Source organism: Dyadobacter sp. OTU695 (genome assembly GCF_038440355.1).
Taxonomy (GTDB): Bacteria; Bacteroidota; Bacteroidia; order Cytophagales; family Spirosomataceae; genus Dyadobacter.
Genome location: NZ_JASATN010000016.1, coordinates 1 through 57671 on the forward strand (window position 1 = coordinate 1; position 57671 = coordinate 57671).

A 57671-nucleotide genomic window follows, 5' to 3' on the forward strand; every position below is an offset into this window, starting at 1 on the left:
AAATCACATATCAAACATCCGTATCATAGCCGATCACACAACGCTGATCGGCTAACTTATCCAAATTTTCCGGCACGTCGAGGCCTGTTCTGGCATTATCGAATGCATCGCGGTATTTTTCTTTCAACTCCCGGCGTTTGATCGCTTCCAGGAAACGGCGTGCATCCTCTTCATTTTCCAGCACCAGTTCGGGAACCACAGTCGGTTTGTTAGCATCGTCTTTGGCGACCATCGTCACGTAGGACGTATTGGTATGCCTGATGCTGCGGTTTCTGACGTTTTCCGCCACCACGCGAATTCCCACTACCAGCGACGTCCTTCCCACATAATTCACCGACGCGTGCAGCGACACCAGGTCACCTACTTCAACCGGTTCGAGAAAATCCACGGCATCCACCGAAACCGTCACGCAATACGTCCCCGCATGCCGCGACGCGCACGCATAGGCGACCTTGTCGATCAGCGAGAGCAATATGCCTCCATGGATTTTCCCGCCAAAGTTGGCATAGGAAGGGATCATTAATTCGGTAAGGGTAGTCTGGGAAAAACTGACGGGCCTGGGCTCCATGTGCATTGTTTATTTTTTCAAAAAGATAGTCTTACCGGTTTTGGCGGCTTCCTTGGCCGTTTCCAGTATCTCCACGACGGTCACATTCACCGGTAACCCGTACAGATCGTTCTGATCAAGCTTCAAACGGCCCTGCACCACATCGGCCAGTACCGAAAAAGGATCGGTGTAAGGCGCAGGACGAGGATCAAGTTTGAGCGTTTCTTCGGGCGATTTTTCCTGCAAACGCTGGCGTACGACCGTCGGGTTCACGGCGATCGCGTAACCTTTGTTACCATACACTTCCATGTCCTTTCTCGCAAACGACCAGTTCCACGAACCCTGGATGATGCATTGTGCCTTCGGATATTGCAGGATAATGGAAGCCTCGTCGTCGACATTCTTGTAAATATCAGGCTTATTCTGATGCGTGACGGCGGTTACCGAAATGGGACGCTCACCTTTCATAAGCCAGGTCATCAGGTTGGCTCCATAGCAGCCGAAATCGACCAATGCGCCCGCGCCATTTTTCACCGGATCGGTCAGAATAGCGAAAAACTCCTTGCTCACCCCGATTTCTTTCGGTCCCTGGTGACCGTCGTTGACCATTACCTTGCGAATTTCACCTAGCTTGCCCTCCTGGATGAGCTGGTTTACATGCTGATTGCTCGCATACCACGAAGTTTCATAGTTAGTCAAAACCTGGATATTGTTCTGCGTCGCGAGTTTCTGGATTTCTTTCGCATCGGCAAATGTCGTCGCCAGCGGCTTTTCCACCATTACATTGATCTTCCGTGGTGCACAGGCCCGCACCACCACCACGTGCTCATTGATCGCCCCGAATGCCGAAACCGCTTCCGGTTTCGCCTCGTCGAGCATTTTGTTCAGGTCCGAGTAAAACAGTTTTGGATCGAGTTTGTAGCGTTCGGTAAACTGCTTAACCAAATCGGGGTTTGTTTCCCAAATACCCACGAGTTGAATGTCGGTCTTGTCTTTCCGGTTGAAAATCCAGCCCACGTGACCGTGGCTAAGCCCTGCGACCGCCACACGAACGGGCTTCTGAGCCATCGAAGAGAGGCTAAGCAACGCAAAAAAGAGGCATACAAATGTTTTCATCAGTCTACGGTTTAGGATAATTTATCAATAATATCTTTAATCACTTCCTGCAAATAGGCACCATTATACGGGCCGTACCAGCTCATGGTTTTGGTCTCGTACAAATCGCGGTTGAAGTACTTATCGTGGGTAATATAGCCAATATAACCACCATTGAAGCTGGTCACCATCAGGTTCAGGCCTTTGGTTTTGGCATATGCATCCAGGGTGCCGGTCAGTTCACCGGAAAAATCACAAGGCATGCCTACCATCAGAATGTTTCCGATCCGCAATGCTTTCACAAACACGGGATATTCCCCGAATGCTTTTTTGAATGCCCACGGGCGCAGCACGATGCTCATTGTAAGCCTCGGGGACGGCTCGCGGAGGGGCAGCGGCAAGGTTAGGGTTTCGACCAATGTACTCTTCGAATCTTCCTTCAAGGTATTAGGCGACAATAATGCATTCTGGACACCAAAAGCCTGGTTTTTCAGTTCATCAAAATCATCCGTTCCTTTTTCGATCGGCCCCATGCTGCCGACCGCGCCGGCCATGTACATCGCAAAATCGTAGCGACCCTTTTCCAACGAATCCACGAGCGCTCCCGGGTAGTCGCGCGAGAGCACGATGTTTTTGGAATTCAAAACCGTGGAATGTGCCGCGAACGAGCTCAGGATGGCCTTCTGCCCGCTTTTGGTAACGAATGCCGCCGAACGTATCTCGGGATCGATGCCCCCCTCCTCGCCTACCAGCCGGTTGCGGATATCGAGCGAATCGAGCGATTCGAGGTAGGTCAGTTGCACAGGCTCCACCTTCCTTTGGGCGTCGGTAATGGCTTTGTGAAATGCATTAGCAAGGTTTTCAACGATTGCGGGGTCGTATTTACCCGAAAAGAACAGCGAAGAAATGCCCGTCCCCCAGCCACCTACACTATTATGGCTATGTGTAGCACCGAAATAGATCTGCTCGAAAGGAATATCGCCTGGTTTCAGTTTTTCCCTCAAAGATTTAATAACTGTCGGCGGGATGATCAGCAGATCGGCAGCGACAATAGCGGCTTTGGTATGACCATTGTCGATTACCATCGCACGTACATATACGGAATCATGCACGGCTGTGTACGGTCGCCCGCGGCGGTTGCCATAGCCCGCTGTGGGCGTAGGCGCTGCCGGTGTGATATTCACCTTGGCCCAGCCGGCCTGCAACGTGCCGGAAGTATCCCTCGGGGCAGGAGCGAATTTTACGCCTGCAATCAGCGATTTCCATTCCTTGTAGTAGGCCATTTCCTGGTAAGGCGTATCGTCCATGGTTGTGATCATGGTAGCAATGGCGATTACGAGCAATAGCAGGAATATCCCGATGACTTTTAAAAAAATGCGCAGCACTTTCATGGATGGCTAGTTTAGGTTTGATGAAAAGACGACAGACGGCGTTTTCTATTGGTATCAAAAATACCCGGCAAACCAATATGCAGGTTTATGCCGGGTATTCCATACCGGGTACTAAAAGTCTACAAAATAGCTAGATGACTGATCAGGACTGTTTTACGAGCTGGATATTGGCGATCAGCTTCACGTCCTCACCAATTACTAAGCCCCCAGAATCGGTTAGTTGCATATAATTCAGACCGAATTCCTGACGGCTCAAACGGCCTTCCACCTCGAAACCGATGCGCACGTTCCCGTCGCTATCCTTTTCGGCACCGCCATATTCGGCGTCGAGCTCGATGGGCTTGGTAATGCCTTTGAGCGTGAGCAATCCCGAAAGCTTGTAATTATCGCCTTTTACTTTATGAAAATAGTTGGATTGAAAGGTAATATGCGGAAATTGCTCGGCGTCGAAGAAATCCGCCGACCGCAGATGAGCGTCACGCATTTCGACATTGGTATCGATACTGTTCACATCGAGTGAAAAGTGAATTTCTGCATTATCAAAGTTGTTGAGGTCCGAAGTGGCTCCGCCTTCAAAATTATTAAAGGATCCTGTGATCGTCGAAATGACCAGGTGTTTGATCTTGAACTGCACTTCGGAATGCGCCGGGTCTACGATCCATTTTGTTACTGCCATAGGTGTATTATTTAAATTTCACGAAATACTGTTCGCTCTAAAATTAACATTCCTGATGTACAAACGTCGATTAAAACGATTTAATTCTGACTACTGCGCGTGTTCACGATAAAATAAATGGCACGTAATTTTTAAGTAACTAAGCGTCATTACATTTAGCACAAATACAAATTCGACTCATAGATGAAAATGAAGGGAAGAAGCATATTCACGTACGACGTGCATGCCCCCACCACCATAACGACCATGTTACGCCCTCGCCGTCAGGAAGGCCAAGCGATCATTCAGGAAGGATTTAACATAGAGCCCCCGGTCCCGTTTTCGGAGTATACCGACCTTTACGGGAACCCTTGCCAACGCACGATCCTGCCCATCGGCAGGGTGACGATCAGTACCGAAGTGCAGGCACAGGTAAACTCCACGAAACCGATCCCGAATCCGCCGCCTGCGTATATGCTTGTAGGGGATTTGCCGGATGAAGTCATGCATTACATCCTTCCAAGTCGTTATTGCCAGTCGGATTTGCACGAAATCAATATGTTAGCTATGGAAATAGCCGGCAACCTCACGCCAGGTTACGAGCAGGTAGAGGCAATCCGGACCTGGATTCATAACAATGTGCGCTACCAATACGGTTTTTCAGATGCCTCCACGACCGCATTCGACACGGCCCGCAGCCGCGTAGGCGTATGCCGTGATTTCACGCACCTGGCCATTGCATTATGCCGTAACCTCTGCATTCCGACACGCATGACGGTGGGTTATCTCGATAAATTGAAAGAAATGGATCTGCACGCCTGGTTCGAGGTGTTCATCGGCGGCGAATGGTACACATTCGATGCCGTGCAGGAAAAAACCGAAGGTTACCGCATCGAGATCGCCCATGGCCGCGACGCCGCAGATGTGGCAATGGTTACCCAATACGGCAATGCTACGTTGCAATCGCTGCATGTAGAGGTGGAATTGCTGGAAGCGGAACAGTAGGGAGTGTTTCGGGGTGGTCAAGAGTTGTCAGGTTTGGTCAGGTGTTGTCACGTTTGGTCGAGTGTAGTAAAGTATTGTCGGGGAGTGAGGTGTAGTCAGAAGTTGTCAGGGAGTGGTCAGGTATTGTGGAAAACGCCGGAACATTACAGGGCATTGGCGTAAAATTACCTCGCCTGAAATCGCGTAGCGATGTAATATAGGTAGCAATCGAACTAGGGATGTGTACAAAAATGCCGTCAGGCATGCGACAACAGAGCATTGTTGTTACATGCCTGACGGCATTTTGGCGAAACGGATCCAGTCACACCTACTACCAATATTACATGCCTAACGGCATTCATCTCCTGCCCAATCTTGACAACTCTTGACTACACCTGATAACACCTGACCAATCCTGACAACACCTGACCAATCCTGACCACTCTTGACTACACCTGACTAAATAACCCCCAGTTGTTTGCCGACCTTCGTAAACGCCGCTACTGCCTTTTCGAGGTCTGCTTGCTCGTGCCCGGCGGAAATCTGCACGCGGATACGCGCCTTACCTTGCGGTACGACAGGATAGAAAAAGCCGATCACGTAAATGCCTTCGTCGAGCAGTTTGGCTGCAAATTCCTGCGCCAGTTTTGCTTCATAAAGCATGATCGGGACGATCGGGTGCTCGCCGGGGAGAATATCGAACCCGGCTTCTGTCATAGCCTTGCGGAAATATTGTGTGTTCCGTTCCAGCTTATCGCGTAATGCTGTGGATGAAGTGAGTAACTCGAGTACTTTAATAGAAGCCCCTACAATGGAGGGCGCTAATGTATTTGAAAATAAATAGGGCCGTGAACGTTGGCGCAGAATCTCGACGATCTCCTTTTTCGCAGCCGTAAAGCCACCGGAAGCGCCGCCTAATGCCTTGCCATAAGTTCCGGTAATGATATCGATACGGCCCATTACGTTGCGGTATTCGTGCGTGCCGCGGCCGGTTTTACCCATAAAGCCGGTGGCATGGCATTCGTCGATCATCACCATCGCCTGATATTGCTCGGCCAGGCCACATATTTTTTCCAGCTGCGCAATGGTGCCGTCCATAGAGAATACGCCGTCTGTCACAACCAGAATGCGACGGCTGCCTTTGGCGTCTTCGAGTTGCTTTTGGAGGTCGGCCATATCGTTGTGCTTGTAGCGGAAACGTTTGGCTTTGCAAAGGCGGATACCATCGATGAGCGAAGCATGGTTCAGCTCGTCGGAGATAATGGCGTCCTGTTCATTCAGCAACGGTTCGAAAACGCCTCCATTGGCATCGAATGCCGCGGCGTAGAGAATGCAGTCCTCTGTGCCAAGAAATTCGGCCGTTTTACGTTCGAGTTCTTTGTGAATATCCTGCGTACCACAAATAAACCGCACCGACGACATTCCGAAACCATGAGAGTGAATAGCATCTATACCTGCCTGGATCACATCCGGATGCGAGGAAAGGCCGAGGTAATTGTTGGCGCAGAAGTTGAGCACATCCGCACCGTCGGTAGTAGCAATGTGCGCCGACTGCGGCGTGGTAATCACGCGCTCTTTTTTATATAATCCCGCCGACCGGATCGCTTCCAGTTCGGTTTGGAGTTCGTGCTGAATGGTACCGTACATGGTGATGAATTTTGAATGATTGAATGACTGAATGACTGAATTTTGAATGTGTGAATTTTTTGAATGAGCCCCTTGGAACGGGGAATGACCGAATTTTGAAACAGTGAGTTATGGATACTTTAATAGGTGAATGTTTAGAGTTGGAAGCATCTGCAATCTCAAAAACACCAGAGTTATCAGAAGGAAATGATTTAACTGGCTTTATTCATTCATCCATTCAATCATTCAATCATTCACTCATTCAACATTTAACTAACAACCTGATACTTCCTCCGCAACTCCGCTATCATCTCCTCTGTCATCTTATCGAGCGAGTAGCTTGGCCGCCAGCCCCAGTCTTTTCTGGCCTGGGCGTCGTCGATTTCCTGGGGCCACGAATCGGCGATGGCCTGGCGGAAGTCGGGTTTGTAAGTTATGCTGAAATTGGGAATGATCTTTTGAATACTTTCCGCGATTTCTTTGGGCGAGAAGCTCATTCCGGCCAGGTTGTAAGATGTTCGCACGGAAATCTTTTCTGCGGGCGCCTCCATCAGGCGGACGGTGGCGTCCATAGCGTCGCTGATGTAAATCATCGGCAAGGTCGTTTCAGGTTTTAAAAAGCATTCAAATGCTTCTCCCTTCACCGCCTTGTGATAAATGTCGACCGCATAGTCGGTCGTGCCGCCGCCGGGCATCGACTGGTAGCTTATAATGCCGGGGTAACGCAGCGAGCGTATATCGACGCCATACCGTTTGAAATAGTAGTTCGACCAGTTCTCGCCGGCCACCTTGCTGATACCGTAAACCGTCGACGGATCGAGGTATGACCATTGCTCAGCCAGCGTATCTACACGATCACCGAAAACGGCAATGGAACTTGGGTAAAAAACTTTGCTTACCCCATTCTCGCGTGCCACTTCAAGCACATTGAACCAGGTTTGCATATTGATATGCCACGTTCGGAGCGGCTCCTGCTCACCTTTTGCAGAAAGGATCGCGGCGAGGTGATAAATCTGCGTCACGCCGTATTTCCTGACGAGCGCGCCCATTTCACTGGCATTGGTCGCGTCGAGTTGCTCAAAAATCCCTGTTGGGAATTCGGGCATACGAAGATCCGTCGCCACCACTTTTCCCAGTCCGTAAATTCCCCTCAGATATTCCACCAGGACAGATCCGATCTGTCCGTTTGCTCCTATTACTAAAACGCAATCCGTTTTCATAAAAAACAACTTTTGGGTAAAGCATAAATCACTTGCAATTTCCCATTTGCAAAAATTATTTTCAACAAATGGCGCTTTTTGCAGGAAACATTACCACACTATTTGATTTTTCAAGCAAAATTTACTTTTTAAGGTTCTATTATAAAGCCGTATCAGTAAATATTATTGCCCCATGGAACAGTTAGACAAAATCGATACTAAAATCCTCCGCATCCTGCAAAAGGACGCAAAAAAAACGACGAAGGAAATCGCCACGATACTTAACCTGACAGTATCGCCGGTTTATGAGCGGATCAGAAGGTTGGAGAGCTTAGGGTACATCAAACAGTATGTAGCCATTTTAGATAAAAAACTCATTAACAGGCACGTTACAACCATCTGCCAGGTTTCCATGCGCTATCATAATGAGGCTTTCATCGAGAAGTTCGAACAGGAGATACAGAACCTTCATGAAGTGCAGGAATGCTACCACATGGCCGGGCAGGTTGATTTTCTCTTAAAGATCAATGTCGCCAGCCTCGACGAGTATCACGATTTCGTGAAATACAAGCTGTCCAAAATCGACAACATAGGCGTGCTCAACAGCACCTTCGTATTGAAGGAGATCAAGCACACCTCTGAGTTTTACATTTAAAGGCTTCGCTTTTTCACATCGAAGGAAACGATTTTGCTGCCCGCCGTGCCGTCCGGAGTAATGCCCTGGATTACGACCTGGTAACGGCCTGTCTGGTCGGAAGTGTAAAACTCGACCGTCGCTTTGCCGTCTTTCCCGGTCGTAACATTCGGTGCCCAATGTAAGAGGTTCCGGAAGTCTGCAATGCGGCTGTTTGCATTATTACTGTCGTATTTCGGCGCGTAGAATTCCCTTTGCGCCTGCACACCCTCGTAAGGCATGACCAATACTTTCGGATCGAGCTCGAAACCACCAAGGTCGCCGCGATAAGTGGAGAAGCTTACAATGCCCGTAAAGGTCATCGGTCCCAGGAAGTAGCGCGAACTGATCAGTTCGATTTTCTTTACTTTCAGCGGATCCATTTCGATGATCTTGTCGGCGTCGAAAACGGGGATACCGTCCAGGAGCATGAGCGGATCAGTAGTATAGTAGGTGTTGGGAAGCAGCTTGTCGATCATTCGCAAGTGGAATTCCTTCTGCCGCTTACGAACCAAAATTCCTTTGACATATTCCCTCAAAACCTCTTCCATCGTTGGAAAACGCGTAAAATCGTCGAGGAAATACTTCTCGTCCGGCATCCCGAAGAATGGCAGCGAGTCGGTAAGTACGGCTTTTTTCTCAGTGTAAACCCGTGGCAGGAATGCATTGCCGGTCTGCATGTTAATGGAGCGGGTCAACAGTTGGCTTTCCAGCGTTTTATCAAAGAAAAAGGCAGGAACTGTGGTCGTCGAAAACTGTTTCGAGAATGGCGACGCTACCTCGAACCGATACGTCGAGTCGGTAGCCAGATTGGTCTGCAAAGTGATTTCCTTCGGACCGGTGAATTGCCGCACTTCAAATTTTACCCGGCCTTCCTTATCGCTCATGTCCGCGTACAAGCGCGCAGGTACATCCAGTGATGCCAGGTATGTTTCCTTATTTACAGCCGGTGTTCCATCGGTCCGGCTCAGTACACGGGCGTGGATAAAATGTCCGTCGTACTCCGGCAAATGTTCAAAACTTACCAGTTGCCCGCCGAAAACCTTGTCCCATTTCAGGCGACGCCAGCCGTGAGTGAGCATCAGGTTGTCGAGCTGCCGGTCGGTTTCCTGGTTTACATTCTGAAAATAATAGCCGGGGTTCTCGATATCGCCTTTCAAATCGGCAGTGAGCCAAAGATAACTGTGGATATCATGCTGCCGCTGATATTGGATCGAATCGTCCAGGTACACCGCCACCGACAAATTACTCCAGGCGGGCAACGCCTGCCCCACGGCAGCTGAGATATTCATCGCTACTTTCTCGCGCCCGATAAAGCTCTTGCCCACTTGTGCATCGATGTTCAGCTGTTTTTCGGGCCTTTTGAAATACAATCTTTCACAAACCGGTTTCAGCTTTTCATTGAAGATGGTAATCTGTGAAATGCCCTCGCCGAGCCTGGCTTTTTCGAGCACAAACACGACCTGGCCTTTACTTAGCCCCTTTTTCCCAAACATAGCATTGGTCTGCCGTGTGTGTGCGAGCAGGTACACATATACGGGATCTTCGCTTTCCAGCTTTGCCGTTACCGTTACTTTCACCAGCGCCGACGTTGAGTCTCTCACCTGCATTACGTATCCCTGTGGTTCCACTGTGGGTAATTCGTATTCGAAGCGTTGCCCTTTGCCGTCGGTTATGGCCGCTTTGTAGGCTGCATTTTCCTCCGGCTTCAAGGTAAAGTAGCCAATACCATTTAGTTCAGGTTCAAACTCACGGATGGTTTCATTCTGCTGGTTCAGAACAACTCCTTTAAACTTAACGCCCTTACCATCGACTCCCACGCCCCGGAATGCAATCTTGCTTTCGATGCCGCTTACCAAATGGCCCCCTTCCGGGAAAAACTGCACGTCATACCGGGTTTCCTCCTTGGAGGCCCTGTCGGGGTCGAAGCGTACAAATGGGTTCAGGATAGAAATGGAGGTCTCAAAATAGCTTTCCGCCGAAAAGTTTTTCATCCAGTTGGTATAGCACCGCAACTTGTACTTTCCGCTCACGAGCGTGGACGGAACGAGCGCGGAGCCGTTTCCACGGCCGTCGACCATCGCGAATTTGGTTTGCAATACCGCATTGTTTTCGCTGTCGAGTACTTCCAGATAAGCTACTTTGCTCAAATCGAGGAACCGGTGCGTGGCACCATTGAGGTTATAGGCTTTGAACCAGATCGTCTCCCCAACCAGGTAAAACGGCCTGTCGATATGCACGTACAGCTTTTCCTGCACGGCCCGCTCGGTGTAAAGTCCGAAACGTTGCCGCAGGGAGGCGAGCATAGCATCGTCCTGCGCATGCGAGGGGCTGTAAAGTGCCAGCGCCAGCAACCCACTAATAAGTGTCCTGAGTTTCATTGTATATTTTCAGACAATAGAATTATCATTTATCCCAAAATGCCGGTTTCGTTGTATTTCCGCCCTGCGACCGACAGTCAGCACACGATTCCGACGTGCCAAGGTAGCCGCTCTTCGGCTGACCCATGTAAAAGTAAAGCAGTACTGCGGAGCCGTTGAGTGCATCTTCGAACGTGAGCGTATCCGGGGCTATGCAGCGCGGATATGCACCTAATCCTTCTCTGATAAAAATCCGCTTCTTTTGTTCCTGCGCCGCGCTGAAATAACCGAATACCAATTCCTTCGCATTCGCTTTGGCGTGGATATTGCCCGTTACCTGCGACGGCTGCGGATCGAAAAGGCTGCCGGTTCCCTGGGTCGTTTTAGCGAGATCTGTCCAGTATTCAAATGCTTCTCGCGTCAGCCCGTATTGTTTCAAAAGAATCGTATATCCGAAATACAGTTTGTTAGACGCGATGTCAACGATATTGATCGGCAGCTCACGGATAATATCCTGGCTCAGCTTGATCGTCGATCCCAGTTTGATATCCCTGGATGCCAATGTCCGCCAGCAAACGTTGACGTTATCGCTTCGCGGAATAATTTGCTTGTTTTTATAATCCCGCGTCAGGCTCGAATAGTAGGGCATCCTGTATTCGTACGTTTCTTCGAAATTCCAGCGATAGAAACGTGTCTGATTACTCGGGTCATGGGTATTTACATAAATAATCATCGCATTCCTGGCCTCGTCCACGCGGTATGTAATGCTATCAATCGGTGGCGTTTTGCTTACAACGACATAATCAGACTCATACTCCCTTCCGTCGAATCGCCTGATCCTCAGCCGGTATTTAGCATCGGTGTTAAAAGTGGTCGGCGGCAATTTGTACAAGCCATTGCCCATATCCTGGAACGCATAACTTTCCCCATTCTCCGCCTCGGCTGTGATGGTAGCCCCTCCTTCCATTTCGAACTGCTTGCCGTCGTTTACCGCCTGAGTGTGGCTCAAAGTAACCCTGCTGGTATCTCCACCGATATTGAGGAAACCGTCCACGACGAGGTAAGTCCCGGGATTGGTCACCTCCGGTGGCGAGAACGGCTCTACACAGCTTTTGATCACGAACGCCGACGTCGCCAGCATTCCACATAATGCCCATCGGCCCCATTTTCCCGCCTTTGTGCCGCTTTTTAGCTTTTTGATGAAGTATTTTATTCCTTTCACAGTCAATCCCGATAAAATCATTACCAATATGAAGGTCTTTCGGTAGTACCGCCTTGCAGGCGGCAATCGGCACAAGAATGCGCCGCTACCAGAACAGAGTCCGAACGAGGGCCCCAATAAGTTAGCAGCAACTTTGCGGTAGTCAGCGCACACTCGTCCGGATCCCTGGGCGAACAGCGGATGGGGATAGTGTCCGGCTCGATACAACGCGGAAAAGTGCCAAGCCGCGGGGCGACCGTGAACCTGCGTGTTTCCTCCGTAGCCGCACTGAAATAGCCGAATGCAAGCATCCGCGCATTGGAAACATGCCGGATATTGCCCGTCACTTGCGACGGCAATACGTCGAAAAGGCTTCCAGTTCCCTGCGTCGTCTTGGACAAGTCGGTCCAGTATTCAAATGCCTGCCGCGATAAGCCGTATTGCCTTACCAGAATGCTGTATTTGATAAAAAGCTTGTTGGTCGAGATCGGAACGCGGTTCAGCGGCAGATCCTTGATGATATCGCTGCTTAACTTGACGGTGGTACCGAGCAAAATGCTTCCGGATTTCAGTTTACCCCAGCATTTGTTAATGTTCTCAGGCCGGACGACCACCGAGTCGTTCCTCACCATCAATGCAGAGTAATAGGCCGCCTCATATTCCCAGGTTTCTTCGAATTTCCAGCGATAAAACTGCGTCTTGTTCTGCGCATCATGGGTATTCACGTAAAACACCGCCGCATTCAACACCGGATCTACCTTATAAGTCACACTATCGATCGGTGGCGTAATGCTCACACCCACATATTCCGATAAGTATTCCTGATTGTCTTTGGTCTTGATCCGGAGCCGGTACTTGCCCGCACGGTTATATTGACGGGGCGCAAGGACGTACACGCCGGCAGAGGCTTCGGCCAACGACCAGGTTCCCCCGTTCTCCTCCTCTACCGCCAGCTGCGCGCCTGTTTCGATGATTGGCAATGCATTCGCATTGACATTCTGTGTTCTCCGCAGCTCGATCCGCGTAGAATCGGTGCCGCTTACATTCAGGAAACCATCGATTACCAGGTAGTTTTCATCCGAATTGACTTCGGGTGGTGAAAACGGTTCAACGCAACTGTCAACGACCAGCAGTAGTGCAAAAAATCCTATTATTATAAACCAATATTTCATTACATGCCTGCCGTTTAGAATCTGAAATTGTAGGTAATAGTCGGGATAGGCTGACCGAAGATGGAAAGCTGGTAACCATTCACCCTTCCGCCGACGGTTTGGAAATAAACCGACGTCGGGTTTTTCCTTCCTAAAAGGTTATAAACGGCGATCGTCCACGAGCTGTGCGCAAGCTTTTTGATCCGGTGATTGCCCTCGATATTCATGGCTAAATCCATCCGGTAATAGTCAGGAATGCGGAACTGGTTGCGGTCGGCATAATATACCCGCTGCGAACCGTCGATAATGTACTTACCGATCGGTGGCGTATAGGGCCGGCCTGTGCTGTAAGTAAAGTTGAACGACAAGCTGAAACGGTGCGAAAAGCGATAGTTGGAGATCAGTGTAAAATCATGCGGCTTGTCATAGTTGCTCGGATAGAAATTGCCTCCATTCGGAGCGTCGGGCGACTCGCGGTCAACCGCGCGCAGGAGCGTACGTGCATAGGTATAGCCGAGCCAGCCGTTGAGTTTTCCCGTCATTTTCTTAATCATGAATTCCACACCATATGCCTTCGCTTTGGTATTGATCACCGCCGCCTCGATATTATGGTTCATGAAAAGCGAATCGCCGCCTTTGTAATCCAGGAAATTGCGGATGTTCTTGTAATAGCCTTCCAGCGAAACCTCAATTTTATTACCTCTAAAATTGCGGTATAAACCCACCGAAAGCTGGTCGCCGATCTGCGGTTTGATGTAGGGGTCGCTCAGTTTCCAGATGTCGGTTGGGGAAACCGTCATGGTATTTGTCAGCAAGTGAATATACTGCCGCAGTGTGTTGTAACTGGCTTTCAGCGATAGGTTATCCAGGATGCTGAACCGCACCGATGCCCGGTATTCCGGCCCGCCGTACGACTTGATTTTCTTGCCTGATTTGTACTCCTCCACACCTTCCTGGTAAATGTAGTCGATCGGGAAGCCGGGTAAATAGGTATTCACCGATTTCGGCCCCAGATATTGGAAGAAAGACCATCTCAGACCGCCGGAAATAGACAGCCGCGGACTCACCTCCCATTTGTCTTCGAGGTACAATGCGCTTTCCGTCGCCTGTTCGGCTTCCAGCTCGTCGGGCATAATGAGCGATTCGCTGCCGCGGGGTTTGAATGAGCCGGGGTGCAGTTTGTAATAAATGGTACTTAATCCAAATTCCAGCGTGTGCTTCGGATGCAGCACATAACTGAAATCCGCCTTGAAATTAGATTGGTTAATATCAAATTTCAGGTCAAAGGAATTGAGCGGAAGGCCTTCTGCCTCCATCGAATACTGGTACTTGCTATGCGCCGCGGTGAGTACGCCGTACAAGCGTGGATTAAATGTATGTTTCCATTTAATAGAACCCAGCTGGTTCTGGTAGGAGTACAAAGTATCCCCGTAGAGCCGGAATTTGTCGCTGCTGGTGTAGCCGGTCAGCGAGAGGCTGTTCTTTTCATTGATTTCATAATTCAAATGCAGGTTCACATCGTAAAACGATGCCGAGCTCCGGTTATAATTCTCATTATCCAATGCTCTGATCACCCAGTTGGAATAGGTCGAGCGCCCGCCCAGCAGGAACGACGCCTTGTCCTTTACCAAAGGCCCTTCCAGCGTAACCCGGCCCGTAACGAGTCCAATCCCGCCTGACGCCACGAATTTTTTCTTATTACCATCGCGGCTATTGATATCGAGCACCGATGCGAGCCTACCGCCGAATTTGGAAGGGATTGTACTTTTATACAGCTCCACATCCTTCAACACATCAGGGTTAAATGCAGAAAAGAAACCGAAAAGGTGTGAAGGATTGTAAATCACCGCGTCGTCATACTGAATAAGGTTCTGGTCCACAGAACCGCCGCGGACATTGAGCCCGGTACTGTTTTCCCCCACTGATTTGATCCCCGGCAATGTAAGGATGGTCCGTAAAAGGTCTGTTTCGCCAAATACCGTCGGCACCTGTTTCAGGTTCTTGATCGTCAGTTTCACGGTACCCATTTGCGTACCTACCACGTTTTTGTCCATACCTGCCTTCACCGACACTTCCTTCAGGGCAATCACGCTTTCCCGCATTTCAATGTCGAGTTTACCGTCGGAGTACAGTATTACCTGCCGTTGGGTCTCCCGCATACCGGTGCTTTTAATGCGTATAACCTGCTTTCCGCGCGGGATCGTAAGCGCGTACCGCCCGAGCGCATCCGTGGTCACGCCTATTGATGGTGAATTGATAAACACTGCCGCGCCGATTACCGGCTCTCCCGTGACGGCGTTCCTGACGTAACCCGTAATGGTAGAATTGCCCGGGGTGATCCGGTGCTTTCGTATCCCGATTTCGTGCACCTTACTCTCGGCCGTCGATAAAAGTTTTTCCTTGATATCGCTTTCCGGCCCGGCATAGGCAATGGAATCGGTTTCACCCGCGCGTTCCGGGTTGAACAATCCGGGCGTGAGCTGGGTGATTATCTTTTGGGCGTGTGTAATGTAAATGCGTTTTTGCCCGTCGATGGCGTATTCGAATTCAGAGCCTTTGAAAACCTGATCGAGCACCTCACGGAGCGAGAGGTTGTTCACATTCAGGTCAAGCGTGAGGCTATCGAACCGCGTGGCGTCGTAGTAGAAATAATAGCCTGTCTGCGCCTCCACTTGCTTCACAAATTGGTCGAACCGCGCCGAGTCCAGCTTCATTGTGATTTTTTTCTCGGGCACGTTCTGGCCGTAGGAAAGGTGGGTGGAAAAAATGCCGCAGGTTATAAGGGTTAAGAGTAAAAGTATTTTCATTTGGCTAGGTTGTCGTAGGTTTCTACCATCTTCACAATGGCCAGTTCACGGTTTTTGCGGAATTTGATCTTGTTTTCCCGCAGCACTTTTCGTAATTCCCGCTTGCGGTCCTGAAACAGTCCCAGCGCCGACTTTTTCGTATGCACGGAGTGGTACAGGCCGTCTTTGAACACATAGAAAAAATTCTTTTCGGGATAATAGGCGATCACTCTTTTGTCAACAATCTTCTCCTGCCGCGATTTGGTCCTGCGTACGAGCGTGCGCGACTTGCCGTTGTAAACGACGTCGTAAAAACCGGTGCGCATTTGAGGGTTGATATCCTTCCCCGATTCGAGCCGCGCGAAATGGTGCTGGTCGACGATAAACGAATCTACCTTAACGGTTTGCAATAATATATGGTCTCCGTTGAAATGCCGGATAACCACTTCATCGTGGAAAATATCGTAGAGCATCGGGATACTGTCGAACTGCTGTCCGTCGTAGCGAACCATGCCGTTGAGCCAGCGGCGCTGCAGGTAGAACTGGTGCTCCTCCATCCGGGCGTCGTACACGTAGTACTGGCGGCCATTGTATAGATTTTGGGAAATAGATGTGGCGTTTTTGTAGAGGGATACCGGGTAAGCAGCAACCTCTCGGGCCGACGAAGCATCGGCCAGTGTCCCCTGAGCGTAGGTTTTTCCCGAAAACAGGGCACAAAGGAATAATGCAGTGGTAAAAATACGCATCTACGCGGTTAATTTTAAAGCAATACGTTTAAAGGCTATCGAAATGTTGCAGTACCGGGGCTAGTACTTCATGAAGTGAACATAAGTTACATACTTCAAATGTAAATTAAATATTTTATTCGATTTATTAAACTTAATCCCAAAAGAATCAAATGCTATATATCTAATGTATGTCCCCTTTATACCCTAACTTTGGTCTTTTATAGGTACCACACATCTCACTTACCTTCTATGAAAATTCTGATCACCGGTGGAGCCGGTTTTGTTGGCTCTTCGCTGGCCATAGCCTTGAAAACAAATTACCCTGATTACCAGGTTTATGCGCTGGACAACCTCAAAAGAAGAGGCTCCGAGCTGAATATACCCCGTCTCAAAAAAGCGGGCGTCGAGTTTGTCCATGGCGACATCCGTAATAAAGAAGATTTCGATTCCATTCCGGCCGTCGATACCGTGATCGAAGCATCCGCGGAGCCATCGGTACTGGCGGGATTGGACGGCACACCCGATTACCTGATCAATACCAACCTGGTGGGGACTGTCAACTGCCTCAACTACGCATTGAAACACAAAGCCGGGTTCATTTTCCTGTCCACCAGCCGCGTGTACCCGATCAAAACGATCGAGACATTGAATTTTGTGGAAGAAGAAACCCGTTTCGCATTGTCGGACGAGCAACCGGTACCGGGTGTTTCGTCCAAAGGTATTGGCGAAGATTTCCCGCTGAACGGCGCCCGCTCGCTTTACGGAACCACCAAGCTGGCTTCCGAGCTGATCATTCAGGAATATAATGAATTTTATAACCTCAAAACGGTCATTAATCGCTGCGGCGTCATTACTGGTCCGTGGCAAATGGGCAAGGTCGACCAGGGTGTAATGGTACTCTGGATCGCGAAGCATTATTTCGAACAGCAGCTCGGCTACTTCGGATACGGCGGCACGGGCAAGCAGATCCGCGACATGCTGCATGTTGCCGATCTTTACAATCTGATCGACTGGCAACTGCATAACCTCGACAAAGTGAATGGTGAAATCCTGAATGCGGGCGGTGGCCTGCAAAGCAGCGCTTCATTGCAGGAGCTCACCCAAATCTGCCAGGAAGTAACCGGCAAAACCATTCCTATTAAAGTAGTTCCCGAAAACAGAACTGCCGATATCCGCTTGTACGTGACCGACAACACGAAAGTCACTGCATTGACGGGCTGGGAGCCAAAGATCGGCATCCGTCAGATCGTGGAAGAAATCACCGCCTGGCTGGCCGAAAACGAAGCCGACCTCGCCCCGATTTTGAAATAATACGGCGCTAAGTTGTTGCATTGCATAGTTGTTACATACCCAAGGGCATTTGATAAACCCATTAACCACATTTTCTACCAAGATTACATGCCTAACGGCATTCAATTAAATCGCGTAGCAATCCAACATTGGTAGAAAAAAACAGAAGCGGTACTATAATCCCGTCAGGGATGCAACAACAGAAATAATACAGAAACAAAGACTGCCATCATGTAGCTTCGAAGAACTACCTGATGGCAGTCTTTGTTTCTTAAGTCGGCCCCAAAAACATTCAATCATTCGGTCATTCAATCATTTAAAATATGAAGTTCATCGAATGCCCCCGCGATGCCTGGCAAGGCTTTCATCCCTACATCCCTTCGGAGATCAAGCTGGAATACCTGAACCAGCTTATCCGGGTCGGTTTTGATACGATTGATTTCGGCAGTTTTGTGTCGCCCAAAGCGATGCCGCAAATGCAAGACACCGCGTGGATTACCGAGCGACTGGACCTTTCGGGCAGTAATACCAATTTGCTCGCCATCGTCGCCAACGAGCGCGGTGCCACCGAAGCCTGTGCATTCGGGCAGATCGCCTACTTTGGCTACCCGTTCTCTATTTCGGAGACATTTCAATTGCGAAACACACAAGCCACGATTGCGGAATCGTACGAGCGGGTAAAACGCATTGCCGACCTGTGCTCGAAACACAAAAAGGAGCTGGTGATTTACATTTCAATGGGTTTTGGCAATCCTTATGGTGATGCCTGGGCTCCCGAAATTGTAATGGAATGGGTCGAAAAATTGTCGAAACTGGGTGCAGGTACCTTCTCGCTGGCGGATACCGTCGGAGTAGCCCAGGCGAAAGATATTGGCTGGCTGTTCACCGCATTGATCCCGCATTATCCCGAACTCGAATTCGGTGCACATTTCCACAGCCGCCCGGACGACTGGCGCATGAAGGTAGAGGCTGCTTACGATGCCGGCTGCCGTCGTTTCGATGGCGCATTGCTAGGCTATGGCGGCTGTCCAATGGCCCAGGACGATCTCGTCGGCAATATGCCCACCGAAAGGTTGGTGGATTTTGCCAGGGAACAAAAGGAGCTGATTTGTCTGGATACCCACGAGTTGAAAAAAGCGCGCACCATGTTCCAGCAGATCGTCGGATAAATAAAAATGCGCCGAAAGGTTTGAGCTTCCGGCGCATTGATACCGTATAAAAGTACTTCTGCTAAGCAAACTTACGCTTGACGATCGCAAGCAATGCCGTAACGGCCTCTCCATTCACATCCCACGCATATTTCGAGGCGTAACGATGCCAGATCAGGTTTTCGGCTTCCTCGAAGCTTTTTACACGATCGAGCTCGTAAATAGCTTTATCGAAATGCTCGCTGTTTCGGTCGAAAAGCTGGTTTACAAACATAAAACGCTGACCCAGTGGAATGCTGCCTGCTATGCTTTCGACCTTTAACGGCATGGTTCCATAGGATTTGTCTTCCGAAGGCTTCGGCAGATCCACCTTGAAACGACTGTTCAATGAATCCCTTTCCGGGCTCGATCCTGCGTTGGATTTGGCAACGATTTCCCCGATTACCGCGGAGGCTGGTTCTGCACGCGGTGCAGAGGGACGGGAAGTGCTCGGTTCCAGCTGGCTGAATGCCGAGTCGAAGAACGACTCGTGCTTATGAGGCTGAGGAGCTGTTTTTACAGGTTCCTGGATATACAATTCGGCAATATTGATTGGGAATACTTCTGCGAATTGTACCAGATGTTGTTCTTTGTCGTCAATCAGATCGGCATTATCCTTGAATTCGTACAACCAGCTTACAGCTTGTGTCTGGTACACCGAATCCGAACCGCTATCTGTCAGGCGGCCGAGCATTGCTTCGGCGATACCCCGGTGGATGTGCGTATATTTCACGAGTCGCTCGGCCTTTTCGTGCGTGAACTCGGCATCGGAAACGGCCCTGATCTTGTCTTCGAAATACGCCGTGGGCGTCAGAAGCAATTTCAACGATTCTTTTACCGAGTCGGCCAGCAGCGGTTCGAGGTCGGCACGCTTCACGGCGATGTGCTGCGAAGCCGTGTTCATGAATTCTTCCAGCGCACTTTTTACATCTTCATTGGAAAAATCAAAATAAGGGCTGCGGAAGGCTTCGGCATTGTTTTTCCATTCTTCGAACAGGCGATTGAGAATACCCAGGTTGACCTGTCGTACGGGTGTCAGTTTTAATAATCCGGCACCGGTAACGACGTCCTGCGACCTGTACACTTCGTTCAGAACTGTTGTTGTGAACCGTGCGGAGTACTGGTTGAGTGCGATTGAATTCAGATTATCCGGCATAACGAATAAGCAATTTTGGTAACGTAGTGTTGGGAAAAATATGTTTGATTTGTAAATATAAAATAAAAATCGACCTTTCAATGGGTCGGTTCGGCACCAAAGTATGTTTGTAGAACCATCTCACAGAAGAGAATTTCAAAATCCCCGTACCGGCTGGATCGAAGTCATATGCGGATCTATGTTTTCCGGAAAAACCGAAGAACTCATCCGCAGACTCAACCGCGCCAAAATTGCCCGGCAGAAGATACAGATTTTCAAACCTGCGCTTGATAAACGATACCACGAAGAGAACATTGTTTCGCATAATGACAATTCAATTCGTTCCATACCTGTACAATCGTCACAGCAAATATCAGACCTCGCGCAGAATTGTGAGGTCGTAGGGTTCGACGAAGCGCAATTTTTTGATGAAGGCATTGTGGAAGTATGCGACCAGTTAGCCAATTCGGGCAAGCGCGTAATCATTGCAGGCCTGGATATGGATTACATGGGCAAACCCTTCGGTTGCATGCCCCAGTTGATGGCTATTGCGGAATATGTCACCAAAGTTCATGCCGTTTGCATGGTATGTGGGGAAGTCGCGTCGCATTCCTACCGCCTTTCGCCGTCCAATGAGCGTGTGCTGCTCGGTGAGACCGACTTATACGAAGCGCGTTGCAGGAGATGCTTCAACCTTGGAGAAAAAGCGTACGACTTGTATTCCAAATGAAGACCCGAAAGCTGCTGATCCTTTCGCTCACGCTGAATGCGGTCCTGATCGCGACTTTTTTGATACTGGGCTACCTCTATCGCGATAAAATCGCACAGCGTTTCGTGAAGCTGAAAGGCGATCCGGCCATCGTGATGTATGGCAACTCGATCACCGCCCAGGGCAAATGGGTCGAATTACTGGGCAGAACCGATGTGATGAACAATGCATTACCCGGACAAGCTACCTATCATTTCCTGCAACTCATTCAATCGCATGTTATTGATTTGCATCCGAAAGTTTGTTTCATCAAGGGCGGCATTAACGACATTACACTGGGTGTGAAGCAGGATACCATTCGGAGTAATTTCAAAACAATGCTTGAAATGCTCATGCAGAACAGCATTACGCCGGTTGTAACCCTGACAGTGTACGAGCGGAACGATCCTTCAAGCAAAAAGGAAGTCGACGCATTGAATGCATTCCTGGTGTCTTTTTGCACCCAAAACAACATCACCTACATTGACCTGAACCGCTATGTCTCCGACTCCAACGGCCTGCGCACCGATTATTCCATCGACAAAACGCATTTAAATACCAAAGCCTACAAGATCTGGGCGAAGGAAATCAGCAGGGTTTTGAAAGAGAAGAATATTTGAAATACACATTTAGCCTAAAACAACGAAAGCCGCCCATTGCTGAGCGGCTTTTCGCATTATATGCTGTTCCGGTTAGGCATTTACCTGGTTCATCACCTCGGTTTGCTTGCGGATCGACTCCATGTGAACGAGCTTGAACAATTCGTCCACCAGGTTTGGATACAGGTTCATGCTTCTTCCCCATCCGGCGCGGGTTTCCAGTACTTCACGGAAACGGTCAACCTGGTAAGCAGCTACGTTGTTATCACGTTTGTATTCGGCCAGTTTCTCAACCAGGGCCATGCGATTTGCCAGTGTTTCGAGCAATTCGCGGTCAAGGTTATCGATTTTGCCACGGATAATTTCCAGTTGCGACGCGTAATCGCTGCCGTACGATTCTTTACGAACGTGCAAGTCGTGCAGCATTTGTCCCAATGCAGCTGGCGTAAGCTGTTGTGCAGCATCAGACCATGCCTTGTCAGGGTCGCGGTGCGATTCGATAATCAGACCGTCGTAGTGCAGGTCAAGCGCGCGCTGGGCGATTTCGTACAGGTAAGCGCGCTTTCCAGCCATGTGGCTAGGGTCACCGATCACCGGCAATTGAGGGAAAATCGTTTTCAGTTCGATCGCGATGTTCCACATCGGGGAGTTACGGAACTTGTGCTCCTGAGCGTTCGAGAAACCGCGGTGGATCGCACCGAGTTTTTTCACGCCGGCCTGGTTCAGACGTTCCAGGGCTCCAACCCACAGTTGCAGGTCAGGATTCACAGGGTTTTTAACCAATACAGGTACATCAATTCCTTTCAGGGCATCAGCAAGTTCCTGTACGTTGAATGGGTTCACGGTTGTACGTGCACCAACCCAAAGGATATCAACGCCGTATTTCAATGCCAGTTCGATATGCTGAGGCGTAGCAACTTCCACGGCCACAGGCAAGCCTGTTTGCTGTTTAACCTCTTGCAACCATGGCAAAGCAGCCTCTCCCATGCCTTCAAAGCTGCCTGGACGAGTTCTCGGTTTCCACACCCCCGCACGGATCACGTGCGCAAATCCTTCCTCTTTGATCTGGGTTGCGGTTTCTAACATTTGTTCCTCGGTCTCTGCGCTGCAAGGCCCGGCGATTACCAAAGGCTTACCTTCGGTATTGATCCAACTGCTAAGCGGTAGGATATCTAAAGAAGCATTCATACTCAAAAACTTGTCCTTAATAAAAAATTGATAATTGTAATATTTTGATCCGGTATTATGCGTATTTCTTCGAATGCCCGTACATTTGACCCCACAAAAGTCAATCAACTTCTTAATGTGTATTACTTTCTTCCTGTAGTTCGATAATGAATTGTTAAACAGTTACTCAGGAAAAACGTACGTCAAAAATGGCATATCCGTCCCCAAACGACCAAATACCTGTATTTTTTGAAGATACTTCCGTTGCCTTTGCATCGAAATCAGACGCCAAACTAAGGAAGACATACTGGTTATTCAGCCTTATGAATCAGGCTCGAGTCGTAAATTTAGGCACTTTTTTTATAAAGCTCGCGCTAAAACTCAACTTACCTATAAAAAATCTCATCCGGGTCACGATTTTTGAACAATTCTGTGGCGGTGAGACGATTAACGACTGCGACGCTACAATCGGCTCCCTGCGGCAGTCGGGTATCGGCACAATACTGGATTATTCCGTTGAAGGTGAAGATAAAGAAGCCAGCTTCGACGCAACAGCGGCCGAAATCCTCAAAACGATCGACAAAGCGACCGGTTCGGATACCATACCTTTTTCCGTTTTTAAAGTTACCGGCGTGGCCTCTTCCGACCTGCTTGAAAAAGTCCAGCGGAAAGACGAACTATCTGAAGAAGAAAAACGAGCCTTCGAGCGTGCTCGCGAGCGCGTACAACGGCTATGCGCACACGCACACGAGAACAATGTGCGGATCTTTATCGATGCCGAGGAAAGCTGGATACAGGGCGTGATCGACGATCTGGCCTATGAAATGATGCAGCAGTTCAACCGCGAGCGGCCCATTGTTTACAATACCTACCAGCTCTACCGCCACGAAACGCTCGAAGCATTGAAAAGCGCCTTCCTCACGGCACGCCAGAAAGGATACCTCCTCGGCGGCAAGCTCGTACGCGGGGCTTATATGGAAAAAGAGCGGCTGCGTGCGCGCGAACAGGAATATTTCAACCCTATTCATACCTCAAAAGAGGCGACCGATACGGACTACAATCTGGCCATCGACTTCTGCCTCGACCGCCTCGAACACATTTCCATCTGCCTCGGAACGCATAATGAATACAGCTCTCAATACTGCGCCCTTAAAATGCAGAAGCTCGGTATTGAACGCAACGACGACCGCATCTGGTTCGCGCAGCTCCTTGGTATGAGCGATAATATTTCCTTCAACCTGGCCAAAGCCGGCTATAATGTGGCCAAATACGTTCCCTACGGACCGATCGACGCGGTACTCCCGTATCTGATCCGTCGTGCCGAAGAAAACACGTCTATTGCAGGCCAGAGCAGTCGTGAGTTTTTGTTGGTTAAAAGTGAATTGAAGAGAAGAGGAATCGGTTCTTTATAAGTAAGTTATTACTTTCGCATTCCAAAATTTGTCCATTGTATTAAAAACCGAATGAACCAATCCAGAAATCCAACCCCCTATCTACTTCTAAGCGTACTCCTTATCGGGATTGATCAGGCTTCTAAACTTCTGGTTCATCAATACATGCAACCCGGCTTTTCAGGACAGATCGCGCTGATCGGGGATTGGTTGAAACTGCATTATGTACTGAACCCCGGCATGGCTTTCGGCATGCAACTGGGGCACGAATACGGTAAATTGTTCCTGACATTGTTCCGGCTCGTGGCCATGGTCGCCATCGGCGGCTATATGATCCACCTGGCTCGCGCGGGTGCTTCCAAGGGCTTGCTCTGGGCGTTGGCGATGATCCTGGCCGGAGCGGTAGGTAATGTGATCGACAGTACTTTCTACGGCGTGCTGCTGGGCAATGCGCCCTACGGTTCACCAACTCCATGGTTCCACGGGCAGGTAATCGATATGATATTCGTCGATTTCTGGGAAGGCTTCATTCCCGACTGGGTGCCGGTATGGGGCGGCCAATATTACTCGACGCCGATCTTCAACATTGCCGATTCATGTATTTTCCTCGGCGTTTGCAGTATTCTGATATTCCAGGGAAGTTTTCATTCGCATGGGCCGGAAATAGAAGAAGAGATTAAGGAGGAAGAGGAAAATGAGCACGATTTGAATACGCCTGATACCTCAATGCCACTTCCCACGGTAGATCCCTACATCGGGCCGGAAATGCCGGAAGGTAATCCCGCAGCCACTTCCACTGAACAGGAAGAGGATGAAAACAAAAAAGAGAGCTAAGGCTCTCTTTTTTGTCTCTATACCTACTTCTCAGTTCTCGTCCTTGGTGTAAGGCACGAAATCCTTGAAAGTCTTTTTAATGGCAGCATCTGTCGCCTCTTTCTTATTCTCCCAATTGGCGTCCAGCTCTAACGCTACCAAGCCACTGAGGTTCATTAATGCCTTGAATTCATCTAGTTTTCGAATAAAGTCCGGCTGGCGCCTGGCCGATTTCTGCCCCCATTCACGCGCGAATACGTCGCCCTTGTTTTGCAGCTCATTTTTCTTCTGCATTACATAATTAAAGCGGTCCAGCAGGCCGTTCACCGATTTCCCGATCACCTCTGTTGCTTCCAGCGTTCCTACGGTTGCCACGGTTGTGCCACCGATAGTCGTGATATAGCCTCGAGTATCCTGATTTGACTTGGCAATCACCGGTGCAAGGCCGGTTGTCGCTCCCAATGAAGCATTAAGCAAGGATCTACTTCGCTTGCCTTTCTTAGCGCGGGAGTAGGCCTTTTTCAATTGCCCTTCCTTTTCGGTCATTTGCTCGATAAGTCCCCAAGCATTCACCAGCGCGCCCCTGTACAGATTATACACGTATGTATCACGCAAGCTTTCATCCACTGTATTCTTGATGACAAACTTGACCGTACGCTCCTTCTTGTTCTGGGCCTTATCCATTACATAGAATATGATATTAAAGGCAAGTGTATCGAAGGGATCTTTTACAAATTCATAACCCGGCTCCCAAATGAACTCGTAGCTTGTTGGTGTATTCTTAACCAATGCACTTTGCGGAACCTTCTTGTTTTCTGAGATGAAATTGAACGTAGTGATATCCTCCTCCCCGTTCGGGTCCGATAATGTGAATCGCAGGTTGATGCGGTTGTTCTCGGCACTGCGAATAACTGTATTCTGTGGAATAATAGTGAAATCCGGCGCAAGGTCCATTTGGGTTACATCCAGCTTCAAACGTCCTTTGGTACGTGCTTTCGATGGCTGGTCCTCCACATAAAATTCCATGTACCTCGGCCCCTTTTTCAGAATGCCGAACTGCTGGCTCGACGGCTCCCAGGTAATTTCGCCTGCGGCCGATAATTTCATCCCCTCGGGCATTTCTTCCAAAATGGGTACGAACACGATAGGGTCGCCGTCCTGATCCCGCACCGAGCCCATATCGATCTTGTAAACGTTCTGCGTTTTGTACTGAACATAGAACGGTTGCAGCTCATCGACCTGCGGCGGCCGGTTCACGTGATTTACTTTAAAGACAATCTCGCGCGAAACATTTTCGCCGGCACTATTTTGTGCTTCGAATACTACGGGAAAGGATTTGGTAGTATTAATGCGATCGGCAATGTCGAAACCCGGCGTCCAGACGAAATGACCGGTCGAGTCGAATTTCATATCCTTAACCAACCCGCTCGCCACCGAGTACTTCACCGAATCACTCTTCCCTCCTTTGGCCTGAAGGTGAAAATTGATCTCTTTTCCTTCATAAAGTACGTTCCACTCCGCTTCCGCCGGGAACACAAGTTGGAACGGGGTCGTTGAGGTATTATTCTTCATATTATCCTGCCCCTGCGCCCTCAGTACTACAAAAACGGGTATCAGAAGTATCAGTATTTTATGAATTTTTCTTGTTAGCATGACATCAAAAATATAATTAATTCCATGGGTGAAAGAATACTTTGATCTTAACGCAAAACTAGTAAATCCTGTATAGAATGCCCTGTGATTAGTTGTAAAATTGAAATCCGCAAACGTGCCTGTCTGCGGGTTAAATCAGTTTGTACTTTTCAAATACAGTCTTCCAAACGGGTTTATAAATAAAGCAAGTCAAGTAACTTCCGACGCCGAAAGCAAAAACCGGAGCGCAATCCTTTTTAAGACTGCGCTCCGGTTTTTAAAGTTCAATATTTACCCTATTATTTTTTCTTTGGGGCGGTTGCCGGAGTGGTAGCAGGAGCCGTTGCAGGTTTCGCTGCTGGCGTGGTTGCTGCCGGTGCCGCTGCTTCTACTTTGTCGGGATCAACACCTAATTTACGAAGGATCAGGTTCGTTGCATTGTTTTCTTCCGATGCTGCGAACAGGATGATAGGCGTTGTTCCTGCACCTGCATCCATGTTCAGGATAAACAGGAAGCCACTTTCCTTACCTACTTCCTGAATCGCGTTATTAACCTTTGTCAGGATCGGTTCGAGCAATTGCTGCTGCTTTGTTTGCAGGGAAGTTTGCGCATTGTTACGCATTTCCTCGATGCGGGTCGAAAGGTTTTGAAGCTCTTTCTCTTTATCAGCGCGGATGACGTCGGTCATATTCGCACCATTTTTCTGATAAGCTTCGTATTTCTCCTGAGCCTCCTTGTAAGTTTCCCCGATGGCCTTGTCCAGCTGCGCTTTGGTTACTTCAAGCTGGTTTTGCATCACTTTTGCTTCCGGCAATTTGCCGATTATGTAGTCGACATTCGTATAACCTATTTTAGTAGGCCCGCCTGCCGGGGTAGTCTGGGCTAAGAGAGGGGTGGTGATTATGGTCATCACGACCATAATAGCCATCAATTTTTGTTTCATTGCTCTGTTACTTATTTAAGTTTACTGGTTGTACTTTTTTGTTTTGGTGAGTTCTTCGCAGGTCCGGCTGGTTGCTGCTGAACCGGATCTTCCGGTTTGGCAGCTTTGTCGTTAGCACCGGTCTTGTCATTACTTCCCGCTTTGTTGGCTTTTGGATCGATCCCCAGTTCCTCCATCACGTAATCCGAATAATCGTGTTTCGGATTGGTGTAAAGCATGCCAATATCACTGGATTTATCGAACATAAAATCGAGCCTGCGCTGGCTGCAAACCTTCGTCACTGCGCGCTGTACTTTTTCAAGTACGGGCTTCATCAGTTCCTTTTTCTTCTGGAACATCTGGCCCTCCACACCGAATATCTTGCTATTATACTCGCCTGCTTCGAGCTCTTTCTCTTTAATTTCGCTCTGCCGTTTCCTTTTCAAATCGTCGGTCAGCAAAATTTCCTCTGCCATATAAGCACGCTGCATGCGGTCAATCTCGGCAAACTTGTCCTGAATTTCCTTTGCCCATCTGTCAGAGAATTTCTTCATCTCTGCCTGAGCGGCCTGGTACTCGGGCATTTTACTGGTAATGAACTCCATGTCCGTATACCCGATCTTTTGGGCATATAGCGCTGAATTGCATAGAATTGACAAAACTAGTAAAATAAAAATCTTCTTCATGCCAAGCTGCTAATATAATTTGCAAACCTCTTAACGAAAGTCGCCATCAGATTATTATCTGATCTGCTGGCCGATTGTAAAGTGAAACTGCGGCCCGCTCCGAACATTCTGCCCCTGGATTTTGTCGAATCCGTAACCCCAGTCGATACCCAAAAGACCGAACGCCGGCATGAAAATCCGAGCACCCACACCCGCTGAGCGTTTCAGATCGAACGGGTTGAACTCGCTGTAAGTACCCCAGTTGTTACCACCTTCCGCAAAACCGAGCACGAATATTGTTGCCTGAGGGTTAAGCGAAACCGGGTAGCGAAGTTCCATCACATATTTGTTATATACAATACCTCCACCCGACGCCGGATAACCGTTAGCAGCCAGTGGTCCAACCTTCTGATCCTGGTAACCACGAAGACCAATAATGTCCTGGTCGGCCAGAGAGAAAGTACCCTGACCAGCCAGACCCGATCCTCCAAGAATAAACCGGCCGAATGGACTGTAACCTACTTTGTTTCCGTACGCACCCAGGAAACCCATATGAGCGCGGGTGCTCAATACCAGCTTTCCTACGATCGTAGCGTAGTAGCTCGCATCGAACATCCATTTGTGGTATTCAACCCAGCGATAGGTATCGGTTTTGTCAGAGAACGCTTTCTTTCTGAATACCGAGTAAGGTGGCGTGAAAGTCGCGCTCAATGAGATATTGCTACCACTTCTCGGGAATTGGAAATCACTCAAAGTGTTCCGTGAAATGGTGGTATTGAATGAAATGTTGTTAGAAACACCTTTGCTATATCCAATGCGGAAAATGTCGAGGCTGTCGAGGCGGTAGCGCTGGTATGACAATGAGTGCGTCATCACGAGGTTGCGGTCCGGCTCTTTCAGACGGCGGCCAAGCGACAGGGTGATCCCGTTGTTATAATAGCCTCCGCGGTAGCTGACCCTTCCACCGGCCGCGCCTGCGTTGTAGCCATAGTACGAGCTCAGATCGGTCATACGGTATACAGTGCGTTGAAACGACACCCCGAAGTTGATCGGCTTTTTACCACCCAACCAAGGTTCGCTGAACGAAAGCGAGTAAGTCTGATACTGCTTACCATTCGCCTGGAAGCGCAGGGAAAGCTTCTGTCCGTCACCGGAAGGCAATGGACGCCAGGTTTCACGGTTCGGGATGTTTTTAATGGAGAAGTTATTGAAAACCAACCCAAGTGTTCCCACGAAACCGATGTAACCGCCCCAACCACCTGAAAGCTCGATCTGATCCGATGGCTTTTCTTCCACGGTATATTCGATGTCCACGGTACCGTCGGCCTGGTTAGGAATCGGGTTGATCTGGATTTTCTCAGGATCAAAATACCCCATTTGCGACAATTGACGCTGGGTATTGATGATCTCCGTCTTGCTGAATTTCTGGCCCGGCAGTGTAAATAGCTCGCGCAATACCACGCGGTCGCTGGTTTTGGTGTTACCGTTGAGAAGAATGCGGTTGATGGTTGCTTGCTTACCCTCGAACATGCGCAGCTCCACGTCGATCGAGTCGCCTTCGACAGCTCTTTCAGTAGGTTCGATGCGGAAATAGAGGTAACCGTCGTCCATGTAAATGGAGCTGACGTCGGAACCCGGTATACCGTTGATCTTCTTGTCAAGTTCCTCCGGATTGTAAACGTCACCTTTCTTCACACCCAGGCGGTCGCTGAGGTATTGCGAGGGGTACAGATAGTTACCCGACCAGGTGATGTTGCGATAAAAATATTTCTGGCCCTCATCGATTTTCATATCGATGCTGATCGTCTCGTCACCGTTCTTAATGGTGTCGAACGTTATCGTAGCGTCGCGGTAACCGTTTTTGCGGTAGTATGCGATCAGCTTCTCTTTATCCTCGTCGTATTTCTTTGGAATATATTTCGAAGGGTTGAAAAGACGACCGATGCGCCGCTGCTTGGTACCTTTCATTTTACGTTTCAGCGTTTTGTCACTGACAGCCGTATTTCCTTCGATATTGATTTTCTGGATCTTCACTTTTTTGCCCTTCGTGATCGCGAAGTTCAAAGTAGCCTGGCCGCGGGTCGAATCGGGGATTTGGAGGACTTTTACTTTGGTATAGTAAAAACCTTTATCCATATAGTATTTCTTAATGACCAGCTGGGTGTTCTTGATGATCGTCGGCGTGATCACACGGCCTTTGATCAGCTTCACCTTGTCATTCAGCGTCTCGCGCTCGCCCTTACGAACCCCCGAGAACGACACTTTATAAAGTCTAGGGCGTTCCTTAATGTGGATATTGAGCCAGACTTTCTCGCCTTCAATCTTCGTCGCCATGATTTCCACATCATCCAGCGTACCGAAATCCATCATTTTCTTGATAGACGACGTCACTGCCGGCCCGGGAATACGGATTTTATCGCCGGGTTTTAAACCGGAAATGGAAATCATCGAGTTCGGATCGAGGAACTGGGTACCAGAAACGGTGACTTCTGCGATCGTATACTCTTTTGGATTGGCAGGGTCGATACCCAGATTGGTCGGGGCAGCAGTTGGTTTGGCGCCTCCGAGGCCTACACGTTGTGCTTGCACTGAAATGCAGCAGCACAGCAGTATTAATGCGGAAAGACCTTTGAGATGTGCTAATGATTTATTCAAATTTTTCACTGGGTTCATATAATTCTACTTAGCACCATTCGCTTTAATTTGTTCACCCGTTTTCCCGAAGCGTCTTTCGCGGTTCTGATACGAAAGTATCGCCTCGTACAAATGCTCCCGGCGGAAGTCGGGCCAGAAAAGATCGTCATAAAAATACAGTTCGGAATATGCCAGTTGCCAAAGCAGGAAGTTGCTGATCCTGTGGTCACCGCCCGTTCGCAGCATTAGGTCCACCTCGGGGCGGCTGCCCGTCGACAGATTACCTGCCACTACTTCTTCATTGATTTCCTCTGGTAGCAAAATGCCGGCACGTACGTCTTCGGCGATCTTGCGTGCAGCCTGGGTAATGTCCCATTTGCCACTGTAACCCAATGCTAAGATGAGATTCAGGCCCGTGTTGTTGCGTGTCTCTGCAATTGCCTTTCCCAATTGGTTCTGGCAGCTTCTTGGCAGGCTCGCCGTATCGCCGATCGTGTCCAGCTTCACATTGTTTTTCATCATCGTGGGCAGCTCGTTGCCGATCGATTGTACGAGCAGTTCCATCAGTGCCCTTACTTCAAACTCCGGGCGTGCCCAGTTTTCTGTTGAAAAAGCATACAATGTCAGACAAGAAACGCCGAGCTCCGCACATCCTTCCGTCACTTCCCTCACCGCCTTGATCGCATTACGGTGACCAAACACACGCGCTGCTCCCTGGTTTTGGGCCCATCTTCCGTTACCGTCCATGATAACGGCTATGTGTTTTGGCAGATTGCCCGTATCAATGAGCTCCTTCATTACTCCTGACTCCTTTTAACCTTTTTTAACAAAACAAAAACAACATGGTCGAAGCGCTTGCTATCGGGAATGATTTTCAGCCGCCTCGGGTTATTTCAGGAATCACTTTGCCAGTAAACAAATACGCAGCAACCTGTCAATGTGTGCCGAAAATCCGCACAATTCATTCCTGTTCCCGTCAATGACCAATCAGAAAGCCCTGATGGACAACGCATTAACCTCCAAAATAACAATGGAAATTTAAACGAGGGCGCAATTTAGGAATAAGAATCAGGTCTACAAAATGAATATTCCGGTACAATCAGGGTGCAATTCGATTAATTATCAAGAAGATGGCGGATCGCGTCGCTGTACGTACTCCCGCTTGTGACCTGCGAAGCCTTGCGATCGCGCATGACGATCACGTACTTGCCGTTGAAGTGTTTCTGGATTTCCTTGATATGGTGGGAGTTGACAATACCGGCCCGGCTCACGCGCAGGTAATGCTTGGGAAGCTTCTCTTCGAGTGAAGTAAGCGTGTAGTTGAGCAGGTACTTCTGCCCGTCGAGTGTATTGAGGAAAACGTATTTTTCCTCCGCTTCGAAATGCGTGATCTCCGTCATCGGGATCAGCAGAATGCGGTCGCCGGATTTCACCGATAAAGAAAATATCTCCTTCTTCGGCTTCATTTCTTCCAGCAGCCTTAGCAGGTTTTCGGAATAAGGATTAAAACCACCCGAATGCCCATTGGCAGCCTGGGTAATGTTTTTGATTTTATCGATCGTCTTCAAAAGCCGGTCATTCTCCACCGGTTTCAGCAGGTAATCCACCGAATTTTCTTCGAATGCACGGATCGCATACTGGTCATAGGCCGTCGAAAACACTACCAGCGGCATTTTGGTAAGTTTGGAAAGCATTTCGAAGCCATTTAGCAGCGGCATTTCGATATCGAGGAAAATAACGTCGGGCTGGTGTCTGTCAATTTCAACCAGTCCCTCGGCGCCATTCTTAGCTTCCGACACGATTTCGAAAGTATCCGGATGCTTTTCGAGTAATCTTCTGAGGCGGCTCAATGCAAGCTGTTCGTCGTCGATCAGGATCGTTTTAAGCGGAAAATGCATGATTCGATTGTTGATGTTGTTCAATAGCGGATTTCTGGATGGCAATATTAACCGATTTGTGCGGTTGGTTGATTAGTTCCAAACGGGCATTGTCCCCGTAAAGCAGTTTCAGCTTGTCCTGGATGCTGCGCATGCCGTAACCAGCTCCCAGGGTGTCGGAGAAAGCCGGGCCGTTGTCATGGACGCACAAATGCAGCCACTTATCCTTTTCATAAATTTTCACTACAATATTTCCCTGCTCGGCCATCCGTGAGATACCATGTTTGATCGCATTTTCCACAATGGGCTGCAATATGAATTTGGGTACCTGCAAATTTTTCAGCGATTCTTCCTCCACCTCGACAGTAAACCGCAACCTGTCGCCAAACCGGACTTTTTCAACCTGCAAATAGGTTTCGACCATTTCCAACTCGTTTTCGATGGTATCAAAATAATCGCTCGTCTTCCGGCCCGTGGTGTACCGGAAAAGTTTGGATAGCAGCAACGTCATCTCCTCGGCCTTATCAGGATTCTCGTGAACAAGGCTGGCAATGCTATTTAATGAGTTATATAAAAAATGCGGATTAATGCGGGCCTGTAATGCATCCAGCTCGGCGCGGGTTTTGAGTTTTTCAAGATTGAGCAACTGGTATTCCTGATCGGAGATCTTGCGGGAAATCTGGCGGCCTTCGCGGCTCAGAAAGTAAAATACGTTAGCAATTGCAATGGGTGCCCACGCATACCAGTACCACGGTGCATTTTGCGAAGGTTCGGCCGGGTAATGCGCCACGTAGTCGCTCACAATGTCGGCAGCAAAAAAGTAATGTACAATCACCGCCAGTACGCTGTCAAACAAAAACACAACAATGGACAGGATGATATGCTTGGCAAGCAAGCTTTTGATGATCATGTCTAGCCAGGTAGTGAGCCCCTGCGTGACCAGAATAGTGCATACACCGGTCGCAATATTGAGTATTACCAGGTATTTGTAAAAGGCAAGACGGATCGGCTCCTCCGTGAACGACAGCTCCGCAGTAAAATAAGCGATCGCATTGAAACCATATAATATCACCGCACCGAGGATCGCCGCCACGAGCGTACCTACCCAGCCCTGGTTCTGAATAATGGCGATCAGGCTGAAATCCTGCCAGTTGAATGATTTTTCCTGTGAAGTAAAACTGAAATTAGCCCCCTCTACCCTAGCCCCGCTCAAATCCACGTCGGACATACTGCTGAAACTCAGATCCGCATTTCGCAGATCGGCATTCCTGAAAGTCGTCCGGTCGAGGGCCGAGAAACGAAGTTTTGCATTGCGCAGATTAGCCCCGTCGAAGTTAATATCCTTCAAACTCGAAAAGCTGAAATCTGCATTTTCCAGATCCATATTACTGAAATCCCTTCCGTCCAGCGATGAGGCTGTCATGCGCAACGGCTTCGTTTTGTTATCGTCCATGCTAAAAAACCAAAAACATTAATATCAGTTTGTCTGAGAAAGCATCCATTCGGTTTCCATTTTGCCCCAATCCGGGTGGATAGCCGTCTCCGGTTTGAAGGCGCTGAATTTCTGTTTAGCCTTTTCGAGCATTGGCTTGGCTACCTTTTTTCCGCCGCCATACTCTTCCGGCGTAAAGAACAGGCTCGACCCTTCCAGGTAATAAATCCGCGGGTTCTCCGCATTGATCGACTTCGCCGATTGTAGGAAACCCTGGAATTTTTCGCCGTCCGCCTGCCAGCGGTTCATCGGGTCGGCCGCCAGGTGTATTTGTGATTGATATGCTTTCAAAACTTCCAGTTCGTCGTTAGGCTTGCCGGCAATGCCCTCCGCATCTTTCAATAAGACATTTGCCTTATCCAGATACTGGTCTTTTTCGGTCAGCGTTGGGGCTACAAAACCCAACAGCACATTGGCATAGGCCGCATAATATTTCGGCAGCCATTCTTTCGGTTCCGCTGCGGCAATGCGTTCAAAACGGTTGGCGATATCCACCAGGCTTTTCGGGTCGGGTTTTTCGCGGTCGACGCTGTTCAATGCTTTGATACCGTCGCCCATAGCCTGGGTGTACTTTTCGTTTTGCGCCCAGGCGATGCCCGTTGCGAACACGAACACCCATGCGAATGTGAATAGCTTTTTCATTGTTTGTTTGTTTTAAAATGATGGTTATTGAATGTTAAAAATCGTCTTTCTCCACTTTGGCCTTCTTCGAAAGCATAATCTGCATACCCACGAAAAAGCTGCGGTAACTCTGCGGGCCTACTGCGTAACGTGTCTTACCGTCGGGCGTGTAGCGGTAGGTAAATACATTGCGGGTGTTAAGGATATTATCAACCGTGGCGTAGAAAATGACCAGATTGCCCTTGATGCTTTGCAGTTTACTGGCCTGAATGCTCACATTATGAACCGCCGGCGTGCGGTCTTTCAGGAACTCCTCATTGTTGGGGTTATAGTAGGGCCGGCCACTGGTGAATGCGTACGTCGCGCTAAGATTGGTTTTGGCTTTTTCAAACCACTTTTTAGTAATGAGGCTGATATTATGGCTTGAAATAAATGTAGGCGTGGCCGATTGTTCAAACTGCAGGAATAAGCGTTTCGAATCCACAAAACTATATGTAACCCAGTAATCGAGATTCTTGAGGGATTTCTGATCACGCCAAAAGAAGTCGAAGCCCCGGGCATAACCCTCGCCGCCATTGGTGGTTGTGCCCCAAGGGAAGCGATAGGGATCGGCATCGTATTGCTGTCCCGTAAATTCGCGGACAAGCTGCGCGTAATTCTTATAAAACGTCTCCACACGGAACGTCCGCTGGTTTTTGATGATCTGGTAGTTCAGGATCAAATGGTCTGCACGTTCGTATTTCAGCGATTTGTTTAAATATAAAAACCGGTAATCCGGGTTTTGGTAAAACTGCCCTGCCGCAATGGAGAATTGGCTGTACCGACCGGTTTTATAGGCAAACGACAACCTCGGGGCAATGTTACCGTGGCTGATGACCGAGGAATACTCGCTCCGCACACCGATCCTGCCCGCCAGGGCGCGGGTAATGTAAATTTCCGATTCAACAAATGCGGCGGTATAGCGGTCTTTCAATTTATAAAGCTGCCCGTCTACGCCATTGCCGAGGTTAATCGCATGCGCTTCGGCCCCGAAAAGAATGGTATTGTTCCCCGTGAGCAGGCGTGTGAGCACCACACGTACCTGCGTACGCTCGTCGAACCGGTCGAAATTGACGCCGTCGTAGGTCATTTTATCCTTATTACGACTGTACGAAACGCCCGAGTTGATCGTCCAGCGGCCATCGGCCCAGGAATCAGTGTAAGTGCTGGTGGTAAAAGCGTTGTTGTTTTTTAAAACCAATCGCATTTTGCCGGTATCCGACGCAGGGTTGTTACTGTTCATGCTCAGATGGCTATCGGAATACATGCCATATACTTTCAGAACACCGTTTTTGGTCGGTTTCCAGCGATAAGTCAATGAAGAGCCTTTGAACTCCGGCGCGTGAATCCATTCTACATTCTGCTTCACCAGTTTGAACAACGGCCGCAGGTTACCATAATATACCACTGCCGACACCGACTGGTTTTTATTGGCATAGTCGTAATTCAAACCCGCATTAGCCAGGTTTAAGCTAATGCCTAATCCATTATTACTGATCTTATCCGTCGTATTCAGCAGCAATACCGACGACAACGCCTGCCCGTACTGCGCCGAATAGCCGCCGGTGCTGAATGAAGTGCCTTTAAACATAAACGGATTAAAACGCCCGCGCGACTGCACGTCGGGCAACGAGCTGAAAAACGGGTTCTGCACGATCATCCCGTCTATCACGATCTTGGTTTCCTGACCGGAGCCGCCCCGGACGAACAGCCCCTCCTGCTCTCCTACCCGCTGGGCGCCGGGCAAAAATTGCATGGCCCCCGTGATATCCGCCGCCGCGCCCGCCGTAGTTACAATATCCAGCGGTTTCAGCATGGCCATCCGTTTTTCGTCCGACGCCTCGAATGCGCCGGCGGTAATCACTACGGTGTTCAGTTCATTGGCCAACTCTTCAAGTTTGATGGACATTGCCGGTATGCTTTCTTTCAGATTAATCTTCTTCTCAAAAACCTCGAATCCGACATAGCTCGCCGCAAGTGTAGCAGTGTCGGACTCCGACGTCTGGAAAGCGAAAACACCGTTGGCGTCCGTCGTTCCGCCGTCGTAAGTACCTTTCAGAAACACATTCGCACCCGGTAATGCATTTCCCTTGTGGTCGGTCACCTTGCCCTGAATGTTCTTTTGGGCAAAAGCGACTGGTGTAACGAATAGTAACAGACAATAAAAAAGCTTCATGGCTAATAGATTATGTGTAACTGCTGACACAAATCTATTGGCCATGAAGCCGTTTACTAAGTAATTTCCGACGAAGTGCGGGTTTCAGCGGGATGAATTCACCCCCAGACGGAATGAAAAACCACCGGTTTTAGAGCTCTTCCAGCAAGATGTCTTTCCAGCGAACCTTGATACCGCCGCCGTCGTGGATCTGTAATGCAATGGAGCCTTCGCCCGCACCGATTTTAGCGTCGGTAAGATCCACCATTTCGTGACCGTTGAGCCAGGTTTGCGTGCGGTCGCCTTCCGCACGGATGCGCAGCGTGTTCCATTCACCCATTTTCAGGAAGCCTTCTTTTTCCTCGGGGATCTGCACGAGCCAGTTGCGGCCGTACGACTCATAAATACCGCCGGTGTCGTGGTTTGGTGGTGCTACTTCCACCTGCCAGCCCGAAACTTTGGTACCGGTTACCGTAGAGCGGAAGAAGACGCCACTGTTACCATTCGCCTCCTGTCTGAATTTGAGGCTCAGGTCGAAGTTCTTGTAAAATTTGTCGGTAGTAAGGTAGCCGTACTTTTTGTCGGGGCCGCTTTCGCAGATCAGTTCGCCGCCTTCGACATACCATTTTTCGGTACCGTGGACGGTCCAGCCTTTGAGGTCTTTTCCGTTGAATAATTTGACAGGTTTCTTCAATGGATCGGCAGACGGCCCTTTCAGCGCGAAAAACGCCGAGTTAAGCATCAGCACGGCCGCTCCGGCGACGATCAATCGTCTCAATTTTAGCATGGTTGTTATGGGGTTAGGATTAAAAATTTATGGTTACAAATTCTATCAAACTACATTTTGCATTAGTTTTACAAAAATTAACCACTTGGAAAGCTATGAAAAAAAACCGTTTTGGGGGGCGTTGGGCAACATTTTTTTTGGCAGCAGGGCTATTTTCGGCGATTTTGATTTCTTGTAAGGAAGACGAGGCCGATAGGGTTGGTCAAAGAACTGTGACGGATATTATTCGTGAAAATCCGGAGTTCAGTATACTTAAAGAGATCGTAGATGATGCAACAAAAGGTGATGCATTCAGAACACAAAATGCGACTTTTTTCCTACCTTCGAATGCGGCTTTCAATAAGGCAAAGATTTTCAGCGCCTCGGAAATCACGAGCAAACCGGATTCGATTATAAACATAGATGTCTTCTTGAACCAACACGTGTTGAACGGACAGGTATCGTATGGTGATCTTAAGCCTGGCAAATATGATGTTGTTGGTAAAAGTCTCAAACTCGAAATCGCAAAAAAAGATACTTCTTTCACTGTAAACGGAGCGGAAATCGCAAGAAGAAACGTGAATGCGGCCAACGGGATTATCCAGGTTCTCGATAGCTTGTATGTAAAAGTTAAATAGCGATACAAAGCATAAAAAGAAGAACCCCGAAGCTCAGGCTCCGGGGTTCTTCTTTTTATAAGCTCATCTTCTCAGAACTGCTCTATATGCGAGAAGAAGAAGTTTCCTTCGATTTCAGCATTCTCGTCTGAATCCGATCCGTGGATCGCATTCGCCTCGATCGATTTTGCATACAACTTGCGGATAGTACCTTCTTCTGCGTTGGCAGGGTTGGTAGCACCGATGAGCGTACGGAAATCAGCCACTGCATTTTCCTTTTCAAGGATCATCGGAACGATCGCTCCGGATGACATATACTGGCAAAGATCATTGTAGAAAGGGCGCTCCTTATGCACCGCGTAAAACTCTCCGGCGCGCTCGGGGGTAAGCTGCGTTTTCTTCAGGGCCACAATCCGGAATCCTGCTGCTTCGATCATTTTGATAATTGAACCTGAATGACCATCCCGCACAGCATCCGGCTTGATCATGGTAAATGTCTTATTCGTTGGCATACGTACTTGGCTAAATTGATTTTGGGTGCAAAGCTACTATTTTTCAGCCTATATCCCCGAACCTTTCATTTTCAAAAGGGTACCTAATGTTAAATCAACGTCTGATTGCCAGCCTTTACCGTGCTCAATGAGGCAAATCCCAACAGTTTTGTTAATTTTGTGGGCTCTAAGCTAACAGGAAATACCCCTTTTGAACTAAGTCACTGTGAATCAAACCATTGAAGAGCTTCGCTCTTTTTTATCCCAACCCCAAAAAATTGTTATCACAACGCACCGCGACCCGGATGCGGATGCATTGGGTTCGTCCCTGGGCTGGGCCAGTTATTTGCTCAAAAAAGGACATGAAGTGACGGTAATCAGCCCTACCGACTATGCGGCGAACCTCCGCTGGCTCTCGGGTATGGAACATGTGCTGGTATACGAAAAGGCATCTGAGCAGGGCAAATGCAAAAGGAAGATCGAGCAGGCGACGTTGATATGCTGTCTGGATTTTTCGGCATTGTCGCGGTTGAAGGACCTCGGAAAGGTGGTTCAGGAGGCCGCAGCCCCGAAAATGATGATCGACCACCACCTCGAACCGGAGCATTTTGCGAAATGGATGGTTTGGGATACCACGGCAGCAGCCACCGCACAGCTGGTTTACGAACTCGTGAAAGAAATGGAAGGCGGCCTGCCTGCTGAACAAATCTTCGATATTCCTATGGCCGAATGCCTCTATGCAGGCATTATGACCGACACAGGCTCTTTCCGGCACGGCAATGTAACGCCCGCAGTGCATCTGGCAGTAGCCGACTTAATGCGTACCGGTTTCGATTCCAGTCGTGTACACCGGTTGATCTACGACAATGCGCCGCTTTCGCGCCTTCAGTTCCTGGGTTATGTGCTTTGCAACAAATTGACGGTTCTACCCGAATACCGCACGGCCTATATGGTACTGACCGAAGCGGAATTGCAGAAATTCAACTCGTCGTCCGGTGAAACGGAAGGCATTGTGAATTATGGTCTGCAGGTCGAAAATGTTATCATGTCGGCGATGTTCATCGAGCGAAAAGGCGAGGTCAAGATCTCGTTCCGATCGGTAGGGTCGTTCTCGGTGAGAGACCTTGCCAGCACGCATTTCAGCGGCGGCGGTCACAAAAACGCTTCGGGAGGCCGGTCCGAACAATCAGTAAATGAAACAGTTGCAAGATTTCTAAGCATACTTCCCTCATACCAGGAAGAACTTTTGAGCGTTGACTAAACTTAAATTCCACATTCACCAAAATATCTTCTAATTAACACGTCCCAATGAATTTAAAAACAATCGGTTATGCGATGGGCATAACTATTCTCGCAGCCGCTTGCAATCAACATCGTCAGCAGGTTACCGAAAGCGGCCTTAAATACACGCTTTTCAATCACGAAGACGATGCAAGGAAGGCAAAACTGGGGGATATCATGACATTCCACCTGGTGTTGAAGAATGGAACCGACTCTACGCTCCGCGATACATATAAAGAGAAAAATCCGGTTAAAATGGTTTTGCAGGCTCCTCCTTACAAAGGCAGCTTCGAAGAGGGTCTTACGATGCTCGCCACCGGCGACAGCGCTAAGTTCCTGGTCAATGCGGATACTTTGTTCGCGAAAATCGGTCAGCCAATGCCTCCGATGATCAAAAAAGGTTCTGAGTTGAGCTTCACGGTGAAAGTTGTGAGCGTTCTCACCTCGGAGGAATTCCAGAAGCAACAGGCTGAGGCAGGTAAGAAACAGAAGGATATCGACGCGAAAATCATCGACGAATACCTCGTTAAAAATAACCTGAAAGCAAAAGCCAGAAAAACTGCTTCCGGTCTTGTTTACGTGCCTCAAACGGAAGGAACGGGCGAAAGTCCTACCGCCGGCGACAATGTAAAAGTACATTACACCGGCAAGTTCCTCGACGGCAAAGAGTTTGACAGCTCTAAAAACCAGGGTAAACCGCTTGATCTGCAAGTAGGCGCCGGAATGGTGATCGCGGGCTGGGACGAGGGCATTACCCTAATGAAAAAAGGCGAAAAAGGTTTGCTTTTGATCCCGTCAGGCCTGGCTTACGGACCTGAGACATACGGACCAATCCCTGGCAACTCGGTATTGCAGTTCGAGATGGAACTGATAGACTTTACCAAAGGTACTAAACCGGCTGGCCCCGCGCTACCGACACCTGCTCCGGCAAAATAAGCTTCGGCTTTTTGACATTGCCACAAAGGCACGAATTATCACGGATGCATTTCGTGTTTAATTCGTGCCTTTGTGGCATATCACCCTTCCTATTTTTTGCGTAAAATGCACCCCTATCCAAACGATTACGCATGAAACTTTGCTTCGCCACAAATAATCGGCACAAACTCGAAGAAATACAGGCTTTACTCGGGGACCAGTTCGAACTCGTGACATTAAGTGATATTGGTTGTGAAACCGATATCCCCGAGCCGTTCGACACCATCGCTGAAAACTCCCGCGAAAAAGCCCGGTTCGTGCAGGACAACTTTGGCATAGATTGCTTTGCCGATGACACCGGCCTGGTTGTAGACGCATTAAATGGCGAACCAGGCGTCAAATCCGCGCGCTACGCTGGTGAGCACCGCGATTCCAACGCCAATATCGACCTCCTTCTGAAAAACCTGGCGGATAAGGAAAACAAGGCTGCCCGATTCCTGACGGTTATTACATTATGTTTGAATGGCCATTATCACCAATTCGAAGGAACCGTCGAAGGCGTCATTATCGATGAGAAACGCGGGACCAACGGCTTTGGCTATGACCCGGTATTCGTTCCGGAAGGACAAGCGCGCACATTTGCGGAAATGACCATGCAGGAAAAATCAGGGCTAAGTCACCGGGGCCGCGCATTCGCTAAACTTGTGGCTTTCCTGAAAGCACAGTGATCTTTTTATCCATCATTTAAATCGGTACGGACATGTCGGACTTTAATTCGGATGATTATCGCTACGACGGTAGCAAAAAATTTGACATCAGTAAGGCCAAAACCAGGTTCAAAGACATTTACGCCGACAAGGCCGAATACGAGGCTATGCAGAACGAGTCGGCTAAGGAACTCGATGAGTTGCAAAGCAGGATGTACGCACATAACCGTTACGGCCTGCTGGTGATTTTCCAGGCGATGGACGCCGCGGGGAAAGATGGCACCATCAAGCATGTGCTTTCAGGCGTCAATCCCGTGGGCGTTAAAATACATTCTTTCAAAAGACCTACTGAAACCGAGCTGGGCCATGACTTTTTGTGGCGGACGAATCTGGTGTTGCCCCAGCGGGGCACAATCACGATTTTTAACCGCAGCTATTATGAGGAAGTGCTGGTAGTGAAAGTCCAGCCGGAAATCCTCACGCAATCGCAACGCTTGCCCGTCGAACTGACAGAAGACCTTGACAAACTTTGGAAGCACCGCTATTCCGATATCCGGAACCTCGAAAAATACCTTTATCGCAATGGTATCAGAGTGGTCAAGTTCTTTTTAAATGTTTCCAAAGAAGAGCAGGCAGAGCGGCTGATTGAGCGCATTGAAGATCCCTCCAAAAACTGGAAGTTTGAAGAACAGGATGTGAAAGTGCGTGACCAATGGGCGGAATATATGCAGGCTTACGAAGATGCGATCAATGAGACAGCGTCCAAAAAAGCCCCGTGGTTTGTAATTCCGGCCGACGACAAAAAGAACCTCCGTCTTATCGTAGGCAAAATCATTGCGGAAGAGCTGAAAAAAATGAATATGACTTACCCTGAATCGGGCCCCGAGCGGACAGAAGAGCTCAGGCATTTCATCGACATTATTAACGGGCAGACAAAACAGTCCTAAAAAAGAAAGGCCGCTGATCGAACGATCAACGGCCTTATAGCTATGCATGGTGTGAAGTTATATCTTACTTTTTGATGGTAAAATTACCACCGCCAATTTTATATCCTTCCGCATACAGCTCCACATTATATTTTCCAGGGCGGAACTTGTTAGCGTTATCGTACAACATCTCGACTTTCTGGTTGTTGTTTTGATAAGCGATCGACTCACGGGTTGTAAATTTAGATGGTGCGCCATCGATTTCAAACTCACCTGAGCCCGTAGCGTCGTCAGCCACAACTGCTCCGTCGGGATCCAGTACCCGCACATAAATATCTTTTGGCTCCTGGGCAGTCAACTCGTTTTCCGGAAGATTGAAAACCAGTTTCAGCTTATCAACGCGGCTGGCTTTGTATTCGTCACGCTCTTTGGTTTTACCTCTTGAGTTAACAGTCAGCACTTTCAGGTTCTGCGCTTTCAAAGCCGCTGCTTTGCTTACTTTCGCGCTCAACTCTTTGTTTTGCGCAGTAAAAGTAGTCACAGAGTCCGTCAGTTCAGCCTGACGTTGTACCAGTCGCTCGCGCTCGCTTGTAAGTGTTCCCACGTGTGTGTGCAGGGAGTCGTTGGTTACTACCAGCTTCTCGTTTTCAGCTTTCAGCTGCGCGATCATCTCGTCTTTCTCTGTCAGGAATTTTTCGTATTCCTTGATCTTGCCGAGATACTTGTTCGTCTCCATTCTTCTGCTCCGGCTGAATGCCACCTTATCCGCTTCAAGTTTCTCTTTCATCTTGGTCAGCTCGGTAACGTCACCTCCCAATTTTTCAACTTCCGCGATTTTGGCATCCAATACGGTCGAAATAGAATCCAGTTTAGTTTTGGTTACAGCCAACTCCCTTGCCTTTTCGACTACCATTGACTCTTGCTGGGTCAACTCCTGTTTCTGAGTTGTGAACAAGTAGCCGAACATGGCTGTTGCAAGCCCAAGGACAACTACCATTGCCCAGGCGATGCTTTGCTTATTTTTCTGTTCTTGTTGCATTGATATTAAGTTTACTTGTGTGATTTAGTTTCTCATGGAGACAGGTTAAAAATTAAATCCGGGTCTACATGCTGTTCTGACTTCACATCAAACAATTCTGTGCCGCTCAATGCCCCCTACCTGCGATCTGACCCCTCAGAAATGCAAAAAGAGCCTCATTATCATGAATTTGGCCCTTTTTAAATGATATTTTAAGATTCTGAAAATTCTTACAAACCGTTGGTTATCTCAAACTTACTACTGGAAAAATGGGTAATGTTACCACAAAATATGGTGTAGAGGTACATAGGAAATAATGCAATAAACACGTCAAAGTCCTATTTGCCCACGGATGCCAAATTCCTTCTTCTCGACGAAGATGAGTTTCTGGTAACCATTTACCTCATAGGAGCTTACTTCCAGGAGACCATTATGTTTCCGTGTATTCAGGACGACCTTCTTTTCCGAGTTGTAAATTTTATTCTTCGTCCGGATCAATGCCTCGACGTGCAGCGGTTGCTTTAATACTGAATCGGTATCTATTTTCAGGTAAGCCACGGGCAGATCGTTATCTGGCTTTAAGCGATACTCGTAATGCAACGGGCCATTCCCGATTACCTCATAGCTCTGGCGATAAGAAGGTTTGTTAATATCGGCCTGTATGAACAGTTCAAGTTCCTTCTTCCAATCCATTTCTCGCGTCTGCGATACTTCCCGCTTAGTTCCCAAAACCGCCGTTTTGCTGACTTCCGGTTTCTTTTCATTTAGATACACGATTTGATTTTCGACAAAACCTTTCAGATCGTAATAAGCTTTGGGAGCGTCGTCGCGGGTTTCTTCCTCACGACAGGAAACCAATGAAAAAAGAAGGATGGCTGAAACAATGGTAAGGAAGCGGTAATTCATGGATTTCTGATATGGCTAAAAAAACAGAGAGCCCGCCGGACTCTCTGTTTGCTAACATCAATTGACGTCTTAAAGTTTAGAGAATGCTGGTACCCGTCATTTCCGCAGGCTGAGCGATTCCCATCAATGCGAGAATGGTCGGCGCAATGTCTGCCAGCTTTCCGTTATTGATTGGCTTTTGATATTCATTATCCACCAGAATGCACGGCACGAGGTTCAATGAATGCGCGGTGTTGGGAGAACCGTCATCATTTGACATATAATCCGAGTTGCCATGGTCGGCGATAATAATCGATGAATAACCGTGGTTCAAACCGGTTGTTACTACGGCCTGCACACACTGATCTACCGTTTCACAAGCCTTCACAGCTGCTTCAAATACGCCGGTGTGACCTACCATGTCCGGATTAGCGAAGTTCAGACAAACGAAATCTACTTCTTCTTTCTCCAATTCAGGCACGATCGCATCACGAATGTCGAATGCAGACATTTCCGGCTGCAAATCATAAGTAGCTACTTTGGGTGAAGGGCAAAGCAAGCGGCTTTCACCTTCGAAAGGTTTCTCGCGGCCTCCTGAAAAGAAGAAAGTAACGTGCGGGTATTTCTCGGTTTCGGCAATACGGATTTGCTTCTTGCCGGCTCTTTCGAGCACCTCGCCCAATGTGTTATTGAGATTATCCTTATCGAAAATCACGTCCACGCCTTTGAAAGTATCATCATAGTTCGTCATGGTGATGTATTTCAAATTCAGCTTGTGCATGTTCTGCTCGTGGAAATCCTGCTGTGTAAGCACCTCGGTGATTTCACGGCCGCGGTCAGTACGGAAGTTAAAGCAAAGCACCACATCGCCGTCCTGGATCAACGCAAGCGGAGACCCGTCGGCATTGGTAGCAATGATCGGCAGAATGAATTCGTCGGTGACGCCTTCTTCATAGGAAGCCTGTACGGCTTTCAAAACATCAGCCGCGGGTACATGCTTACCTTCACCGTGTACCATGGCGTCGTAAGCCAATTTCACACGCTCCCAGCGCTTGTCGCGGTCCATCGCATAATAACGGCCGGTGATGCTCGCAATGCGTCCGGTGCTTTGCGCCATCGACTCGTTCAGCTCGGTTAGGAAGCCCAATCCGCTTTTAGGATCAGTATCGCGGCCATCCGTAAATGCATGAACGAATACATCGCTCAAACCACGGTTTGCGGCGATTTGGCAAAGGCCTTTCAAATGATCGATATGCGAATGCACGCCGCCATCTGAAACCAGACCTATGAAATGTATCTTCTTACCCTCGGCCTTCGCGTAGTCGAGCGCCTGCGTAAGCGCGGGCTCCTGTGCGAGCGTGCCTTCGGATACCGCGAGGTTGATTTTTACCAGGTCCTGATAAACCACGCGACCGGCACCGAGGTTGGTATGGCCAACTTCGGAGTTACCCATTTGTCCGTCGGGAAGACCCACTGCCAGACCACTCGCTTCGAGCTTGCTATGCGGGTATTTTTGAAGGATGGAATCGTAGAATGGGGTATTTGCCGCTAAAATGGCAGAACGGTTTTCTTCGCCTGACTTGGCGATTCCCCAGCCGTCCATGATAATGAGGATGACTTTCTTGCTCAATGTATTCTGAATTAAGATGATATTTAAGAGAGTAATGTCTTACTCTTCCTTTTTGCTTTCGACAGGCTGATTGTTTTCGTCTACAATCACATATACTTCTTCGTTAGGCCTACGCATCATAAACTTCTCGCGCGCCCATTTTTCAAGCATTCTGGGATTTCCGAAAACCTCATTCCGCTCTTTTTTTACCTCACGGATCTTTTCCTGGAGAATCGCCTTCTCCTTTTCGAGGTCCTTCATCTTCATCCGGTTCGACATCACGATCCGGATATTGTTGTTGTCGAGGAACAATATCCATATCAGCCACACGACGAACGTGGCGATATAGAAGTTCTTTAATGTGTGCAGAGACCAGAATGAGTGGTTTTTCATATTGAAATACCCTTAAACAAGAACCGGAGCGCTGGGCTCCGGCTCTTTATGGTTTGATTAGAATTTCAATCCTGGGAAGTATGCGCTTTCGCCCAGTTCTTCTTCGATGCGGAGAAGCTGGTTGTATTTTGCCATACGGTCAGAACGTGAAGCCGAACCTGTTTTGATCTGGCCTGTATTCAATGCAACCGCAAGGTCAGCGATCGTTGCATCTTCTGTTTCACCCGAGCGGTGCGACATGATGCTCTTATAGCTGTTGCGTTTTGCAAGGTTTACAGTATCGATCGTTTCAGTCAAAGAACCGATCTGGTTTACTTTCACCAATACCGCATTAGCAATTTGTGATTCGATACCTTGTTGCAGACGGGTTACGTTTGTAACGAACAAATCGTCACCTACCAGCTGGCATTTTTTGCCGACAGAGTCAGTCAAAGTTTTCCAACCAGCCCAGTCATCTTCGTCCATACCATCTTCGATTGAGATGATCGGGTATTTAGCCACCCACTGAGTCCAGTAGTCAGCCATTTCATCAGAGTTCAGCTTACGGCCATCTGATTTTTTGAAGTGATACAGGCCATTCTCGTAGAATTCAGAAACAGCAGCATCCATAGCGATGAAGATTTCTTCGCCTGGCTTGTAACCAGCTTTTTCGATAGCCTGAAGAACTACCTCGATCGCCTCTTCGTTGGATTTGATATTTGGAGCAAAACCACCTTCGTCACCTACGTTCGTAGAGTAGCCTTTGCTTTTCAATACGGTTTTCAAAGTATGGAAAACCTCAACACCCATACGCAATGCCTGCGAGAACGTATCCGCTTTGGCAGGCATGATCATGAACTCCTGGAAATCGATGGAGTTATCCGCGTGGCTACCGCCGTTGAGGATGTTCATCATCGGCACCGGCAATGTGTTTGCGTTGGTACCACCCACATAACGGTACAATGGAAGGTTTGCTTCCTGTGCAGCAGCTTTCGCAGCGGCAAGGGAAACACCAAGGATAGCATTAGCGCCCAGCTTTGCTTTGTTAGGCGTGCCATCCAGTTCCAGCATAATTTTATCAATAAGGTTCTGCTCGAATACTGAGCAACCGATCAGTTCAGGGAAAATGATGTCGTTTACATTCTCAACCGCTTTCAAAACTCCTTTTCCAACGTAAACGCTCTTGTCGTCATCGCGAAGCTCAACAGCCTCGTGCTTACCGGTAGAAGCACCGGAAGGAACAGCAGCGCGTCCCAGGTAACCATTCTCGGTACGAATATCAACTTCTATTGTAGGGTTTCCTCTTGAATCCAGAATTTGTCTTGCATGTACTGACTGAATCGTACTCATTTGCAGCTTGTGGTTTAATTAAATTGGAATATGGTTAACGCTACAAAATAACGCAAAAAAACTGGTCATCCATAAACTCCGATTCATTTTAGGCTAAATTTACGGTCAAGTTAACTACATCATTTACTATGAAATTATCCCATATTCTGACCATTGCGTTACTGAGCTTTCCCCTTGCATTACAAGCTCAGAAACAGCTCAGTACAGAAGAATTCGAAAAACAGCTGGCCAAATCCGGCGACGCGCAGCTTCTGGATGTACGCACACCCGACGAGTATGGCGAGGGCCATTTAGCGAAAGCCGCGAACGTCGATTACAAAAGCCCTGATTTTAAGGAAAAAATAGCGAAACTCGACAAGAGCAAGCCTGTGTATGTGTACTGCCTCTCGGGCGGAAGAAGCGCAGCGGCTGCCACTGCATTACATGAAAGCGGTTTCAAAGAAGTTTACGATATGAAAGGGGGCTACCTGAAATGGAATATCTCGGGCAAGGCCGTTGAAGGGGCGAACAAAGCCGGTGTCAAAGGCATGAGCTCCGCAGAATTTAACAAAATCATAAACTCCGAAAAGGTCGTTCTGATCGACATTTATGCCAAATGGTGCCCGCCGTGTGTCAAAATGCTGCCTACTGTCAGCAAACTGCAAAAGGAATATGCAGGTAAGGCCAAAATTGAAACTATCGCTTTTGATCCTAACAAAGCACTGGTGAAACAATTGGCCGTGGATGAGATCCCGGGATTTCTGCTATACAAAAATGGCAAGTTAGTCTCGCGCAAGACCGGATTTATGGAAGAAAAGGAATTTCGTGCATTGCTGGATTCGCAACTATGAATCAATACTCGTGCATTTGAATTAAATGCAAACGAAAAGGTCCCTCTGCTCAATGCCGAGGGACCTTTTTACTATGCTTTGCTTGCTTCAAGCAACTTAATGAACTCGTCGAACAAGTAACGTGAATCGTGCGGACCTGGCGATGCTTCCGGGTGGTATTGCACCGAGAATGCAGGGTAATCCTTTCTACGGATACCTTCGATGGTCCTGTCGTTCAGGTTAATGTGCGTCACTTCAATATCCGGGTGGCTTTCGATCTCATCCGGCTTCACCGCGAAGCCGTGGTTTTGTGAAGTGATCTCACAAAGACCTGTGATCAGGTTTTTCACCGGGTGGTTCAAACCACGGTGGCCGTGATGCATTTTGTAAGTATTGATTCCGCTTGACAATGCGAGCAACTGATGGCCAAGGCAAATACCGAAAAGTGGCTTAGCCGTTTCCACCATTTGCGTGACGTTTTCAACCGCGTATTCCATCGCGGAAGGATCACCTGGACCATTGGAGATGAAGAAACCATCCGGCTTCCATTCCAGTACTTCTTCATAAGATGTTTTGGCAGGGAAAACCTTGCAGTAGCAGCCTCTTGAAGTCAGGTTCAGCAGAATGCTCTTCTTGATACCATAATCCATTACCGCAACGCGGAATTTAGCAGTTGCCTCGTCGCCCATGAAATATGGCTCCTCGGTCGTTACTTCCGAAGAAAGTTCCAATCCGTCCATGGAAGGCACTTTCTTTAATTCCTTCATAAGCTCCACTTCGTCGAGGATCTCGGAAGAGATAATGGCGTTCATCACACCCTTCTCGCGTACGTGGCGCACGAGGTGGCGTGTGTCCACATTGCTGATGCCAACGATGTTTGCCCTTTCGAAATACTCTTGCAGAGAGAAATCAGCGGTGTCGCGCGAATAGATCTGTGAGAATGTATTACAAACCATCCCGCGGATCTTAACCGAGCCAGATTCTTCCTCGTCTTCCAACTGAACACCGTAGTTACCAATGTGCGAGTTAGTATTGACGATAATCTGACCGTAATAGGAAGGGTCTGTGTAGATCTCCTGGTAGCCGGTCATGCCCGTGTTAAAGCAAATTTCGCCGCCGGTGGTTCCACTTTTACCCAAAGCGAGTCCTTTGTATGCTGTTCCGTCTTCTAGCAACAACAGAGCTTCCTTTTTCTGATTCATATTATGGTTTAATCTGTTTTCCGGGCTGTTTCAGGCCTTTTTGAGGCGGCCGGTTCAATTTTGGTGCAAAAATACGAATTTTCACTCATAAAAAAGGGTTAAACGAAACCGTTCAACCCTTTTCCTATATTTCAATTTCCGATTTCCAAACTATTCCTTTTCAGTTTCGCCTGGTGTTTCTTCTGTTTTCGGAGCTTCTTCCTCAGCCGGAGCCGCAGTTTCCGCTACGATCGGATGATCTTCTTTCTTAACAGGGGCAGCTTCAACAGCTCCCTCCGCTTTCTTACCACCTCTTCTGCTGCGACGAGTCTTAGCAGGTTTGTCGGCATTGGCAAGCAAAAGTGCATCGTTGAAATCAACCAGCTCGATCAGCGCAGTTTCAGCCGCGTCACCAAGACGGTTGCCCAACTTGATAATCCGAGTGTAACCACCCGGACGAGATGCGATTTTGTCTGAAACGATTCCGAAAAGCTCTTTCGTCGATTCTTTGTCGTTCAGGTAAGAGAATGCTATCCTTCTGTTGTGGGTAGTATCTTCTTTCGCACGAGTCAGCAGAGGCTCAACGAACTTGCGAAGTTCTTTTGCCTTTGCGAGGGTTGTTTCGATTCTTTTGTGAAGGATCAATGAGGAAGCCATGTTCGAAAGCATCGCCTTGCGGTGTGATGCGGTTCTTCCTAAGTGATTGTCCTTTTTACCGTGTCTCATTGTTTTGTTGTTTAGTTGCTTCGAGCGGCGCGGTTAGCGCGCTACAGAATACATACTTATGATGGAATTTAATTAATCCTCGTCTAGACGGTACTTCGACACGTCCATTCCAAATGTGAGCTGTTTGTCGGCTACGAGTTGTTCAAGCTCGGTGAGTGATTTTTTACCGAAGTTCCGGAATTTCATCATGTCAGAAATTTCCAGTCTTACCAGGTCACCCAACGTTTTCACGTCCGCAGATTTCAAACAGTTGTAAGCACGTACGGAAAGATCCAGTTCAGACAATGAAGTCTTCAACAGTTTTCTCATACGCAGCATTTCCTCATCAACCTGATTGTCCTCTTCAGCTTTCTGCTTCTCAAACGTCATCGTTTGGTCAGAGAACAGCATGAAGTGTTGGATCAGAATATTTGCAGCGCCTTTCAATGCATCCTCGGGGTGGATAGATCCATCAGTCTGGATGTCGATCAAAAGACGTTCGTAGTCGGTACGCTGTTCAACACGCGTGTTTTCAACGCTGTATTTCACATTTTTGATAGGCGTATAAATCGAGTCTACCGCGATGTAGCCGAACGGAAGCTCATTAGCCCGTGGCTCGTCTGCCGGTACGTAACCTCTACCTTTATCCAAGAGAAGTTCCATTTCGAACTCCTTTTGATCATCTATATGGCAAATGACCAGATCCGGATTCAGAACCTCAAATGCGCTTGTAAACTTGCCGATATCACCGGCAGTGATTACCGATACATTTTTAAGGTTTACAACGATCCTGCTTTCACTCAGGTCAGAAACTTTTTTAAAACGAACCATTTTAAGGTTCAGGATGATTTCCGTAACATCCTCAACTATACCTTCGATAGAAGAAAATTCGTGAAGCACGCCTGGGAACTTCACACTCGTGATGGCGTAACCTTCCAAAGACGAAAGGAGAATTCTACGCAACGCATTACCAATGGTTACGCCGTATCCTTTCTCTAAAGGCTTAAACTCAAACAACCCGTGAAAGTCGTCTGCTTTCTCCATGACGACCTTATCAGGCATTTGGAAAGCTAATATTGACATAGTCCTTGCTCCTTTTATAGTAGTAAATGATAGTTGATCACGCTACCTTACCTTTGCGATCGCAAAAATTGTGCTGTTTCCAGCAAAAAAAGCACTACCCCGAAATTTCGGGGAGTGCATGTAATATGAAGATTATTATTTAGAATACAACTCAACGATCAGCTGTTCGTTGATGTTTTCCGGAATTGACTCGCGGTCGGGGAATGTAACGAACTTACCAGACAATTGCTGACCGTCCCATTCAAGCCAGTTGAAACCTTTAGCACTGTGGCCTGCAAGGCTTTCAGTTACAGCCTCGAGAGATTTTGATTTCTCACGAACGGTAACAACCTGTCCTGGACGCAATGAGTAAGAAGGAATGTTCACAATCTCACCGTCAACAAGAATATGCTTGTGCGATACGAGCTGACGGGCAGCGCGGCGAGTTGGAGCAATACCCAAACGGTAAACTGTATTATCAAGACGAGCTTCGCAATATCTCAAAAGGTTTTCACCTGTAAGACCTGCTTTAACAGAAGCTTTCTCAAACAAGCTACGGAATTGTCTTTCAAGAATACCGTAGATGAATTTCACTTTTTGCTTCTCAGCCAATTGCAGAGCGTACTCCGACTTCTTTGACCGACGACCCTTTCCGTGCATTCCGGGAGGGTAATTTTTCTTTGCAAGCGCTTTGCTTGGGCCCATGATGGGCTCTCCGTAACGTCTTGCGACTTTGGTTTTGGGACCTGTATAACGTGCCATTAAAACTATTTGTTAACTAAAAATTGATAAAAACCATTCTGTAACCCCAGTGTCCAAATTACGAATGGGTACCTTTCGGTACTAACTACTATACTCTACGACGTTTTGGAGGACGGCATCCGTTGTGCGGAAGCGGAGTGATGTCACGGATGGTGGTCACTTCGATACCTGCATTCTGGATAGTACGGATAGCAGACTCACGGCCTGATCCCGGTCCTTTTACGAAAACCTCAGCTTTACGCATTCCGAGGTCGAATGCCACTTGCGCAGCGCTCTGTGCAGCAGTCTGTGCTGCATATGGAGTGTTCTTCTTAGAACCACGGAATCCCATTTTACCCGCAGAACCCCAAGAAATAACTTGTCCGTTGCTGTTAGTAATTGAGATGATGATATTATTGAAGGAAGCTTTGATGTGGACCTGACCAACAGGTTCCACAACAACCACTCTCTTTTTTGCTTTATCTTTTCTTTTATTCTGTGCCATTGCTCTTGGAATAAGTTGTGGATCGCTCCACCGCTCACTTGATTATTTAGTAGCCTTTTTCTTGTTCGCGATAGTTTTGCGTTTACCCTTACGAGTACGTGAGTTGTTTTTCGTTCTCTGACCACGCAAAGGCAATCCTTTACGGTGACGGAGACCACGATAACAAGCGATATCCATAAGACGCTTAATGCTCAACTGAACTTCAGACTTAAGAGCGCCTTCAACCTTAAATTCCCCAGCAATAACCCCACGGATCGCGCCTGACTCTTCGTCGGACCAGTCGATCACTTTTTTGTTCAAATCAACACCTGCCTTTTCGAGGATTTTCTTAGCCGAGCTACGGCCGATCCCGAAAATATAAGTCAATGAGATTTCGCCTCTTTTGCGATCTGGAATGTCTACTCCTGCAATACGTGCCATAATTATTATCCTTGTCTTTGTTTATACCGTGGGTTTTTCTTGTTAATCACATACACTTTACCCTTCCGGCGGATAACCTTGCAGTCTTCGCTGCGCTTCTTTACTGATGCTTTGACTTTCATCTGATTAAACTTAGTGTTAATTTAAGGTAATCGATCTCCTTACTTGTACCGATATGTAATCCGGGCTTTCGATAGGTCGTAAGGAGACATTTCCAGTTTTACTCTGTCACCCGGCAATATTTTGATATAGTGCATTCTCATTTTACCGGAGATATGCGCTATCACTTCATGCTTATTCTCTAATACAACACGAAACATTGCGTTTGACAATGCTTCGAGAATTACTCCGTCTTGTTCGATTGATGCTTGTTTTGCCATTCGTAGCGTTTGTTACTGTACTTCAACCATAAGGCTGGTGTTGGCCGTCACTTTTTCAATGTAATCGAATGTTGTCAGAATCTCTGCCTTTCCTTTCCGCACTACCACGGTATGTTCGAAATGCGCGGAATACTTTCTGTCGTTGGTCCGGATCGTCCAGCCATCGCGCTCCTGCACTACTGCTTTTGCTCCCAGGTTGATCATCGGCTCAATAGCCAAAACCATGCCTTCTCTCAACCGTATTCCTTTGCCTCGTTTACCGTAGTTTGGTACTTCCGGAGCTTCGTGCAGATCCCTGCCTACTCCATGCCCTACCAATTCTCTCACCACTGTATAGCCACGGTCTTCAACGTAACTTTGTACTGCGTGGCCAATGTCACCGATCCGGAGGCCATCTACCGCTTGCTCAATCCCCTTGTACAGGGATTTCTTGGTTGCGGTCAAAAGGTTCATCACCTCTTTGGAAACTTCTCCTACCGGGTAAGTGTACGCGCTGTCGCTATGATAGCCATTCAACTTTACGCCGCAGTCGATGGAGACGATGTCCCCCTCTTTTAGCACGTAGCCCCCGGGGATCCCGTGGACTACTACTTCATTGACCGATATACAAAGAGAGGCTGGAAACTTGTTGAATCCCTTGAATGAAGGGATCCCACCATTATCTCTAATATATTCCTCCGCTACCGCATCCAGCTTTCCGGTTGTAACGCCCGGTTTTACCCAGGTAGCAACTTCCGCATGTGCTTTTCCGAGTAGTTGAGCACTAACCTTTATCAGGTTGATTTCCTCTTCTGTTTTAAGATAAATCATTTCAGATTGCTACGCTCTCGGTACGCCCTTTTACACGTCCCGACTTCATCAAACCTTCGTAGCGGCGCATAAGCAAGTAGCTTTCAACCTGTTGCAAGGTATCGAGAACCACACCTACCATGATCAGCAACGAAGTTCCTCCGAAGAAGTGAGCAAAGTCAGTCGAGATTCCCAGAAGGCTTGCGAACGCAGGCAAAGTAGCTACTATTGCCAGCATTATTGCGCCTGGGAAGGTGATACGGTCAAGGACAGAGCTGATATATTCAGATGTCTGCTGACCTGGTTTAACACCCGGGATAAACCCGCCTCCACGCTTCATATCATCAGCAATCTGCTGAGGGTTTACCGAAATTGCGGTATAGAAGAACGTAAAAACAATAATCAATACTGCGAACAGAAGGTTGTACTGCCAGGTTGTGTAGTTAGCGAAAATCGTTGCTACGTTGCTGGCAAAATCACTTTTCTCCGCGAAGTAAGATGCTCCCAGTGAAGGGATGAACATCAAAGCCTGGGCGAAAATGATAGGCATTACACCTGCTGCGTTCAATTTCAATGGAAGATACTGACGCTGACCACCCATTACTCGGTTACCTACCACCTGCTTAGCATACTGGATAGGAATACGACGAACGGCTTGGGTCAACATAACAGCACCCATAATTACAAAGTAGAGGGCAACGATTTCCAATACGAATACCAGAATTCCACCACTACCTCTTGATACGAATTCTTTGTAGATCGCACCGGGGAAACGAGAAACGATACCAATCATGATCAGCATCGAAATACCGTTACCAATACCCTTGTCTGTGATCCTTTCACCGAGCCACATACAGAACATGGTACCTGCTGTCAGTACAAATACAGACGAAATGGTGAACATGCTTCTGGAAACCAGAAGAGCCTCGTCAGGTACAGTAGTATTTAAATAGGCAGTACCTTGAACAAGTGTAACAACGATAGTCAGAACCCGGGTAATTTGGTTCAGCTTTTTACGGCCAGATTCCCCTTCCTTCTGCATCTTCTGGAAATATGGCAAGGCCATAGTTAACAGCTGGATAGCAATGGAAGCAGAAATGTAAGGCATGATACCCAACGCAAAAATGGACGCTTTACTAAAAGCGCCACCTAAGAAAGTATCGAGCAACCCCAACAATCCCTGAGTGGATACATTCATTTGATCAGGTTCAACACCTGGCAACGCAACGTAAGACCCCAACCGGAAGATCGTTATAAACAAAAGAGTGTTGAGAATACGTGTTCTCAACTCCTCAATCGCAAATATGTGTTTTATAGTCTCTAAAAATCGTTTCATCTTCTGGGCTTACAACGCTCTGTTCAAAGTAAACAAATTCTGTCGGGTATGGCAGCTAAATTACAATTTAACTGCTTTACCTCCCGCCTTCTCGATCGATTCGATAGCCGATGCGGAAAACCCATGAGCCTGAACTTCAACAGCAGAAGAAATTTGTCCCCTGTTAAGAATCTTAACCAGGTCATTCTTCGCGCTGAGACCATTTTCACGAATCAGATCCAACGTTACTACCGCAACTCCGGTTTTCTCAACCAGCGCCTGAATTGCATCCAGGTTCAACGCCTTGTATTCAACGCGGTTGATGTTATTGAAACCAAATTTCGGCAAACGTCTTTGAAGAGGCATCTGACCACCTTCGAAGCCCAGCTTGCGGCTGTAACCTGAACGCGACTGCGCTCCCTTGTGTCCACGTGCAGCAGTGCCCCCTTTACCTGAGCCCTGACCACGTCCAACCCGCTTTCCTACCTTAACGGAACCAGCAGCCGGTTTTAATGAACTTAAATTCATACTATTGGAATATTAGATTTCTTCGACTTTAACCAAGTGGCTTACCTTGCGGATCATTCCCGCGATGGCATCGCTGTTTTCTTTCTCAACAGACCGGTTCAGTTTACCAAGACCCAACGCTTTAATCGTCAGTTTTTGTCTCTCAGGGCGGTCAATTGTGCTCTTAACTTGTGTAATACGTACTTTTGACATGATTACTCTCAGATTGAGGATAATCCCGAAGGATTATCCGTTGAATACTTTTTCCAATTTAACGCTGCGTTGGAAAGCAACCTGATGCGGAGCTCTCATTTTCAAAAGAGCGTCAATTGTAGCCTTGATTACGTTGTGCGGGTTCGATGAACCTTTGGACTTCGCAAGTACGTCTTTAATACCTGCGCTTTCCAGCACTGCGCGCATCGGGCCACCCGCTAGTACTCCTGTACCAGGAGCAGCAGGCTTGATCAGAACGAAACCGCCGCTGAACTTACCTTCCATTTCGTGAGGAACAGTATGTTTTAGCATAGGAACCTGGATCAGATTTTTCTTAGCATCGTCAATTCCTTTGGCGATCGCGTCAGTAACTTCATTGGCTTTACCCAATCCATAACCTACCACTCCGTTTCCGTCTCCTACAACCACGATGGCAGAGAAGCTGAAACGACGACCACCTTTTACTACTTTTGCTACCCGGTTGATCGCTACAACGCGCTCTTTCAGGTCTGATTCGTTAACCTTTGAAGGTCTTGTATTTGTAGACATAGTCTTTGTTATACTTAGAATTTCAGGCCACCCTCACGAGCTCCGTCGGCCAATGCTTTTACCTTACCATGGTACAAATATCCATTACGGTCAAAAACTACTGCCTGGATACCTGCTTCCTGCGCCTTCTCTGCGATCTTCTTACCTACCTGGGCAGCAACTTCAACATTTGTGTTTTCTTTTCTGCCTCCCAGATCTACCGATGATGCACTTGCAAGGGTAATCCCTTTGATATCATCGATAATCTGCGCATATATACTTGTGTTTGAACGGAAAACCGAAAGTCTCGGGCGTTCTGCACTCCCCTTCACCCGTTTACGGATGTGAAGTTTAAGGCGTGTTCTTCTATCTGCTTTTGCGTTAGCCATCTTAAATCTTATCTTACTTGTTTATAACATTGATCGGTGGCTACGCACTATTTCTTAGAAGCAGACTTACCTGCCTTACGACGGACCACTTCACCAACAAACCGGATACCTTTACCTTTGTAAGGTTCAACTTTGCGAAGGGATTTGATTTTCGCAGCTACTGCACCAATCAGTTCTTTGTCGATACCTTCCAGGATTACCTTAGGGTTCTGACCTTTTTCTGAGGTAGTAGTAACCTTAATTTCTCCCGGAATCGCCATGAAGATATTGTGCGAGTAACCCAATTGAAGTTCGAGAACATTGTTCGTCGAGCTCGCCTTGTAACCTACCCCGATAATTTCAAGCTCACGCTTATAACCTGCGTCAACACCGATCACCATGTTGTTAATCAATGAACGGTAAAGGCCATGCAATGCTTTGTGACGC

Annotated in this window: 58 protein-coding genes (1 of these 58 running past the window's edge); 14 read left to right on the forward strand and 44 right to left on the reverse strand. The window is 48.1% G+C overall.

Annotated features, from left to right (window positions below; all coding sequences use genetic code 11):
* Positions 1–10: 10 nt before the first annotated feature.
* The 4 genes from AAHB90_RS24305 to AAHB90_RS24320 form a co-directional block, all read right to left on the reverse strand.
* Positions 11–568, reverse strand: coding sequence for an acyl-CoA thioesterase (locus tag AAHB90_RS24305; protein ID WP_342087844.1), 558 nt, complete (start codon positions 566–568; stop codon positions 11–13).
* Between the two features lie 9 nt (positions 569–577).
* Positions 578–1663 (reverse strand): Gfo/Idh/MocA family protein, encoded by a 1086-nt coding sequence (locus AAHB90_RS24310; protein ID WP_342087845.1) that lies wholly within the window; start codon positions 1661–1663, stop codon positions 578–580.
* An 11-nt stretch (positions 1664–1674) separates the two neighbouring features.
* Entirely contained in the window at positions 1675–3033 is a 1359-nt protein-coding gene (locus AAHB90_RS24315; protein ID WP_342087846.1) for a neutral/alkaline non-lysosomal ceramidase N-terminal domain-containing protein, read from the reverse strand.
* Positions 3034–3175: 142 nt separating this feature from the next.
* Positions 3176–3709, reverse strand: a complete 534-nt coding sequence (locus AAHB90_RS24320; RefSeq protein WP_342087847.1) for a YceI family protein — start codon at positions 3707–3709, stop codon at positions 3176–3178.
* A gap of 189 nt (positions 3710–3898) precedes the next feature.
* Between AAHB90_RS24320 and AAHB90_RS24325 the strand changes: the two genes are divergently transcribed.
* Entirely contained in the window at positions 3899–4693 is a 795-nt protein-coding gene (locus tag AAHB90_RS24325) for a transglutaminase-like domain-containing protein (protein WP_342087848.1), read from the forward strand.
* Positions 4694–5131: 438 nt separating this feature from the next.
* On the opposite strand, the gene kbl is transcribed toward AAHB90_RS24325, so the two are convergent.
* Positions 5132–6319, reverse strand: coding sequence for a glycine C-acetyltransferase (kbl, locus tag AAHB90_RS24330; protein WP_342087849.1), 1188 nt, complete (start codon positions 6317–6319; stop codon positions 5132–5134).
* 248 nt (positions 6320–6567) lie between these two features.
* A complete protein-coding gene (locus tag AAHB90_RS24335) occupies positions 6568–7518 on the reverse strand; it encodes an NAD-dependent epimerase/dehydratase family protein (protein ID WP_342087850.1) in 951 nt (316 codons plus the stop codon).
* Between the two features lie 172 nt (positions 7519–7690).
* On the opposite strand from AAHB90_RS24335, the gene AAHB90_RS24340 reads away from it, so the two are divergent.
* The gene (locus AAHB90_RS24340) at positions 7691–8152 is read left to right on the forward strand and encodes an Lrp/AsnC family transcriptional regulator (RefSeq protein ID WP_342087851.1); all 462 of its coding nucleotides are present in this window, start codon (positions 7691–7693) and stop codon (positions 8150–8152) included.
* Here the strand turns inward: AAHB90_RS24340 and AAHB90_RS24345 are convergent.
* The 5 genes from AAHB90_RS24345 to AAHB90_RS24365 are packed head-to-tail and all read right to left on the reverse strand — an operon-like array spanning position 8149 to position 16414.
* Positions 8149–10551: a hypothetical protein gene (locus AAHB90_RS24345; protein ID WP_342087852.1), complete on the reverse strand. Its 2403-nt coding sequence runs from the start codon at positions 10549–10551 to the stop codon at positions 8149–8151. The genes AAHB90_RS24340 and AAHB90_RS24345 overlap by 4 nt on opposite strands.
* A 25-nt stretch (positions 10552–10576) precedes the next feature.
* Positions 10577–11752 carry a DUF4249 domain-containing protein gene (locus AAHB90_RS24350; protein WP_342087853.1) on the reverse strand — a complete coding sequence of 392 codons (1176 nt, stop codon included), beginning with the start codon at positions 11750–11752 and terminating at the stop codon, positions 10577–10579.
* Positions 11753–11772: 20 nt separating this feature from the next.
* Positions 11773–12903: a DUF4249 domain-containing protein gene (locus AAHB90_RS24355; RefSeq protein WP_342087854.1), complete on the reverse strand. Its 1131-nt coding sequence runs from the start codon at positions 12901–12903 to the stop codon at positions 11773–11775.
* A gap of 14 nt (positions 12904–12917) precedes the next feature.
* Positions 12918–15689 carry a TonB-dependent receptor gene (locus tag AAHB90_RS24360; protein ID WP_342087855.1) on the reverse strand — a complete coding sequence of 924 codons (2772 nt, stop codon included), beginning with the start codon at positions 15687–15689 and terminating at the stop codon, positions 12918–12920.
* Positions 15686–16414 (reverse strand): hypothetical protein, encoded by a 729-nt coding sequence (locus tag AAHB90_RS24365; RefSeq protein WP_342087856.1) that lies wholly within the window; start codon positions 16412–16414, stop codon positions 15686–15688. The genes AAHB90_RS24360 and AAHB90_RS24365 overlap by 4 nt, the downstream gene beginning before the upstream one ends.
* A 231-nt stretch (positions 16415–16645) precedes the next feature.
* Between AAHB90_RS24365 and AAHB90_RS24370 the strand changes: the two genes are divergently transcribed.
* Both AAHB90_RS24370 and AAHB90_RS24375 read left to right on the forward strand, forming a co-directional pair.
* Positions 16646–17707, forward strand: coding sequence for an NAD-dependent epimerase/dehydratase family protein (locus AAHB90_RS24370; RefSeq protein ID WP_342087857.1), 1062 nt, complete (start codon positions 16646–16648; stop codon positions 17705–17707).
* A gap of 302 nt (positions 17708–18009) precedes the next feature.
* Positions 18010–18855: a hydroxymethylglutaryl-CoA lyase gene (locus AAHB90_RS24375; RefSeq protein WP_342087858.1), complete on the forward strand. Its 846-nt coding sequence runs from the start codon at positions 18010–18012 to the stop codon at positions 18853–18855.
* A gap of 61 nt (positions 18856–18916) precedes the next feature.
* On the opposite strand, the gene AAHB90_RS24380 is transcribed toward AAHB90_RS24375, so the two are convergent.
* Positions 18917–20029: a hypothetical protein gene (locus AAHB90_RS24380; protein WP_342087859.1), complete on the reverse strand. Its 1113-nt coding sequence runs from the start codon at positions 20027–20029 to the stop codon at positions 18917–18919.
* Positions 20030–20132: 103 nt separating this feature from the next.
* Between AAHB90_RS24380 and AAHB90_RS24385 the strand changes: the two genes are divergently transcribed.
* Positions 20133–20738, forward strand: coding sequence for a thymidine kinase (locus AAHB90_RS24385; RefSeq protein WP_342087860.1), 606 nt, complete (start codon positions 20133–20135; stop codon positions 20736–20738).
* Positions 20735–21376, forward strand: coding sequence for an SGNH/GDSL hydrolase family protein (locus AAHB90_RS24390; protein WP_342087861.1), 642 nt, complete (start codon positions 20735–20737; stop codon positions 21374–21376). Before AAHB90_RS24385 ends, AAHB90_RS24390 begins: the two co-directional genes overlap by 4 nt.
* 72 nt (positions 21377–21448) lie before the next feature.
* Here AAHB90_RS24390 and AAHB90_RS24395 read toward each other — a convergent pair whose 3' ends face one another.
* A complete protein-coding gene (locus AAHB90_RS24395; protein WP_342087862.1) occupies positions 21449–22543 on the reverse strand; it encodes a chorismate mutase in 1095 nt (364 codons plus the stop codon).
* Positions 22544–22731: 188 nt separating this feature from the next.
* On the opposite strand from AAHB90_RS24395, the gene AAHB90_RS24400 reads away from it, so the two are divergent.
* Both AAHB90_RS24400 and AAHB90_RS24405 read left to right on the forward strand, forming a co-directional pair.
* Positions 22732–23934: a proline dehydrogenase family protein gene (locus AAHB90_RS24400; RefSeq protein ID WP_342087863.1), complete on the forward strand. Its 1203-nt coding sequence runs from the start codon at positions 22732–22734 to the stop codon at positions 23932–23934.
* 51 nt (positions 23935–23985) lie between these two features.
* Positions 23986–24747 carry a lipoprotein signal peptidase gene (locus AAHB90_RS24405; RefSeq protein ID WP_342087864.1) on the forward strand — a complete coding sequence of 254 codons (762 nt, stop codon included), beginning with the start codon at positions 23986–23988 and terminating at the stop codon, positions 24745–24747.
* Positions 24748–24777: 30 nt separating this feature from the next.
* Here AAHB90_RS24405 and AAHB90_RS24410 read toward each other — a convergent pair whose 3' ends face one another.
* The 10 genes from AAHB90_RS24410 to AAHB90_RS24455 all read right to left on the reverse strand — a co-directional run bounded on the left by AAHB90_RS24410 (position 24778) and on the right by AAHB90_RS24455 (position 37551).
* A complete protein-coding gene (locus AAHB90_RS24410; protein ID WP_342087865.1) occupies positions 24778–26379 on the reverse strand; it encodes a hypothetical protein in 1602 nt (533 codons plus the stop codon).
* A gap of 278 nt (positions 26380–26657) precedes the next feature.
* The gene (locus AAHB90_RS24415; protein WP_342087866.1) at positions 26658–27302 is read right to left on the reverse strand and encodes an OmpH family outer membrane protein; all 645 of its coding nucleotides are present in this window, start codon (positions 27300–27302) and stop codon (positions 26658–26660) included.
* A gap of 11 nt (positions 27303–27313) precedes the next feature.
* On the reverse strand, positions 27314–27967 hold the full coding sequence (locus AAHB90_RS24420) for an OmpH family outer membrane protein (protein ID WP_342087867.1): 654 nt from the start codon (positions 27965–27967) through the stop codon (positions 27314–27316).
* Between the two features lie 54 nt (positions 27968–28021).
* Positions 28022–30619 carry an outer membrane protein assembly factor BamA gene (bamA, locus tag AAHB90_RS24425; protein ID WP_342087868.1) on the reverse strand — a complete coding sequence of 866 codons (2598 nt, stop codon included), beginning with the start codon at positions 30617–30619 and terminating at the stop codon, positions 28022–28024.
* Between the two features lie 6 nt (positions 30620–30625).
* On the reverse strand, positions 30626–31378 hold the full coding sequence (locus AAHB90_RS24430; protein WP_342087869.1) for an isoprenyl transferase: 753 nt from the start codon (positions 31376–31378) through the stop codon (positions 30626–30628).
* A 317-nt stretch (positions 31379–31695) separates the two neighbouring features.
* Entirely contained in the window at positions 31696–32478 is a 783-nt protein-coding gene (locus AAHB90_RS24435) for a LytR/AlgR family response regulator transcription factor (protein WP_342087870.1), read from the reverse strand.
* Positions 32462–33880: a histidine kinase gene (locus AAHB90_RS24440; protein WP_342087871.1), complete on the reverse strand. Its 1419-nt coding sequence runs from the start codon at positions 33878–33880 to the stop codon at positions 32462–32464. The genes AAHB90_RS24435 and AAHB90_RS24440 overlap by 17 nt, the downstream gene beginning before the upstream one ends.
* 54 nt (positions 33881–33934) lie before the next feature.
* Positions 33935–34591, reverse strand: coding sequence for a hypothetical protein (locus AAHB90_RS24445; RefSeq protein ID WP_342087872.1), 657 nt, complete (start codon positions 34589–34591; stop codon positions 33935–33937).
* 34 nt (positions 34592–34625) lie between these two features.
* Positions 34626–36785, reverse strand: a complete 2160-nt coding sequence (locus tag AAHB90_RS24450; RefSeq protein ID WP_342087873.1) for a TonB-dependent receptor — start codon at positions 36783–36785, stop codon at positions 34626–34628.
* Positions 36786–36915: 130 nt separating this feature from the next.
* Positions 36916–37551 carry a 3-keto-disaccharide hydrolase gene (locus AAHB90_RS24455; protein ID WP_342087874.1) on the reverse strand — a complete coding sequence of 212 codons (636 nt, stop codon included), beginning with the start codon at positions 37549–37551 and terminating at the stop codon, positions 36916–36918.
* 95 nt (positions 37552–37646) lie between these two features.
* Between AAHB90_RS24455 and AAHB90_RS24460 the strand changes: the two genes are divergently transcribed.
* Positions 37647–38168 (forward strand): fasciclin domain-containing protein, encoded by a 522-nt coding sequence (locus tag AAHB90_RS24460; RefSeq protein WP_342087875.1) that lies wholly within the window; start codon positions 37647–37649, stop codon positions 38166–38168.
* Between the two features lie 71 nt (positions 38169–38239).
* Here AAHB90_RS24460 and AAHB90_RS24465 read toward each other — a convergent pair whose 3' ends face one another.
* On the reverse strand, positions 38240–38659 hold the full coding sequence (locus tag AAHB90_RS24465) for a nucleoside-diphosphate kinase (RefSeq protein WP_342087876.1): 420 nt from the start codon (positions 38657–38659) through the stop codon (positions 38240–38242).
* Positions 38660–38864: 205 nt separating this feature from the next.
* On the opposite strand from AAHB90_RS24465, the gene AAHB90_RS24470 reads away from it, so the two are divergent.
* The 4 genes from AAHB90_RS24470 to AAHB90_RS24485 all read left to right on the forward strand — a co-directional run bounded on the left by AAHB90_RS24470 (position 38865) and on the right by AAHB90_RS24485 (position 42488).
* On the forward strand, positions 38865–39899 hold the full coding sequence (locus AAHB90_RS24470) for a DHH family phosphoesterase (protein WP_342087877.1): 1035 nt from the start codon (positions 38865–38867) through the stop codon (positions 39897–39899).
* 47 nt (positions 39900–39946) lie between these two features.
* Positions 39947–40855, forward strand: a complete 909-nt coding sequence (locus AAHB90_RS24475; RefSeq protein ID WP_342087878.1) for an FKBP-type peptidyl-prolyl cis-trans isomerase — start codon at positions 39947–39949, stop codon at positions 40853–40855.
* A gap of 131 nt (positions 40856–40986) precedes the next feature.
* Positions 40987–41562: an RdgB/HAM1 family non-canonical purine NTP pyrophosphatase gene (gene rdgB / locus AAHB90_RS24480; RefSeq protein WP_342087879.1), complete on the forward strand. Its 576-nt coding sequence runs from the start codon at positions 40987–40989 to the stop codon at positions 41560–41562.
* 32 nt (positions 41563–41594) lie between these two features.
* Positions 41595–42488: a polyphosphate kinase 2 family protein gene (locus AAHB90_RS24485; protein ID WP_342087880.1), complete on the forward strand. Its 894-nt coding sequence runs from the start codon at positions 41595–41597 to the stop codon at positions 42486–42488.
* Positions 42489–42552: 64 nt separating this feature from the next.
* Here the strand turns inward: AAHB90_RS24485 and AAHB90_RS24490 are convergent, their stop codons facing one another.
* From AAHB90_RS24490 to eno, 5 genes are all read right to left on the reverse strand, one after another.
* The gene (locus AAHB90_RS24490; RefSeq protein WP_342087881.1) at positions 42553–43506 is read right to left on the reverse strand and encodes a hypothetical protein; all 954 of its coding nucleotides are present in this window, start codon (positions 43504–43506) and stop codon (positions 42553–42555) included.
* Between the two features lie 309 nt (positions 43507–43815).
* A complete protein-coding gene (locus tag AAHB90_RS24495) occupies positions 43816–44391 on the reverse strand; it encodes a hypothetical protein (protein ID WP_342087882.1) in 576 nt (191 codons plus the stop codon).
* A gap of 76 nt (positions 44392–44467) precedes the next feature.
* Entirely contained in the window at positions 44468–46000 is a 1533-nt protein-coding gene (gene gpmI / locus AAHB90_RS24500; RefSeq protein WP_342087883.1) for a 2,3-bisphosphoglycerate-independent phosphoglycerate mutase, read from the reverse strand.
* A gap of 39 nt (positions 46001–46039) precedes the next feature.
* On the reverse strand, positions 46040–46372 hold the full coding sequence (locus AAHB90_RS24505; RefSeq protein WP_342087884.1) for an FtsB family cell division protein: 333 nt from the start codon (positions 46370–46372) through the stop codon (positions 46040–46042).
* 57 nt (positions 46373–46429) lie between these two features.
* Complete coding sequence (gene eno / locus AAHB90_RS24510; protein WP_295929193.1) at positions 46430–47701, reverse strand: phosphopyruvate hydratase; 1272 nt, start codon at positions 47699–47701, stop codon at positions 46430–46432.
* Positions 47702–47829: 128 nt separating this feature from the next.
* Between eno and AAHB90_RS24515 the strand changes: the two genes are divergently transcribed.
* Positions 47830–48531 (forward strand): rhodanese-like domain-containing protein, encoded by a 702-nt coding sequence (locus tag AAHB90_RS24515; RefSeq protein WP_342087885.1) that lies wholly within the window; start codon positions 47830–47832, stop codon positions 48529–48531.
* Positions 48532–48602: 71 nt separating this feature from the next.
* Here AAHB90_RS24515 and carA read toward each other — a convergent pair whose 3' ends face one another.
* The 15 genes from carA to rplF form a co-directional block, all read right to left on the reverse strand.
* Positions 48603–49712 (reverse strand): glutamine-hydrolyzing carbamoyl-phosphate synthase small subunit, encoded by a 1110-nt coding sequence (gene carA / locus AAHB90_RS24520; protein ID WP_342087886.1) that lies wholly within the window; start codon positions 49710–49712, stop codon positions 48603–48605.
* Positions 49713–49862: 150 nt separating this feature from the next.
* A complete protein-coding gene (rplQ, locus tag AAHB90_RS24525) occupies positions 49863–50417 on the reverse strand; it encodes a 50S ribosomal protein L17 (protein WP_342087887.1) in 555 nt (184 codons plus the stop codon).
* Between the two features lie 72 nt (positions 50418–50489).
* The gene (locus AAHB90_RS24530) at positions 50490–51479 is read right to left on the reverse strand and encodes a DNA-directed RNA polymerase subunit alpha (RefSeq protein WP_019941751.1); all 990 of its coding nucleotides are present in this window, start codon (positions 51477–51479) and stop codon (positions 50490–50492) included.
* 135 nt (positions 51480–51614) lie between these two features.
* On the reverse strand, positions 51615–52220 hold the full coding sequence (gene rpsD / locus AAHB90_RS24535) for a 30S ribosomal protein S4 (protein ID WP_342087888.1): 606 nt from the start codon (positions 52218–52220) through the stop codon (positions 51615–51617).
* An 88-nt stretch (positions 52221–52308) separates the two neighbouring features.
* Complete coding sequence (gene rpsK / locus AAHB90_RS24540; RefSeq protein ID WP_015813813.1) at positions 52309–52704, reverse strand: 30S ribosomal protein S11; 396 nt, start codon at positions 52702–52704, stop codon at positions 52309–52311.
* Positions 52705–52746: 42 nt separating this feature from the next.
* Positions 52747–53124: a 30S ribosomal protein S13 gene (gene rpsM, locus AAHB90_RS24545; protein WP_188934898.1), complete on the reverse strand. Its 378-nt coding sequence runs from the start codon at positions 53122–53124 to the stop codon at positions 52747–52749.
* A gap of 5 nt (positions 53125–53129) precedes the next feature.
* Positions 53130–53246: a type B 50S ribosomal protein L36 gene (ykgO, locus tag AAHB90_RS24550; RefSeq protein ID WP_015813811.1), complete on the reverse strand. Its 117-nt coding sequence runs from the start codon at positions 53244–53246 to the stop codon at positions 53130–53132.
* 39 nt (positions 53247–53285) lie between these two features.
* A complete protein-coding gene (gene infA, locus AAHB90_RS24555; protein WP_015813810.1) occupies positions 53286–53504 on the reverse strand; it encodes a translation initiation factor IF-1 in 219 nt (72 codons plus the stop codon).
* 12 nt (positions 53505–53516) lie between these two features.
* Positions 53517–54314 carry a type I methionyl aminopeptidase gene (gene map, locus AAHB90_RS24560; protein WP_342087889.1) on the reverse strand — a complete coding sequence of 266 codons (798 nt, stop codon included), beginning with the start codon at positions 54312–54314 and terminating at the stop codon, positions 53517–53519.
* A 1-nt stretch (position 54315) separates the two neighbouring features.
* Entirely contained in the window at positions 54316–55629 is a 1314-nt protein-coding gene (secY, locus tag AAHB90_RS24565; RefSeq protein ID WP_342087890.1) for a preprotein translocase subunit SecY, read from the reverse strand.
* A 60-nt stretch (positions 55630–55689) separates the two neighbouring features.
* The gene (gene rplO, locus AAHB90_RS24570) at positions 55690–56136 is read right to left on the reverse strand and encodes a 50S ribosomal protein L15 (protein ID WP_188934904.1); all 447 of its coding nucleotides are present in this window, start codon (positions 56134–56136) and stop codon (positions 55690–55692) included.
* Between the two features lie 12 nt (positions 56137–56148).
* Entirely contained in the window at positions 56149–56328 is a 180-nt protein-coding gene (rpmD, locus tag AAHB90_RS24575; RefSeq protein WP_031528736.1) for a 50S ribosomal protein L30, read from the reverse strand.
* A gap of 33 nt (positions 56329–56361) precedes the next feature.
* A complete protein-coding gene (rpsE, locus tag AAHB90_RS24580) occupies positions 56362–56877 on the reverse strand; it encodes a 30S ribosomal protein S5 (protein WP_188934906.1) in 516 nt (171 codons plus the stop codon).
* A gap of 14 nt (positions 56878–56891) precedes the next feature.
* The gene (rplR, locus tag AAHB90_RS24585; RefSeq protein ID WP_188934908.1) at positions 56892–57245 is read right to left on the reverse strand and encodes a 50S ribosomal protein L18; all 354 of its coding nucleotides are present in this window, start codon (positions 57243–57245) and stop codon (positions 56892–56894) included.
* Positions 57246–57292: 47 nt separating this feature from the next.
* Positions 57293–57671 carry the 3' portion of a 50S ribosomal protein L6 gene (gene rplF / locus AAHB90_RS24590; protein ID WP_342087891.1) on the reverse strand. The gene runs 179 nt beyond the window's last position, so the window shows 379 of its 558 coding nt (coding positions 180–558); the start codon falls outside the window, past its right edge; it ends in the stop codon at positions 57293–57295.

Bases quoted from the DNA above. Each gene is read 5' to 3' on its own strand.
- AAHB90_RS24365 (WP_342087856.1), bottom strand. From the start codon at position 16,414: ATGCGTATTTTTACCACTGCATTATTCCTTTGTGCCCTGTTTTCGGGA.
- AAHB90_RS24465 (WP_342087876.1), bottom strand. From the start codon at position 38,659: ATGCCAACGAATAAGACATTTACCATGATCAAGCCGGATGCTGTGCGG.
- kbl (WP_342087849.1), bottom strand. From the start codon at position 6,319: ATGTACGGTACCATTCAGCACGAACTCCAAACCGAACTGGAAGCGATC.
- AAHB90_RS24485 (WP_342087880.1), top strand. From the start codon at position 41,595: ATGTCGGACTTTAATTCGGATGATTATCGCTACGACGGTAGCAAAAAA.
- carA (WP_342087886.1), bottom strand. From the start codon at position 49,712: ATGAATCAGAAAAAGGAAGCTCTGTTGTTGCTAGAAGACGGAACAGCA.
- AAHB90_RS24395 (WP_342087862.1), bottom strand. From the start codon at position 22,543: ATGAATGCTTCTTTAGATATCCTACCGCTTAGCAGTTGGATCAATACC.
- rpsE (WP_188934906.1), bottom strand. From the start codon at position 56,877: ATGTCTACAAATACAAGACCTTCAAAGGTTAACGAATCAGACCTGAAA.
- AAHB90_RS24430 (WP_342087869.1), bottom strand. From the start codon at position 31,378: ATGAAGGAGCTCATTGATACGGGCAATCTGCCAAAACACATAGCCGTT.
- AAHB90_RS24435 (WP_342087870.1), bottom strand. From the start codon at position 32,478: ATGCATTTTCCGCTTAAAACGATCCTGATCGACGACGAACAGCTTGCA.
- AAHB90_RS24385 (WP_342087860.1), top strand. From the start codon at position 20,133: ATGTTTGTAGAACCATCTCACAGAAGAGAATTTCAAAATCCCCGTACC.
- rpsM (WP_188934898.1), bottom strand. From the start codon at position 53,124: ATGGCACGTATTGCAGGAGTAGACATTCCAGATCGCAAAAGAGGCGAA.
- AAHB90_RS24320 (WP_342087847.1), bottom strand. From the start codon at position 3,709: ATGGCAGTAACAAAATGGATCGTAGACCCGGCGCATTCCGAAGTGCAG.
- AAHB90_RS24450 (WP_342087873.1), bottom strand. From the start codon at position 36,785: ATGAAGCTTTTTTATTGTCTGTTACTATTCGTTACACCAGTCGCTTTT.
- AAHB90_RS24370 (WP_342087857.1), top strand. From the start codon at position 16,646: ATGAAAATTCTGATCACCGGTGGAGCCGGTTTTGTTGGCTCTTCGCTG.
- AAHB90_RS24340 (WP_342087851.1), top strand. From the start codon at position 7,691: ATGGAACAGTTAGACAAAATCGATACTAAAATCCTCCGCATCCTGCAA.
- infA (WP_015813810.1), bottom strand. From the start codon at position 53,504: ATGGCAAAACAAGCATCAATCGAACAAGACGGAGTAATTCTCGAAGCA.
- AAHB90_RS24445 (WP_342087872.1), bottom strand. From the start codon at position 34,591: ATGAAAAAGCTATTCACATTCGCATGGGTGTTCGTGTTCGCAACGGGC.
- AAHB90_RS24530 (WP_019941751.1), bottom strand. From the start codon at position 51,479: ATGTCAATATTAGCTTTCCAAATGCCTGATAAGGTCGTCATGGAGAAA.
- AAHB90_RS24380 (WP_342087859.1), bottom strand. From the start codon at position 20,029: ATGCCGGATAATCTGAATTCAATCGCACTCAACCAGTACTCCGCACGG.
- AAHB90_RS24475 (WP_342087878.1), top strand. From the start codon at position 39,947: ATGAATTTAAAAACAATCGGTTATGCGATGGGCATAACTATTCTCGCA.
- AAHB90_RS24400 (WP_342087863.1), top strand. From the start codon at position 22,732: ATGGCATATCCGTCCCCAAACGACCAAATACCTGTATTTTTTGAAGAT.
- rpsK (WP_015813813.1), bottom strand. From the start codon at position 52,704: ATGGCACAGAATAAAAGAAAAGATAAAGCAAAAAAGAGAGTGGTTGTT.
- AAHB90_RS24360 (WP_342087855.1), bottom strand. From the start codon at position 15,689: ATGAAAATACTTTTACTCTTAACCCTTATAACCTGCGGCATTTTTTCC.
- AAHB90_RS24375 (WP_342087858.1), top strand. From the start codon at position 18,010: ATGAAGTTCATCGAATGCCCCCGCGATGCCTGGCAAGGCTTTCATCCC.
- AAHB90_RS24440 (WP_342087871.1), bottom strand. From the start codon at position 33,880: ATGACAGCCTCATCGCTGGACGGAAGGGATTTCAGTAATATGGATCTG.
- AAHB90_RS24420 (WP_342087867.1), bottom strand. From the start codon at position 27,967: ATGAAGAAGATTTTTATTTTACTAGTTTTGTCAATTCTATGCAATTCA.
- rplO (WP_188934904.1), bottom strand. From the start codon at position 56,136: ATGAATTTAAGTTCATTAAAACCGGCTGCTGGTTCCGTTAAGGTAGGA.
- eno (WP_295929193.1), bottom strand. From the start codon at position 47,701: ATGAGTACGATTCAGTCAGTACATGCAAGACAAATTCTGGATTCAAGA.
- bamA (WP_342087868.1), bottom strand. From the start codon at position 30,619: ATGAACCCAGTGAAAAATTTGAATAAATCATTAGCACATCTCAAAGGT.
- AAHB90_RS24460 (WP_342087875.1), top strand. From the start codon at position 37,647: ATGAAAAAAAACCGTTTTGGGGGGCGTTGGGCAACATTTTTTTTGGCA.
- AAHB90_RS24315 (WP_342087846.1), bottom strand. From the start codon at position 3,033: ATGAAAGTGCTGCGCATTTTTTTAAAAGTCATCGGGATATTCCTGCTA.
- AAHB90_RS24490 (WP_342087881.1), bottom strand. From the start codon at position 43,506: ATGCAACAAGAACAGAAAAATAAGCAAAGCATCGCCTGGGCAATGGTA.
- rplR (WP_188934908.1), bottom strand. From the start codon at position 57,245: ATGGCTAACGCAAAAGCAGATAGAAGAACACGCCTTAAACTTCACATC.
- ykgO (WP_015813811.1), bottom strand. From the start codon at position 53,246: ATGAAAGTCAAAGCATCAGTAAAGAAGCGCAGCGAAGACTGCAAGGTT.
- AAHB90_RS24505 (WP_342087884.1), bottom strand. From the start codon at position 46,372: ATGAAAAACCACTCATTCTGGTCTCTGCACACATTAAAGAACTTCTAT.
- AAHB90_RS24390 (WP_342087861.1), top strand. From the start codon at position 20,735: ATGAAGACCCGAAAGCTGCTGATCCTTTCGCTCACGCTGAATGCGGTC.
- AAHB90_RS24325 (WP_342087848.1), top strand. From the start codon at position 3,899: ATGAAGGGAAGAAGCATATTCACGTACGACGTGCATGCCCCCACCACC.
- AAHB90_RS24355 (WP_342087854.1), bottom strand. From the start codon at position 12,903: ATGAAATATTGGTTTATAATAATAGGATTTTTTGCACTACTGCTGGTC.
- AAHB90_RS24345 (WP_342087852.1), bottom strand. From the start codon at position 10,551: ATGAAACTCAGGACACTTATTAGTGGGTTGCTGGCGCTGGCACTTTAC.
- AAHB90_RS24415 (WP_342087866.1), bottom strand. From the start codon at position 27,302: ATGAAACAAAAATTGATGGCTATTATGGTCGTGATGACCATAATCACC.
- rdgB (WP_342087879.1), top strand. From the start codon at position 40,987: ATGAAACTTTGCTTCGCCACAAATAATCGGCACAAACTCGAAGAAATA.
- AAHB90_RS24305 (WP_342087844.1), bottom strand. From the start codon at position 568: ATGGAGCCCAGGCCCGTCAGTTTTTCCCAGACTACCCTTACCGAATTA.
- AAHB90_RS24405 (WP_342087864.1), top strand. From the start codon at position 23,986: ATGAACCAATCCAGAAATCCAACCCCCTATCTACTTCTAAGCGTACTC.
- map (WP_342087889.1), bottom strand. From the start codon at position 54,314: ATGATTTATCTTAAAACAGAAGAGGAAATCAACCTGATAAAGGTTAGT.
- AAHB90_RS24515 (WP_342087885.1), top strand. From the start codon at position 47,830: ATGAAATTATCCCATATTCTGACCATTGCGTTACTGAGCTTTCCCCTT.
- rpmD (WP_031528736.1), bottom strand. From the start codon at position 56,328: ATGTCAAAAGTACGTATTACACAAGTTAAGAGCACAATTGACCGCCCT.
- rplQ (WP_342087887.1), bottom strand. From the start codon at position 50,417: ATGAGACACGGTAAAAAGGACAATCACTTAGGAAGAACCGCATCACAC.
- AAHB90_RS24335 (WP_342087850.1), bottom strand. From the start codon at position 7,518: ATGAAAACGGATTGCGTTTTAGTAATAGGAGCAAACGGACAGATCGGA.
- AAHB90_RS24455 (WP_342087874.1), bottom strand. From the start codon at position 37,551: ATGCTAAAATTGAGACGATTGATCGTCGCCGGAGCGGCCGTGCTGATG.
- rpsD (WP_342087888.1), bottom strand. From the start codon at position 52,220: ATGGCACGTTATACAGGTCCCAAAACCAAAGTCGCAAGACGTTACGGA.
- AAHB90_RS24310 (WP_342087845.1), bottom strand. From the start codon at position 1,663: ATGAAAACATTTGTATGCCTCTTTTTTGCGTTGCTTAGCCTCTCTTCG.
- secY (WP_342087890.1), bottom strand. From the start codon at position 55,629: ATGAAACGATTTTTAGAGACTATAAAACACATATTTGCGATTGAGGAG.
- AAHB90_RS24410 (WP_342087865.1), bottom strand. From the start codon at position 26,379: ATGCTAACAAGAAAAATTCATAAAATACTGATACTTCTGATACCCGTT.
- AAHB90_RS24495 (WP_342087882.1), bottom strand. From the start codon at position 44,391: ATGAATTACCGCTTCCTTACCATTGTTTCAGCCATCCTTCTTTTTTCA.